Source organism: Streptomyces echinoruber (assembly GCF_014651135.1).
Classification (GTDB): Bacteria; Actinomycetota; Actinomycetes; order Streptomycetales; family Streptomycetaceae; genus Streptomyces; species Streptomyces echinoruber.
This window is the reverse complement of the sequence record NZ_BMWH01000012.1, coordinates 78,429-135,757: the sequence shown is the minus strand read 5'-3', so window position 1 is coordinate 135,757 and position 57,329 is coordinate 78,429. Positions and strand designations below refer to the sequence as shown.

Genomic DNA, 57,329 nt, shown 5'->3' with positions numbered 1-57,329 from the left:
TGCCGCGATCGAGCACGTCCCGGACGCGGTTCTCCGGCCGGCTCATGTCGATCGGCGGATACGCGACGCCCCGAGGCTCTCCAGGGCCAGGAAGACCACCGGCGCATGCGCGCTGCGCGGCCCGACGGAGGCGATCACGTCACCGGCCCGCACCCCATGGCACCCCATGGGCGTGCAGCGCGTCCCTCGCGGAGGCGACCCTGGCGATCAACTGCCCGTAGATCAGGGTGCGTGCGCCGTCCAGGACGGCGCAGGCGCCCGGCCGGGTCCGGGCGTGCCGGCCCACGCGGCCCCGGCACCCGGCCCCGTCCGCATCAGCGGTCCGGCTGCCGCCACTCCCCCTCCGGTGGAGGCCGGCGGCACGGTCGCGGCCGTGGCTCGGGGGCCCGGCACGGCCGGGCCCATGGCCGGGGGCGGACCCGCGCAGGGGACCCCGTGCCGACGCGGCAGCGTGGTACGGGACCTCTCCCCCCGAAGTCACGCCGGCCCGGCCGGCGGCACCGGCTCACGCCTTGAGCCCCACCGCCACCCACACGCTCACTTCGGCGTCCGTCGGCTGCGCCGAGGAGGCGTCCGTCCGGTCACCCGCGTCGGGCCGCCAGCGGTGGCCCACGGCGATCCCGGGGTCGAGCAGGCTCAGCCCCTCGAAGAACCGGGCGAACTCCTCCCGGGTGCGCAGCTTCGCCGGGGTGCCGGAGGCGATGTAGAGATCCTGGATCTTCTTCACGGTCTCCGCGTCGAAGTCGGGGGTGCCGTGGCTCAGGGCCAGGGCGCTGCCCGACGGGAGCGCGTCGAGCAGGTGGCGGACGATGCCGTACGGGTCCTGGTCGTCGGTGACGAAGTGCAGCACGGCGTTCAGGGACAGCGCCACGGGCCGGGTCAGGTCCAGCACCTCGGACGCCCGCACGGCGGCCAGGATGCCCTCGGGGTCGGTGATGTCGCCCTCGATGTACTCGGTGCGGCCCTGCGGGGTGCTGCGCATCAGGCGCTCGGCGTACTTCAGCACCAGCGGGTCGTTGTCGACGTAGACCACCCGCGCCTCGGGCGCGACGGCCTGGGCGACCTGGTGCAGGTTCGGCTCGGTGGGGATGCCGGTGCCGATGTCCAGCCACTGGCGGATGCCGTGCTCCCGCGCCAGGACCCGGGTGGCCCGGTGCATGAAGGCGCGGTTCTCCCGGGCGGCCACGAAGACGGCGGGCCACATGGCGGCGACGGTCTCGGCGGCCTGCTTGTCCACCTCGAAGTGGTCCTTGCCACCGAGGTAGTAGTCGTACATCCGGGCCGAGTGCGGCCTGCTGGTGTCGATGTCACGTGGGGCGCTGTGCGTCATGCTGTCCTCTCCGGGGCGCGCTTCGGCGGGCCGGGCAGTGGCTGCCGGTGGGGGGGTCGCTGTGCTGGTGGCCGCGGGTCAGTCGGCCGTCAGGTGGTCGGCGAGGCCGTTCTTGACCCCCGCGAAGAACGCGGTGATCTCCTCCGCCGTGTAGATCAGGGCCGGGCCGGCGGGGTCCGTGGACTGCCGCAGGGCGACGCGCCCGTCGGCGAGCTTCTTCGCCTCCACGCACTGACCGCCGTTGGGCCCGCTCCAGGGACGCTCCCACCCCTGTTCGCCCAGGTGGGAGGCGGGCATGCCGTTGTAGACCCGGCCGTGGGGAATGGTCATGAGTACTCCTTGCGCATGCGATGCAGCAGGGCCCTGCTCTCCGCGGACGAGGTCAGCAGGGACATCCGGTTGTGCGCCTCCAGGTGGGCGGAGACGTCGGAACGCTGGTCCAGGTACATGGAGGCGGAGAGGATCTCGCTGTAGACGATGTCGGGCAGTTCCGGTTCCTCGAAGCGGAAGTAGGTGAAGGGGGCGCAGGCCCCGACGTGGGCGCCGGCCGAGAAGGGCACGACGTCGATGCTGATGTGCTCCTGCTCCGAGGCCTCCAGCAGCCGGTCGATCTGCTCCCGCATCACCTCCGGGCCGCCCACCGCCCGGTGCAGGACGGCCTCCTCCATCACCACCCACAGCGTGGGCGGGTCGGGTCTGTCCAGCAGGCTCTGGCGGCGCAACCGCAGCTCGACCCGCCGCTGGAGGTCCTCCTCGCTGTCGTTGGGGAACCCCGCGCGCAGCACGGCGCGCGCGTAGCCGTGGGTCTGCAGCAGACCGGGAACGTACTGCGGTTCGTAGACGCGCAGGATCCTGGCGTCCGTCTCCAGGCTCACGTACGCGGTGAACCAGGCCGGCAGGACGTCGCGGTAGGGGTGCCACCAGCCGGGCTGGTTGGCCCGTTCCGCCAGGGCGACGAACTCGTCGATCTCGCTCTGCGGCACACCGTAGGTCCGCAGCAGTTTCTCGACGTAGACGATGCGGAGCGCCACCTCGGCCTTCTCCAGGCGCCGGATGGTCAGCGGGGTCACGCTCAGGGCCTTGGCCGCGTCCTCCAGGGACGTCCCGGCGGCACGGCGCAGTTCCTGCAGCCGCTTGCCCAGAATCATGCGGAGCACGGTGGGCGCGCTGCCGCCACCCGAACGAGCCTCGCTCACGCTACCTCCTGACGAACCGTCACCGGTCCCATGGTGCCGGGCAGTTGTCGATGGCACCATCCCGATACAACCGCGCTGAAATTATCAGAGAGACAGTTGCGGCGTGAACCGGGCTACGAGCATGATTACTTGCGTGAGAGGCACGCCTGCGCAGACGCCCCCGGTCGCCCCGGATTCCGGGAGGGATCGCGCGCTGCCCGTTTCGCGGCCAGGCGGCTCTTGCGTCCCAGGCTCGCTGTCCGGAGCCGCTGTCCACCCCGCCGCCAGCAGCTCCGCCTCCCACGGAAGGCGATCGCCTTGTCCCTCCACTCCTTCCCGTTGCTGAGGCCGCCCGGTGGGCTCGATCCGGGCCTGATCCGCTGGCAGGCCTTCCCCGCGGGCGAAGGCAGCGTGCAGGCCGCCCGCCGGGTCCTCCACACACAGCTCGAAGCCTGGCGCCTGCCCGGCGAGGTCTGCGCCGACGCGGTTCTGCTGCTGTCCGAGCTGACCACCAACGCGGTGCTGCACGCCGGCGGCGGGGACATACTCTGCGGGTTCGGCCTGGTGGCGGACGCCCGGCTGCGCCTGGAGGTCCACGACCACGGCCCCGCCGCGGCCGACCTGTCCCCGCGCCTGCCGGGCCCCTGGGAGGAGTCGGGGCGTGGCCTGTTCCTCGTGCACCACCTCGCACACGCCTGGGGAGCGGACCGTTCCCCGCTCACCGGCGGCAACGCGGTCTGGGCGACGCTGGCACTGCGGGGGCGGTGAGGAGCATGACGCAGGGCGGCAGGAGAGCGGCGCAGGGCGGGTACACCGGTGCGCGCTCCGGCACGGAGCAGGGCTCGCCCGAGGACTCCTACGTGCAGCACATCGGCAACTGCCCGGTGTGCCGGGGCACTCACGGCCGGTGCCGGCGGGGCGAGACCCTGTGGCACGCCTACCGCGAGTGGCGCAGTCGTCCGCCCGCGGCCTCCCTGCCCCGCCGGCCGGCCTCCTAACGGGGGCGGTCTCGCGGTGCCCGCGACGCGGACGCCCGCACGACCGGATCGCGGCCGGACGGGCCGAATCGCGGCCGGGTGGCGGGCGTCCGAGCCGGAGGCGCGAGGACCGCGCCGCCCGCGCCTCGGCGGCCGTCTGGGCCGCCGCCCCCGGTCGTGCCCGGGATCCGCATGTCGACACGGCGGTCCGCCCGCCTGCCCGCTCCGGCCCGGCACCAGCCACGGGCGCCGGCGGGTCGGCGGTGCACGCCCGTGGTAAGGGGCGGCAGGCTCAGGCCGGACGAGGCGGCTGCCGGCGCGGGGCGCGGTGGTGGGGTCGGATCGTGGCGGGGCGGCGGTGAAGGCGGAGGAGCAGGAGAGGCGGCGAGGCCGATGCCGGTGCGGAGGATGCAGGCGAACAGCGCCACGATCACCAACGGCTTCGGGGTCCGCGCGCCTCCGCCGAGGAAGGCCAGGCCGAGCACGGACATCGCCAAGCCCGACAGCGGGACGAACCACAGGATCGTGCGCCGCCGACGGCGGGTTCCACGCGGCCGCGGCCGCGGCGCTGACCTGGCTCACCGACTTCCGCGCCGGCCTCTCCAGGATCGACGTGCCCGCCCTCGCCCTGCGCGGCACCGCCGACGACGTCCTGCCCATCGGCTGCACCGCGCGGCCGTTCCCGCAAGGTCCTGCCCGTCGCGGCGCCCCCGTTCCACCTGGTCCGTGCGGCGCCGTGGTGCGACGCTGGGGGTGGAGGGGGCGTGAGAAGGGCCGATGGTGGGAGGGCCGATGGGACGGGACGTCCCGGCGCTGGTCTTCACCCGCGAGGACCGCCGCCGGTACCGGAGCAAGATGCAGCAGTGCCTGGAGGCGTTCGCGCAGATGCTGCGCGAGTCGCGGTTCGAGTCCGAGCGGCCCCAGGTGGGGCTGGAGATCGAGCTGAACCTGGTGGACGACCGGGCCGAGCCGGCGATGCGCAACAGCGAGGTGCTCGCCGCGATCGCGGACCCGGCCTGGTCGACGGAGCTGGGCCGGTTCAACATCGAGATCAACATCCCGCCCCGCCGGCTGACGCAGGGCGGCCCGGACGCCTGGGAGACGGAGATCCGGGCCGCGCTCAACCACGCCGAGGAGCGCTCCGGGCCGACCGGCGCCCATCTGATCATGGTGGGGATCCTGCCCACCCTGCGGCAGGAGGACGTCGGCGAGGCGGCCCTGTCGGAGAACCCGCGGTACCGGCTGCTCAACGACCAGGTCTTCGCGGCCCGGGGCGAGGACCTGCGCCTCGAGGTCGACGGGACCGACCGGCTGCGCACCTACGCGGACACCATCACTCCGGAGGCCGCGTGCACCAGCACCCAGTTCCACCTGCAGGTCTCCCCGGAGGAGTTCCCCGCCTACTGGAACGCGGCCCAGGCGGTCGCCGGAGTCCAGGTCGCCCTCGCGGCCAACGCGCCGTTCCTGTTCGGCAAGGAGCTGTGGCACGAGACCCGTATTCCGCTGTTCGAGCAGGCCACCGACACCCGCCCGGAGGAGATCAGGGTGCAGGGGGTCCGGCCCAGGGTGTGGTTCGGTGAGCGGTGGATCACCAGCGTCTTCGACCTCTTCGAGGAGAACCTGCGCTACTTCCCCGCCCTGCTGCCCCTGTGCGACGAAGAGAACCCCGTCGAGACGCTGGACCGGGGCGACGTCCCCGAGCTGGCCGAGCTGACCCTGCACAACGGCACCATCTACCGCTGGAACCGCCCGGTGTACGCCGTCGCCCACGACAAGCCGCATCTGCGGGTGGAGAACCGGGTGCTGCCGGCCGGCCCCACCGTCGCCGACACCCTCGCCAACGGCGCGTTCTACTACGGCCTCACCCGTGCCCTGGTGGAGGAGGAGCGGCCGGTGTGGTCGCGGATGTCGTTCCAGGCCGCCGAGGACAACCTGCACGCGGCGGCGCGGCACGGCATCGAGGCGTCCCTGTACTGGCCCGGCATGGGCGAGGTGCCGGTGGCCGAGCTCGTCCTGCGGCGGCTGCTGCCCCTGGCCCACCGGGGGCTCGAGCACTCGGGAATGGACGATGCCTGGCGCGAACCGCTGCTCGGCGTCATCGAGCAGCGGTGTGTCACCGGCCGCAACGGCGCCGTGTGGCAGAAGGAGATGTTCCACCACATCGACGCCACCGCCCACTGCGGCCGTCACGAGGCGCTGCGGCGCATGACGGAGACGTACATCGACTACATGCATCTCAACGCGCCGGTGCACACGTGGCCGGTCGAGTGACGCCCGCCGTCGGCACGGCCGCGATGCGTCCGACCGCGCGGACTGCCCGGTCGTAAGGGCACACGGGCCAAAGGCGTGGGGCGGGGCGGCCGGGCACGGGGTGCGGGGCGTGGGCGGGGTCGTTCCCCCTGGGAATCTCCCGGCTTCGGCCATCGGCGCCCTGCGCCCGCCCGGCGCTGATCCCGCGCGGCGCGCACGACACGCTCGCCCCCGGGCGCGGGTCCGACCGCTGTCCCGCTCCGCTCCTCGTGCGCCGGCGGGCAGGCCCGTGCCGGCTGGTCCTGGTCCCGGCCGCACGGCTCCGGCTCTGCCGCATCCGTGCGGCCGGACCCGTGCGGCCGGCGGCCGTCCGCCCCGTCGGGCGTTTCGCCTGTCTCCGTGCCGCGGGACGCGGCTGGTGGAGCTCGGCGGCTCTTGCCTACCGGTCCTGGGCCCGGCGGCCCGTCGCCGAGGCGAAGCCCAGCCAGGTGTGCCGGTTGCCCGCCCAGCACCAGCCCACCTTGGGCGCGTTGCGGCGCTCGCGGCCGTCCCGCCCGGTGCCGTTGCTGATCCAGACGGCCGGCGTGCGGGCGTCCAGCGTGCCGTCGGCCCTGCGCAGCCGGGAGCCGATGGTCATGAAGCAGTGGTTGCGCTCCAGGACGGCGGGCTGCTGCAGCACCCAGTGGATGCCCTCGGTGAGCAGCAGCGGGGTGCGGGCCTGTGCCGTGAGGGCGGGCAGGGCCTCGTTCGGGCTCCAGTTGGCCATGTGGTCGCCGCGGTCGAGGCCGGTGAGGAGGTAGAGCGGAGCGTCGGGCAGCTCGATCGTGTCGAGCGGGGCGAAGAGATCGACGTCGGACATGTCGGCGACGACGAAACCGGCCTTGCCGTCGCGGCGGAGCAGCGGCGCGAGGGCGGAGGCGGGGACGCGGTCCGGGTGGACGGTGAGCAGGGCGCCCTCCCCGCCCGCGGGGCACTCTCCGGCCGCGGGGCCCTCCCCGCCCGCGGGGGACTCTCCGGCCGCGGGGCCCTCCCCGCCCGCGGGGGACTCTCCGCCCGCGGGGGACTCGGCGGCCTCGGCGAAGGCGCGCAGCTCGGCGGCGGGCAGCCCCGCCAGCTCGTGCACCCCCAGCTCGATCAGCCGCTCGGCCTGCGCGGTCGGGGCCGGGAGGGCGGGGAGAAGGGCAGGGATGGCGTGCGAGGTCTCGGGCACGGTACTCCCAGGGGTGGCGACGCGGATGGACCCAGGGCCAACGAAACGGCTCGCCGGAACGTTCCCGCCGCCGCTGCCTTCGCACTCCCTGCTTCTCCCGTACGGTCCCCATGGGCCACCTCTCTCCTCCGGCTGTCCGGGTCTCCTCCGGCTGTCCGGGGGTCACCGGCCTTCCGGCGCGGACGGCCGGAATCGTCGCTCCGGCGACCGAAACGGCCGGTACTGCCAGGGGCGTCCCGGACCCGGTGGCACTCCCCGGGGAGTAGGCGGCGAGCCGACCGCGCGGACCGCCCGGTCGTAAGGACGCGCGGGCCGGGTACTCGGCGCAGCGAACCGAGACCTGCCTGGTGGGCCGACGGGCCTCCGGCAGTCGATTCGCGCAACGGAGGCACACATGAGCACGGTCAAGGAAACAGTGGAAGTCGACGTCCCCGTCCGCGCCGCCTACAACCAGTGGACCCAGTTCGAGGAGTTCCCGAACTTCATGGAGGGCGTCGAGGAGGTCAGGCAGCTGGACGACCGCCACAACCACTGGACCACCAAGATCGGCGGAGTGCGCCGGGAGTTCGACACCGAGATCGTGGACCAGCTCCCCGACGAGCGCATCACGTGGCGCACGACCTCCGGCGACACCCGGCAGAAGGGCACCGTGCGCTTCGAGCGCGTGGACGACGCCCACACCAGGGTGGAGCTGGTGATGGAGATCGAACCGACGGGGGCGGTGGAGAAGGTGGCGGACCTGCTCGGCACCATCGACCGGCGCGTCAAGGGGGACATGAGGCGCTTCAAGCAGTTCGTCGAGGAGCGCGGAGCCGAGTCGGGGGCGTGGCGCGGGCGCATCCGCCCGGGGGACGCGGGCCCTGCCGCCGGCCCGTCGGCCGGTGGTCCCACCGCCGGCCCGTCGACCGGTCCTTCCCTCTGACACTCCGGCCCCGCCCGGAACTCGAGGGGGACCCCGATCACTGCTGTGCGGCGGCCTCCGCTCACTGCGGCGGCCTCCGCTCACTGCGGTGGCCACGGGCGCGGGGGCCGAGCGGCGCGTCGCCGTGCCCGTGCGCACCGGAGGCGGCCGTGGGCGGCAGCAGTGATCCGGGGGGAGGGAGGTGACGGGGCCGCGCGGCCACCAGGCTCCGGCGCGGGAGACGCGAGCGCGGGGCTCGTGGTCGCCTCCCTCCCCGTGTTCACGGCGGCCGGGGCGCGGGCGTGACGGCGTACCGCCGGGCGGCGACAGCCCCGTTTATCAGGAGTCGGCTGTCTCCCTGCGGGTACGCGGCCCGTGTCGGATACGGCGGCAGGGAGCGAAACCATGTCGCCGGCAGGTCCTGCGGTGGTGTGGAAGCCGGTGATCCGGTGCCGGATATCCGCCGTCCTCCAGGGGGGAGCGACGGGCCGAAGGCGCGGCGGGCGGCGGACATGACCCGCACGCCGTGTGTTCCCGCGGGAACACGGGGCGTGGGCTGCGCCTCGACCGCCGCCCGGCAGCAGTCGGCCCGCGCCACGTCCGGCGCGACGGTCCCCTCCTGACCGGAGGTGTCGGTATGACGGCCCACGTGGACATCGGAATGATGCTGCGCCGACTGGTACAGGCCACCCACACGGTGACGTTCGAGCAATTGCCCGGCCTGATCTCCAAGTATGCGACCCAGGCCGGCCTGGACGAGGTCGCCGTCTTCGTCGTCGACCTCCAGGAGACGGTGCTGCGGCAGGTCACCGGCCGCGGCCCGGACGCGGGCTCCGGCGGGGAGCAGTTGAAGATCGACGGCACACTGCCCGGGCGGGCCTATCAGCGCGTGGCCCTCGTCGCCGAACCCGCGCGGCAGGAGCAGGGGCGACAGCGGTGGTGGGCGCCGGTGACCGACGGAGTGGAACGCCTGGGGGTGCTGCGCGCGGACGTCGCCGACGGTGACGAGGACACCGTCGAGCAGAGCCTGCGCGACCTGGCGTCGCTGGTGGCGTTGCTGATACTGAGCAAGCGGACGTTCAGCGACTCCTACGCCCGCCTGGTGCGCACGGCGCCGATGAGTGTGGCCGCGGAGATGCAGTGGAACCTGATGCCGCCGCCGGCCTTCGCCGGCCATGACGTGACCGTCGGCGCCCTGATCGAACCCGCCTACGAGACGGGCGGCGACGCGTTCGACTACGCCGTCGCCGGCAACAACCTGCACCTGTCCGTGTTCGACGCCATGGGGCACGACACCGTCGCCGGGATCACCGCCAACGTGGCGGTGGCCGCCTGCCGCAACGCCCGCCGCCAGGGCGCGTCACTCGCGGAGGCCAGCCAAGCGGTGGAGGAGGCGCTCACCGCCAACTTCGGCGCCAGCCGCTACGTCACCGCCATCCTCGCCGACCTGGACCTCGTCACCGGGCAGCTGACGTGGATCAACCGCGGGCACCACCTGCCGCTGCTCATCCGGAACAACCGCTGGACCGTGGAACTGGCCTGTCCGCCGGCCGGACCCATGGGCATCGCCCTCAAGCTGCCCATCGTGCAGCGCCACCAGCAGCTCCAGCCCGGCGATCGGCTGCTGCTGTACACGGACGGCATCGTCGAGGCCCGCGACGCGCAGGGCAAGGAGTTCGGGCACGAGCGGTTCGTGGACTTCATCGTCCGCCACCACTCCGGCCTTCAGACGCTGCACGAGACCCTGCGCCGTCTGATGCGCGCCGTCGTGGACCACCACGCCGGCCGCCTCGACGACGACGCCACCGTCCTGCTGGCCGAATGGCGCGCCGGCCAGCAGGGGCAGCTCACCCCCTGACGCCCCGCGGGCGGCGCCCGGCCACGACCGCCTCCGGAGCCGGCTGCCCCGCGCCCTGGAGAGTACGTTCGTACACATGGCGAGGGGCTGCTTCGCGGACGACCCGCGCACGAACCTGGAGCGCATGCTCGCGGGCGATCCCTGCATCGCCGACGACCCCGAGCTCGCCCGACGCCGGCAGCGGGCCGTGCGCCTGGCCGCCCGCTACCAGGGGCTGTCGTTTGGATCAGGGCGCAGGATGCCGACGGTGCCTGATCGGTGCCGGTGAGCGGGGCCTGGTGCGTGCAGCTGCAAGGCGGAGGAGGGCGTCGACGCGGAGCGTCGGCAACCGACGGCAACGCCGCAGATGCGCGTGCCAGGCCCCGCGTCTGCGGCGTGATCCAAACGACAGCCCCTAGCCGCCTACGCCGAGGACGTCGACGCCGCCCACCCTCTCGACCCGCGACCCCGCCGCGACAAGCTGGAGGCCGCGAGCCCGTCACCCTCGGCGACAACATCTGGATCGGCGGCGCCGTCGTCCTGCCCGGCGTGACCGTCGGGGACGACTCCGTCATCGGGGCCGGCGCCGTCGTCACCAAGGACGTACCCGCAGGCGTCGTCGCCGTCGGCAACCCGGCCCGTGTCGTCCGCGCCCTCTGACACCCCTGCCCGCCCTGGCCACCGGACACGCCGTTCCCCCGGCGCCGCGAACACACCCTCGAGATCGCGCCGGCACTACCGGCGTCCCACCGCACCGGTCCCCACCGCACCGGTCCCCACCGCACCGGTCCCCATCGCACCGCTACGCGCCCACCGGGCAGGGCGGCACCGCAGCGGATGCGGCCGGCCCGACGGGCCGCCCCGGGTCTACGTCTCCTCTTCCCCCGTCGCACCGCCCGCGGGCAGCCGCTCGCGGATGTCCGCCACGACCGACGAGTCGGTCGGTGCGGTGACCTCGCCGAGCGGGCGGGGCTTCGCCACGTCCCGCAGCGGGCACTGCATGATCTTGGCCCAGCAGCCGCAGCGGGGTGAGGCCGTGGAAGAGGGCGAGCGGCAGGACGACGGCGATCAGGTTTCTGTCGATGATCAGGTCGGTGTCGAAGACGCTGAGGACGCAGGTGGTCGCGGCGAGGGCGACGAGGCACCCACCGCATCCCGTCAAAGGCACCCGCCGCCTCCCGTCACACGGGCGCGCCCCCGGCGGGCGGACGGCCGAGCGCTCCCTACTGAACCCCCAACTCCCGTGCCAGCATGGCCGCTTGGACCCGGCTGCTCAGCTCCAGCTTGTTCAGGAGGCGGCTGACGTGTGTCTTCACGGTGCCCTCCGCCATCTCCAGCCGCTCGGCGATCTCCGCGTTGGACAGCCCCGCGCCGATGCAGGACAGCACCTCCCGCTCCCGCCGGGTGAGGCCGTCCAGCACGGCCGGGTCGGCCTTCGCCCCCCGCGCCGGTGCCGCGGCGAACTCGGCGATCAGCCGCCGGGTCACGGCCGGCGCGACGATCCCCTCCCCGCGCGCCACCGTCCGCACCGCCGTCAGCAGGTCCCCGGCCTCCGTGTTCTTCAGCAGGAACCCGGCCGCGCCCGCCCGCAGCGCGCCGAACACGTACTCGTCCAGGTCGAAGGTGGTCAGCACGAGTACGTCCGCGAGCCGCTCCGCGACGATCCGCCGGGTCGCCGACACTCCGTCCAGACGCGGCATCTGCACGTCCATCAGCACCACGTCGGGCCGCAGCTCCCGGGCCAGCTCCACCGCCCGTTCCCCGTCCGCCGCCTCACCGGCCACCTCGATGTCGGGGGCGCTGTTCAGGATGAGCACCAGACCGGCGCGGACGGCGGACTGGTCCTCGGCGACCAGGACTCGGATCATGCGGGGTTCCCGGGTATGTCGGCGGCCCGAAAAGGACCGGGTGCGGCCGGCGGGGCGCGGTGGGCGACGCCGCGCGGCGAACGGCTCCTCGCCCCCGCCCCGCCGGTCGGGCAGGCGGCCCGACACGATCATTGTGGCTCTCCCCCACCGAGCGGAAGCGTGGCGCGCACCGTCCACAGACCGTCTTCGGGGCCGGCCCGGAAACTGCCGCCGAGCAGGGCCGCCCGCTCCCGCATCCCGGTGAGGCCGGCACCCGAACCGGGGGCGCGCGGACCGCCGTTGGGACCGTACGGGCTGGTCACCCGCAGGTGCAGGGCACCGTCGGCCCGCTCCAGGACGACCCGCACGGGGCCCTCGGCCGCGTGCTTCAGCGCGTTGGTCAGCGACTCCTGCACGATCCGGTAGGCGGCCAGTTCGACGGGCGCGGGCACACGGTCCCGGCCGCTGCCGGGGCGGGCGTCCGGTCCGGTGCCGAGATGGCCGTCCGGTCCGGTTCCGGGGTGGCCGTCCGGTCCGGTGCCGGGGCAGGTCTCGGCGTCGGCGTCGAGGCGGACGTCGAGACCGTGGGCGCGGAAGCCCTCGACCAGGGCGGGCAGGCCGCCGAGGGTGGGGGTGGCCGTGGGTTCCAGGTCGCCGGCGCTGTCCCGCAGGATGCCGATCAGCCGCCGCATCTCGGCCAGCCCCTCGACACTGTTCTGCCGGATCACGGCGAGGGCGTCCCGGGCGGTCCCGGGGTCGTCGAGGGACAGTGCCGCGGTGGAGTGGATGGCGATCGCGGACAGGTGGTTGGCGACCATGTCGTGCAACTCCCTCGCCACTCGGGCACGTTCGGCGGTGACCGCCTGGGCGCGGTCCATCTCGGCCAGCAGCGCGGTCTGTTCGGCGCGCAGCCGGGCGGCCTCGGCGGCGTCGCGGTGGTTGCGGACGAGCGCGCCGGTGGCGGCGGGCGCGAACGCGACCACACCGACGCCCACGCCGATCAGCAGGCCCTGCGGATCGCGCCACAGGGCGGCGGGCACCACTCCGCCGAGCACGGTGAGCAGCCCGGTGATCCACGGGATGCGGCGGGCGGTGGCGGGGGAACCGTACAGCACCGCCGCGTACACCAGGTCGGTGTACAGCACCACGGTGACGATGCTGCCCAGGGTCAGCGTGTCCAGCACCAGCGCGGCGGTGCCGACCAGCAGCCCGGTGCGCGGCAGGACGCGGCGCAGCAGCTCGCAGGCCGCGGTCACCGCCAGCGGCACCAGCGGAGCCCAGGGCGCCTGCCACAGCACCAGGTCGCCCGAGGATGCCCGCGGATGGATCCCGAGGGCCCACAGCACCACTCCGCCGAGCAGCCCGCCCGCGGCGATCCGCACGTCGTCGCGGTGGGGACGGGGGAGGACGAGGGCCATGCCCCCATCCAACACGGCCCGCGGCGGCTCCGCCTGCTCCTGCGGGAGGGTCCCGGACTGCGACTTTCGCTTACGGCGGCCCGCGGCGGGTTCGTCCGCGCCGACGAGGAAAGCGGCGGGGTCTCCGGCGAGCCTGGAGGGGTGAGCGAAGGGAGCGGATCGTGGTCGTCGGGTGGGTCCTCACGTGCGAGGTGGCGTTCTGGGTGCTGCTGGCGGCCGGGTTGGCCTTCCGCTACGTCCTGCGGATGCCCCGCACCAGTCTCGCGCTGCTCCTGTGCGAGCCGCTGCTGGAGGTCGTGCTCTTCGCCGTGACGGCGATCGACCTGAGGAACGGCGCCGAACCCGACTGGCGGCACGGCCTGGCCGCCGTCTACATCGGGTTCACGGTCGGCCTCGGCCCCGCCACGGTCAGGTGGGCCGACGCCCGGGTCGCCCACCGCTTCGCCGGCGGCCCGCCCCCGGCGAAGCCACCGCGGTACGGCACGGCCCGCGCCGTGCACGAATGGAAGGTCGCGGGCCGCTGGATCCTCGCCTCCCTGGTCGCTCTCGCCCTGCTCCAGTCCGCCGTCTGGTACGTCGGCGACGACGGCGACACCGGATCGCTCCGGGCCTGGCAGATACGCATGCTGTGGGTGATCGGCATCAACGTGGTGATCGCCGGCAGCTACACGCTGTTCCCGAAGCGGGAACGCTGACGCTCCCCGCCCGCCGCCCCGCGGCACGCCCGCGAGCCGCGGGGCCGGTCGTCGCCCGGCCCGGTCCGGCGTCTCGGCCGGGTCGAACCCCGCCGGCCGCGCCGGGGCTTCGCCGGGACCGAGAACCGCGGCGCAAGCCCCGTCCGGACGCGACTGATGACCGGTGGCGTTGGGCCCGGCCCATCGCGTCGGCTTCAGCTTCGCTCTTGCATGCCGCCACCTCGTGCAATCGACAGGGCAATCGTCCAACGCGCCTCTGGAACCAGGGGATTCAGCTGGAACCAGGGGATTCAGCGGCATCTGCCGTTCCCGCACCACCCGGGCATCAGGGCAGGGCGTGGGTGGAGCAAGCAGCCCGGAAGGGTTTGCGATTGCCTGTCATGGGGAGGATTTCGGCTCGCCGGCAGGTGTCCGTCGCAGTACGGGTCAGCACGGCCATTGCGTTGACCCCGCTGGACCGTTCGCTGCGATACCGCTCGATGGCGCGCTCGGCGTCCTGGCCGACGTCGGTCAGGACCTCCTCCACCAAGCAGAACGGGCAGCCACGATCCAGCCGGGCGGCCAGGACACGAGGCCGTCGGCCGGTCATGCGGACGGCGACGAACCCGGTGCTCGAGACTCCCACCGTGGTCGTCTCGGGGCCGTCGGGCCCACAGGCCGCGAGCAGTTGCTGCCGCAGGTGCCGCTTGTCGACCACCGGGATGGGACGGGTCAACGCCTGGATGGCAACGGCCACGGCAGCGCCCAGCATGCACAGTCCGGCGACCACCCATGCCACGGCCGCCGGCCAACCCGGGGCCCAGCGCTCGGCTGCGACCACACTCGCCGTGCCCCAGAACGCCAGGCTCAGCCGGTCGATCCAGCGCGGCGGGTCGTGTCGCCAGATGCGCAGCAGGTCCCACAGGGTCAAGGACAGCGCGACGACCACCCCGGCAGAGGCTGCGTTCACAGGGCCCTCCCCAACCGTCCAACGAATGGATTCTCACAAGCGTCAGGAAGAGATACCCGGGCTGGGTACGAGGGAGAACACGAGAGACAGATGGTCATGAAGACGGCGCATGAAAGTCACGGTGCACTGCTGTGATCGCACAGGTTGGCCAGTTGGCCAGGCTGCACGTGGCTCTGCACTCGAACGCGGGAGTCGTTTCGACGTGACTGCGGGAGTCATCGTCCGACCGAGTTCGCGAGGCGGCTTGTCCTGACGTCACCCGTGGACCTGCGGTGAGACCCGGGGGCTTCCGAGGCAGTGACCCGACAGTGACCCGACAATGGCCCGACAGTGGCCCGACAGTGACCCGACGAGGACAACGCAGCAGATGGTTTCTCCTCCGCGACCTTCCACCAAGGCGTGCCGTACCAGCGGGGTGTGCGTGAAGCCGCCCGGCCGGGCAGATCACGGTCCTGGCTAGTCCCCGGTCCCCGGCGTCATCAGCCGGACGGTCTTCGTCACGGTGGCGGCAGGACACACGCGCTGCCACAAGTCCATGGTCCGCCGTATCTCCTCGGTCGTCGTGCCGCACCACCGACCGCGGCGGCCCAGGACGCCTCGACGAAACTTCAGCTCCAGCCTCAACTGGCCGTCGCTGCCGATCGACTCCTCCGGCCATGGGGTGAAAACCAGTTCCACCCGGGTCACGTCCTCCGCCGCGCGTGTCACGATGCGTCCTGCGGTGGTTGTCATCCGCAGTTGTGGATTTTCGCCACCGACCACCCGCACGTCGACCAGCGACCTGAAGTCACGGACGAGGAGAACAGCCCAGATCACGAAGGCGAGCGCCGTACCGCACAGGGCGATACGGAAGAGGACACCGTCGACGCCGCCGTTGCCCGCGGTGACCAGGAGCGCCAGGGCGGCGAATCCGGCCGTGCCGGCAGCTCCCTTCAACCAGCGTGACCAGGGTCGCTCGGCGGACGGCATGTTGGCCTCCCACAGGAGGTCGTCGACCTGCATCTGCCCCCATTCCTTTGTCGCCCGCCGGCGATGGGGCGATTGTACGGACGGCGATGAGACGTCCGAAAGAAGCTGCCCACCGTCTTGGCGTGGTGGAACTCGCCGGAAAATCACCGCCGTTTGCGGCTGGTGACCGGGACGTCGCTTCGTCGGCATCCCGTGTGCGGGGATCTGCGCAGGGGCCTCGGGTCTCTCTCGGGGTTCCGCCGGCCCTGCGCGCAGCCGGGCCCCCTGCCGCTCAGCCGGCCTTGCGTCCCACGCCGCCGTAGAAGCCGATCTCCTCGGAGCCCGGCGGCGGTGGGGTGTCCGGTCGCCAGAACGGGACCTGGACCAGGCCGGGGTCGATCGGTTCGAAGCCGGCGAAGAACGCCTCGACCTCGGTACGGGGGCGCAGGTTCAAGGCGGCGGTGGCCTTGTTGCAGACGTCGCCGGCCACCGCCACCCGTCGCCGTACGTCACCGCCCGGAAACGTCAAGTCCGGCCTGTGCGGGCCCAGTTGGACCGCAACTCTTCCGCTATCTTGTTACCGCGCCGTAGTCCACGCCTCAACAAGGCCTGCCGGTGCTCCCTTTGCCTGTCTCCGGCACCGTTTCCGAGCGGAGTTCACGTGACCCGTCGTTGCGTCATGCGCATGCCTGGTACGGCCGAAGTGTTCTCGTCCGCGTGAGCGGCCGCCGGCGCCTCGCCCGTCCGTTCGTGCTTCCGCTCAGTGAAAGACCCCCGACTTCGTGACCGTCTCCCTGTACGAGGCCGAGCCGGCCGGCCGGCACGCGGCCGTCCCCACGGGCAGCCTGTTCCGGCGGATCTACGCGCCGCGCGCCTGCGACGCGCTCGCCTACTCCATGGCGACCTACGCCATGCCGCTCGTCGTGCTGGCCACCACCGGTTCCGCCTCCCTGACCGGCCTGGCCTTCGCGCTCGAGTGGATACCCCGGGTGGCCGCGTTCGGCTTCGCCGGCGCCCTGGTGGACCGCAGCGGCGCGGCCATCGTGTGCTTCCTCGCCTCACTGGCCCGCGCCCTGCTGGTGGCGGGCGGCGCCGCCGCGCTGGCCGCACTGCCGCCGGGCACGGCCGAGACCGTCACCGTCATGGCGCTGGCCGCCGTCACCGGTGCCCTGACACAGTTCGGCTTCATCGCCAACGAGGCGGTCGGCGCCGTCGTCAGCCGCCGGCTCTCCGGGCGGTCCCACAAGGTGCAGTCGGTGCTCATCGGCATCGACCAGACGGCCACCCTCGTCGGTCCGGCCCTCGGCGGCGTCCTGCTGCTCACCGGGCCGACGCGCATGCTCGCGTGCCTGAGCGTGCTGTCCTTCCTGTCCGCCGGTCTCGCCCTGCAAACCCCGCCCACTCCCCTGCGTCCGCGCCACGGGAGGCCGGGGCCGGGCGGGGGCCTGCGGGAGGGGTGGCGCACCCTGCGCTCCCTGCCGTCCCTGCGCCGGCTCGTGGCCGGGCTGGCCTGTTCCAATCTCCTGCTCGGCCTGCTGCAGTCGGCGAGCCCCGTCCTGGTGGAGGAACGCTTCGGGCGGTCCGCGGCCGCCGTCGGCACGCTCTGGTCCGTCGCCGCCGCCGCCACGCTGGTCGCGGTCGCCTGCTGCCGGCTCGCCCTCGACCGGCTGGGCCTGTGGGGGGTCGGCGTCATCAGCGCGACCGTCGCGGCCGCCGCCTGCCTCGCCGTGCCGCAGGCCCCGTCCTACACCGGCTACGCGGCTCTCGTGGCCCTCTTCATGGCGGCCGACGGCGGGCTCACCGTGGTCCTGCGCACCCTGCGCTCGCTGGTCATCCCGCCGGCGGCCTTCGGCACGACCCTGTCCCTGACCGTCCTGCTCCTGCTGCTGCCCTTCCCCGTGGCGGGCGTCCTGCTCGCCCTCACCCCGCCGTCGCTCCTGGCCGACGTCATCGGCGGGTGCGCCCTGGTGCAGGCGCTCACCCTGCTCGTGACGTTCACGCGGCTGCGCAGCGATCCCGTCCTGCGCGCCACGGCCTCGGCCCGCCCCGGGGACCGGCCGCGCGCGTGAGCCGCCGCGCGTGAGCCACCGCACGTGAGCCGCGCGTGGTCCGCCGTGCCGTGACCGCGCGTGGTCCACCGCGCGGTTGACCGCCCGGTGGCCCCGTCGTCCCACCGGCGGGGCCACCGCCTCCCGGCGCGGCCCGACGGCAGGGCACCGGGCGGCGGTTCCGGGACGGAACACCGAAAGGAGGCAGCCCCCGGCCCCACCTCCCGCGCGGCCGCCCTTCACCCTTCCGGGTCAGCTGTTGCCCGCTCCGCATGCGCTGCTCCCACCCCTCACTTTGACTGGGGTGATCATGGGAGGAGAGCACCGATGGAGCCAGAGCACCATCCGTCCGGTCCCACCCCGTCCGGTCCCACCCCGTCCGGTCCCGCCCCGTCCGGTCCCGCCCCGTCCGGCGCGTCGGACACCCTGCCGACGGGCGCCGGCAAAACCGCCGGCTTCGAGACCGCCACCCGCGCCCCCGAGGCACGGGTTCCGGCCGCACTCCGCGCGGAAGGCCGCTGGTGGCCGTGGCCGGCCGCGGCCGCGGCGGCGTTCATCGTCGCCCAGCTCCTTCTCGTGCCGCCCCGCCTCGGCCTGGGCTGGGACGAGGTCATCTACGTCAGCCAGGTCGGCCACCACGCTCCCGCCACCGCCTTCAGCGCGCCTCGCGCCCGCGGCGTCTCGCTGCTGGTGCTGCCGGTGGCGGCCCTGACCTCGTCGACCATCGCGCTCCGCGTCTACCTGGCGGTCGTCTCCGGCCTGGCCCTCTTCCTGGCCCTGCTGGCCTGGCGCGGACGGCGCCCGCCGGCGGTGCTGGCGCTGGCTGGGCTGCTCTTCTGGAGCCTGTGGATCACCGTCTTCTACGGCCCGCAGGCCATGCCGAACCTGTGGGTCGCGTTCGCCGCGCTCGGCGCGGTCGGCTGTTTCCTGCGCGCCGCGGACGACCCGACGGCTCGCCGAGCCCTGTGGGGACTCGCCGGCTGCGCCGCCGTCATGGCCCTGATGCGCCCCATGGACGCGGTCTGGGCGGCCCTGCCGATGCTGGCCGCCCCCGTCCTGGTGCGCCGGTGGCGGCGGCCGGCGCTGTTCGCGGCGGTCCTGCTGGGGATCGTCGCCGGGGCGGCCGAATGGGTCGTCGAGGCGTACGTGCGTTTCGGCGGCCTGTCCGAACGGCTGCACCTGGCCAGCGAGTTCCAGGGCGGTCTCGGCCCGCACCTGGCCGTCGGCGACCAGCTCCGCTCGCTCGCCGGGATCGGCCTGTGCCGCCCCTGCCAGGCGCCTTGGCCCCACCCCGCCGTCTACCTGTGGTGGCTCGCGCTGCCCGTCGCCGCCGCCGGCGGGGTGGTGCTCGCGCTCGCTTCCCGCGGGAGGCGCCGACGCGCCGACACCGTGCTGGTGACCGCCTGCGCGGTGACCTCCGCCGTCCCGTACCTGTTCCTCATCGACTACGCCGCGCCCCGCTTCCTGCTGCCCGCCTACGCGCTGTTCGCCCTGCCGGTCGCGGACTGCCTGGTGTGGCTGGCCCTTGGAGCGGCCCGCTCCCGGTGGCGGCCGGTGACCGCTTCCCTGGTCCTCCTCGCGCTCGCGGGGCACCTGGCCGTCCAGTACGCCGTCCTCGGCCGCGCCGTCACCCGCACCGACGCCTCCCACCGGAACTGGCAGCGCATCGCCGACGGCCTGCAACGGCTCGGCGTCCGGCCGCCGTGCCTGGTGAGCGGCCCGGCGACGGTCCCGATCGCCTACTACGGCGGCTGCCTGTCCATCGCCACCACCGGACCCAACGTCAACATCACGACGGCCGGGATCCTGGCCGCCGCCCGCGACCACAACGTCGCCGTCCTCGTCCCGCCGGGCGGCCGGCCGCCCGGCTACGCCGCGGCCTGGCCGTCGCACCCGCTGCCCGCCCCCGGGACCCTCGCCCGCTATCGGGTCTACATCGAGCCGCGCCCGTAGCGGGCCGGCCCGCCGCGTTCCCCGCGCCGCCCCGGCCCCGTAGCATCCGCCGGGCCGCGACGGCCGGGGCGGTGCGAGGCGGTGCGGGGCGGCCGGGTCGGCGCGGGGAACGGCCGACGCGCTTCGTCCCCTCCGAGTCGGTCGAACCGGTCGGGCCGGTCGGGCCGGTCCACCACGGCGACATCGGCCCGACGGGCCCGAATTCCCGACTGCGGCAGGCGGGTGGGTGCGGGGGGCTCGCCGTTTCCCGTGGCAGGCGCCGGGCACCCGCCGCCCATGCAGACGCGTCCCGTTCCGGTCCGGACCATCCTCGCCGCCATCGGTCTGGTGCTCGCCACCTACCTCCTGCTGCAGTTGGTGGTGCAGACACGCCGTGTACTGGTGTGGACCGTGATCGCGCTGTTCTTCGCCGTCGCCCTCCACCCCGCGGTCGACGCGCTGGAGCGGCGGGTGAAGCACTGCCGCCGCTCGGTGGCCACGTTGCTGGTCTTCCTGGCCGCGATCGTGGTCATCGGCGCGCTGGTCGCCCTGTTCGTCACTCCTCTGGTCCAGGAGGGGACCCGGCTCGCCGGCCGTCTGCCCGGGATCATCCAGGACGCCCGCGCCGGCCGCGGGCCGATCGGGGACCTGCTCGAGCGCACGCACGCCCTGCGGTACGTCCGGCAGCACCGGGAGCAGATCCGCTCCTTCGCCACCGGGCTGGGCACACCCGCCCTGGCGTTCGTCCGCAGCGCCGCGACCACGGTGGCGGGAGCCGTAACGATCTTCGTCCTGGCCTACCTGATGGTGCTGGAGGGCCCCAAGGCCGTCGACGGCGCACTGGCCCTGGTGGACGAGGCGCGGGCCGCCCGCATCCGCCGGGTCGGAGCCGCGTGCGCCCGCACCGTCACCGGCTACCTGACCGGAAATCTGCTGATCAGCGTCATCTGCGGGGTGCTGACCTACATCGTGCTGCTGGTCACCGGGGTGCCGTTCGCCGGCCTGCTCGCCCTGTTCGTCGCCCTCGCCGATCTCATTCCCCTGGTGGGGGCCACCCTCGGAGCCGTCGTCGCCTCCGTGGCGGCGTTCATCCACTCCCTGCCGGCCGGCATCGTGGCCGTCGTTTTCTTCATCGTCTACCAGCAGGTCGAGAACCACCTCCTGCAACCGGTCATCCTGTCGCGGACGGTGAAGCTCAACCCCCTCACCGTGCTGCTGGCCATCCTGATCGCCGTCGAGCTCGCCGGGATCCTCGGCGCCCTGCTCGCGATCCCCGTCGCCGGCATGATCCAGGTCGTCCTCCGCGACATCTGGGAGCACCGCGACGGCCGGCCGCTGAAGCTGCCCATGCGGGGGGACAGCAGGCCCGAGATCCCCCACCGGGCCGCCGGCGACGGCGAATGACCGCCCCTCCGCGGTCGCGGTCGCGGCCGCCTACCCGCTTCCCCCGCGCCCCGGCCCCCGACTCCCCCGGTCACCGGCCACCGGCCACCGGCCACCGGCTCCCCCGGTTCTCCTGGAGCGGTCCCGTGGGCCTGCGGCCGGGGCACGAGCACCCGTCACGACGGTTCGCAGACGGCGAGGTGGTCGGCGTGACCGTGCTCGCCGAGGTATCCCTCGCCGACCGTGCTGACCGCGCCCGGCGGAAGCGTGCGGCACGGGCTCGTCGCGCCGTCCTGGTAGACGACCGCCACGCTCACCGTGTCGGCGCAGTTGTTGGCGGCGCTGGTGTACCGCCAGCTTTCGTGCATCACCACGCACGACGGGGCCGCCTCGAACGCCCGGGGCGCGGCCGAGGCCGCTCCCGGAAGGGCGAACGGGAGGATCAAAGACGTGACGAGTCCCGTGGTCGCCACAGACCGTTTCATCCACCTCTGCACTGCTTCACTCCTCGATCCTGTTCCAGGGCGCGTACAGGAAATCCACACAGTCGCCGCGCACGAGCGCATGATGCGTTCAGGACCTGAAGGTTCCAGGGGTGCAGGACTGCGCACAACGCCCGGCGCCCGCTTTCGGACAGTCCGGTCGTTGCACGGGTGGAACGCCGTGAGCTGCGGGAACGCGGCGTCGGCCGCGTCCGCTGCCGAGGTGACGCTTCAACCATTTCAGTGCGGCCCGGCGGGCCCGCCCCGTTCGGCCAGGCAGCGGCCCCGAACGCCGACCGGGCTCTCGGGCGGCTGCAACCGGACGGGAACGAGAGTTGTCGCGGCAGGAAGCCGGGCGGGCATGCGGAACCGCGGTCCCGCGGACCGGGCGGCTCTCCCGCGGGGCGGCGGGCGCGGCGACTCCCGCTCCCGGCCGGTGGGTTCACGACGGCGTGCCGCCCGCCGCGTGCCACCGCCCGGTGGTCCACGAGGACGAACCCCGGCCCAGCGGGCAGCTGGTGAGCAGGGTCGCGGCATCCGCGCCGACCGGGCGCCGGACGGTGTGGTCGGCGGGAGGCAGGCCCTTGCCGGTCAGCCACCTCTCCAGCGCCTCGAAGGCGGAGCGGTGGCAGGGGACCATCGGGCGGAGCCGGTCCGGGAAGGCGTCGACCAGCGAGTCGGTGTGCGTTCCGTCCTCGATGCGGTAGTAGCGCAGCAGGGCTCCCCGCCCGGCCTCGCGCACCATACGGGCGTACACGTCGGAGTCCTGGCTGATGGGCAGCAGCACGTCGAGCGTGCCCTGCAGGGTGATCAGCGGTCTGCCGATGCGTCCGGTCAGCGCGATGCGGTCGACGGCGCGGCGGACCGCGGCCGGCCGGGTGGCGTAGTCGTAGTCGGCGTCGCAGCCGGGGGTGCCCGAGGCGCAGAAGGGGGTGCCCGCCTCGGTCGCCCCGTCGTAGCCGGGGTCCAGTTCCTCGCGGTAGATGCGCTGGGTCAGGTCCCAGTAGACCTGGTGGTGGTAGGGCCACAGGAACTCCGAGCCCGCCGGATAGCCGGCCTGGTGCAGGGCCCTCAGAGCGTTCTCGGCTCCGGGCCCGCCGGCGGCGTACACGGGGTAGTGGCGCAGCGCGGGCGGCAGGAAGGTGAGCAGGTGGGGGCCGTCGGAGCGCCACAGGGTGCCCTCCCAGTCCACCCCGCCGTCGTACAGCTCGGGGTGGTTCTCCAGCTGCCAGCGCACCAGGTAGCCGCCGTTGGACAGGCCGGTGGCGAGGGTGCGGGCGGGAGCACGGCGGTAGCGTTGCGCGACGACGGCACGGGCGGCCCGCGTGAGCTGGGTGAGGCGCGTGTTCCATTCGGCGATGGCGTCGCCGGGCCTGCGTCCGTCGCGGTGGAAGGCGAGGCCGGTGTTGCCCTTGTCGGTGGCGGCGAAGGCGTAACCGCGCGCGAGCACCCAGTCGGATATCGCGCGGTCGTTGGCGTGCTGCTCGCGGTTGCCCGGTGTCCCGGAAACCACCAGGCCGCCGTTCCAGCGGTCGGGAAGCCGGATGACGAACTGCGCGTCGTGGTTCCAGCCGTGGTTGGTGTTGGTGGTCGACGTGTCGGGGAAGTAGCCGTCGATCTGGATGCCGGGGACACCGCTCGGCGTGGGCAGGTCCTTGGGGGTGAGCCCCGCGAAGTCGGCCGGGTCGGTGTGGCCGGAGGCCACCGTTCCGGCGGTGGTCAGCTCGTCCAGGCAGTCGGCCTGCTGGTGGGCCGCGCCCGGTACCCGCAGCAGGGCGCGTCCGGCGCAGTGGCCGCCCGGTGCTGCCTCCGCGCCGGCGGCGGGCGCCGCGGCGGCCGGGGCGGGGACGAGCGAGCAGGCGGCCGCGAGCGACAGCGCGCCGAGAACGGCACGCCGCCGGGGCCGTCCGCGGGGTGGGGCGGTGGCCGTGCGGGGTGGGAGCATCCGGTACCTCCGAGTCGAGTGGTGAACGAGTGATGGACGAGCCGGAGGCTAGGGGCGCGATCACCACACTGCACATGTGTGGGCCCGCCATGGCGGCGGCCCGGACAAGGGTTCCGGACACCATGGCGGGCCATTCACCTCACCGAATACGACGGTGGTGGGCGCCGACTGCGTGCCGGCTGCGTGCTGGCTGTGCGCCGACTGCACGCCGGTTGCGTGCCGGCTGCATGCGGATCAGGGGCAGCCGCTGTCGGCGATGGTGTAGTAGCCGGTGGGTGATTCCTTCAGGGTGTGGGTGACGAAGATGTTGTACAGGCCCATGTTCTGGTTCGAGCCCTTGGCGTAGGTGTAGCCGCCGCTGGTGGTGGCCCGCCCCGCCTGCACGTGGGCGTAGTTGCTGCCCGTCCAGCAGGCGGCCGCACCGCCGGTGGTGGTGGCGGTGATCGTCCCCGAGCGGGCTCCCGCCGTACCGGCGGCGTCCCGGGCGGCGACCGCGTAGCCGTGCGAACTCCCCGGCTGCAGGCCGGTGTCCGTGTACGACATGCCGCCGGTCGTCCCGACCGGGGTGCCGTCACGGTAGACCACGTAGTCCGCGGCACCGCTCACCGCGTTCCAGCTCAGGCTGATGCCGGTGTCCGTGGCTCCGGTCACCGCCAGCCCGGTGGGCGCGGGCAGCGAGCCTGTTCCCGTCCCCGGTTCGCCGAGACCGAAGAACCGGGCGATCCAGTGGCTGGAGCAGATCGAGGCCGGGAAGTACGGGGCGCCGGTGCTGCCGCACTGCTCGGGCCCGGTGCCGGGGTCGACCGGGGTGCCATGGCCGATGCCGGGGACCCGGTCGACCTCGACGGCGACCGTGCCGTCGGGGGCCACGTACTCGTCGTGCCGGGTGGCGTCGGGCCCGATGTCCGTGGTACGGGTGGGGGTCTGGGACAGCCCGTGCAGGGCCGTCCACTGGTCGCGCAGTTCGGTGGCGTTGCGCGGCACGACCGTCGTGTCCCGGTCGCCGTACCAGATGGCGGCGCGCGGCCACGGCCCGGTGTACGAGGGGTACGCGTCGCGCACCCGCCGGGCCCACTCGTCCGGGCTGAGGTCGACCCCGGGGTTCATGCACGTGTAGGGGCTGTTGTCCTTCGTGCAGTCGTAGGGCAGGCCCGCGACGATCGCGCCGGCCGAGAAGACGTCGGGATAGGTGGCGAGCACCACCGCGGTCATGGCACCGCCCGCGGACAGGCCGGTGACGTAGACCCGCCGGGGGTCCGCCCCGTAGGCCGAGACGGCGTGACCGGCCATCTGCCGGATCGAGAGGGCCTCGCCCTGGCCGCGCCGATTGTCGGTGGCCTGGAACCAGTTGAAGCACTTGTTCGGGTTGTTCGAGGAGGTGGTCTCCGCGAACACCAGCAGGAACCCGTCGCGGTCGGCGATCCGGGGCAGCCCGGAGTTGTCCGCGTAGACCTGCGCGCTCTGCGTGCAGCCGTGCAGCGCGACGACCACGGGCGGGTTCGCGGGCAGCGAGGCCGGCCGGTACACGTACATGTTCAACGCTCCCGGATTCGAGCCGAATCCGGTCACCCGCGTGAGCGCGACCGCGGCGTGCGCGGCGGGCGCGGGACCGGCGAGAGCGGCGCCGAGGACGAGGGCGAGGACGGCGAGGAGGCGGGGCACGAGACGGCTCCACCGGTCCCGGGGCCGTTCCTGGGGTGGGGGCGGGGGCACTGGCATGGGGCGGCTCCTTCGCTGGACGCCGGATGCGTGCGCGGTCCTGTGGGGTCGCCGGCGCGTCGCCGTGCGCCGGAGGCACCCGGCGTGCGGAACCGTAGAACCAGGCGTGTCCCGGCGACATGGTGCCGGGCACCACAGGGGGGCTCGCGCCGGTCGGCCTCCCACGGATTGCGCGGTCGCCGTCCGGCCTGCTAGCGGCACGTCCGTCCGCGGCACGGCGGGCGACGGCAGGCGGGGGTGAAGTCCCGGTTCTGGAACCGGACTTGTCGCCCTGTCACGCTTCCTCGGCCATCCTGTCGCGCTCCCCCCGGGCCGTCCTGTCGCACTCCCCTGGGCGGTGTCCCCGCCGGTCAGGGGCCCGTGCGTTCGTACCGGCCCTCCGCAAGGCGGGTCGATCGGCCCGGACGGGCGTGCCGAGCCCCGCGTCCGCCGCACGATCCGTCAGTTTGGAGCCGGGGACTTCGAGAACGGAGCTCCGCTTTCGCCGACAGGGCCGCGGGAGGCGTGCAGGAAGTGGTTGATCTCGCTGGTCGGCACCGGGCTCGTCATGATCACCCTGCGGGACCTGTTCCACACCCTCTGGCACCCCACCCGCCACGGCGGCCTGAGCCGCCTCGTCATGACGACGCTGTGGCGACTGGCCCGGCGCTTGCGCGCCCGCAGGCGCGTGGTCGGACTCGCCGGACCGCTCGCCATGGTCACGGTCGCGGGCATGTGGGCCGCCACCGTCGTCCTCGGCTGGGCCGTCATCCACTGGCCCCACATGCCGGGGGCGTTCACCTTCTCACCCGGTTCCGAGGCGGCACAGGAACCGGCGCTGCTGGACTCCGTGCACCCGTCGCTCGTCCTGGTGACCACCCTGGAACTGGGGGACATCGCACCCGGCGAGGGCCGGCTCCGCCTGATGTCGCCGTTGGAGTCCCTCGTCGGCTTCGCCTTACTGACGGCCACGGTCTCCTGGGTGCCGGAGATCCATCCGGCGCTGATCCGCAGGAGGGTCCTGGCCGTCCGGCCGGCGGTACTGCGCGGCTCCGACTCGGTGACGCAGCAGATCGACTGCACCGCGGGGGCGCTGCTGCTGGACGGCCTGGCCACTGAAGTCGTGCGCGTCCGCACCGACTTCACCCAGTACGCCGAGGCGTACTACTTCCACGACGGTGAGGACCGCTCCTCGCCGGCGGTCATGATCGACTACGTCTCCACCCTCGCCCGGCGCGGACAGGTGGCACGGCGGCCGGAGGTGCGGCTGGCAGGCGATCTGCTCGCGGGCGCGCTGAAGGACCTCGCCGCCGTCCTCGACCGGCTTTTCCTCCACACGGGTGACACACCGGCGGAGGTCTTCGCCGCCTACCCCGCCGACCACGGCCGCACGCAGCCCTGAAGCCGGAGCCTGCTCCGAGAAGGGCGGTCCCGCCGGCCTGCGCCCGTTCCGGGGCGGGGCGGGACGCCGAGCGGACTGCCGCCGCCGGGCGTACGCGCCGCGCCCCGGCTCGGACGGGCGGCTCGGGCAGCGGCTCAGGCGACGGCCGAGCGCAGCCGGGCCAGGATCTCTTCGAGGACCGGCCGGGAGGTGGCGAAGTTGAGGCGGGCGAACCCCTCGCCGCCCGGTCCGAAGTCCGGTCCGTTGCCGAGCATGACGCGGGCCCGGTCGAGGAGCGGCGTCGCGGGATCGGGCCCGAGCCCCAGCCCGCGCCAGTCCGTCCAGGCGAGGTAGGTCCCCTCCGGCAGGTGCAGCCGGACGGTGTCCGGCAGTCCGGCGGCGACCAGGCGCCTGTTGCGGTCCAGGAGGCGGAGCACCTCCTCGAGCCAGGCGTCGCCGTGCTGCCATGCCGCGAGCGTGCCGAGCACCCCGGCGTTGCCCGGCTGGCCCAGCAGCAGGGGCGGCAGCGCGTCGAGAGCGTCGCGCACCCGTGCGACGGCGACGTCGGCGACCGAGCAACGCAGCCCGGCCAGATTGAAGGCTTTGCTCGCCGAGGTCATGGTCACCGTCCGCCGGGCCGTTTCGGGGGCGAGCGCGGCGAACGGCAGGTGCTCGTGCGGCCGATACACGAGATCCGCGTGTATCTCGTCGGCGATGACGAGCAGATCGTGGCGCTGCACCACCTCCGCCATGGCGGACAGCTCGGCACGGGTGAACACACGGCCGGTCGGGTTGTGCGGGTTGACCAGGATCAACGCCCGGCACCGTCGGCGGGAGACGTCCGCCGCGAACCGCTCCGGGTCGAAGCCCCAGCCGCTTCCGGTGTCCACCATCGGTATCGGCACCAGGCGCCGCCCCATGCGTTCCAGCGTCTCCAGGAACGGCGGATACGCGGGCGTGTGCACCGCCACCGCGTCCCCGGGCTCGGTCGCGACATGCAGTACCGCCTGCACCGCCTGTACGACCTCGGTGAACACCCGCACGTTCGCCGGCTGCGGCGCGTATCCGTACCGCCGCGTCATCCGCGCCACGAACGCCTCCACGAGCGGATTTTCCCGGCCGTCCCACCAGGGGTATCCCAGGTCGTGCCCCAGCGCTTCGACGAGGGCCGTCCGCACGGGCTCGGCCACGGGGAAGTCCATGTCGGCGACCCAGGCCGGCAGTGCCCCGCGGGCGGTGGCCGCGGCCCACTTCAGACCGGGGCGGCGCGACAGCGTCGATACGGTGAGACCGTCCAGGTCTTTCAGGTCGTCCGAGCCGTACAGGTCGTCCGAGCCGTACAGGTCGCCCGAGCCGTACAGGTCGTCCAGGTCGTCCAGGTCATCCGGCATGGGGCCGAGCGTAGACAGCGGACCGGGCCTTGCGCAGGAGTGCGGAAGTGTCCGCCTGCGACCGCGCGGCCCCGGCCGGTCGCGGGCGCCGGCCGGGGCGGGTCAGGAGTCCTGCCCGCCGAGCAGGCCGGTCACCAGGCGGCGGGCGTAGCGGGCGTCCAACTGCCCGGAGCGGAAGAGGATGCGGTACATCATCGGGGCGACGACCCGGTCGAGGACGGTTTCGACGTCCGGCGCCCGCTGTCCCCGGGCGGCCGCCCGGTCGAGGATGACGTCGATCTGCTCGGCGGCGTAGGCGGAGCACTGCCCGGCGTTGGTGCCGTCGGGGTCCCCGAGCAGGGCGTCGCGGATGTAGGCGCGGCCGGGGGGAGAGGACATCTCCTCCAGGAACTCCTCGGCCCAGGCTGTCAGGTCCGAGGCGAGGTCGCCGTGGTCCGCGGGGGGCGCATCGGGGCGCAGCCGTTCCACCGCCACGTCGGACAGCAGCTCCTGCAGGTCGCCCCAGCGGCGGTAGATGGTCGACGGGGTCACTCCGGCACGCGCGGCGACGAGCGGCACGGTCAGGGCGTCGCGGCCCACCTCGGAGGTGAGGTCGCGCACGGCCTGATGCACCGACTGCTGGACCCGGGCGCTGCGCCCGCCGGGGCGCACCATCGGCTTGCGACTCATGATCTTCACCTTAAAGCCATGACTTCCACCCTTAAGCCCTTAAGGCAAAGGAATTACTTTTAGCCGGACATCGACCCGGCCTCACTAAACCTAAGGATTAGCTTTAGTGTTCCCGCGAGGAAGGTCGCCGCCATGCCGGAAAACCGCTGGAACCACACGATCGCGCCCCGACTGCGGGCGCTGGCGGACCTGCTCCGTGCGGGCGTATGGCCCAGCGGGGCCCGGCGACGGACACTGAAGCCACCGGCCCACCGGCCCACCAGGCACCAGGCCATCGGGCCGCCGAGCCACTGGGCCGCTCGCCGGGACGGAGGGTGCTCTCCCACCCCCCAGCGGCGTGCCGTACGGCCTCGTTCGGCCCGCCTCAGACCACCGGGGCCACCTCCCGCGCCGGCCGCGTCCGCTCGTAGGCACGCCCCACCCGCAGCAGGAAGGCCTCGGCGAGGGGTGACCACTCCGGCGACGTCGATGATGTCCTTCAGGCCCATCGGGGCGCCGCGCAGGGGTCCGTGCGCGCGGCTGTTTGTGACAGGTTGTTTTGGCCCCACCCCGTTCGGATGGGTTGCCTGGCGGCAGTGGGGGGCCGGGACGGTAGCGTGATGCATCGGATCCGAACCGGACGGCGAGCTCCCGACAGGCTTGACCGGACCGCAGGATCTCGACCCGTGCTCGATCCGGGACCGTCGGATTCCCCGATCCGCGGTGGACGACAGGCAGAGGCATTGGCTCGGTCGGCGGAGAACGGCAGGGCCCGACGTGGCCGAGGCTGGGCCCTTGTGGGGTCCAGCCTCGGCCCTTCCTGTACTGATCTTGTAGCCGAGCGTGATCACCATCGTTCAAATCGCTTGCGCTTGCGCGGGGCGTGAGCACAATCGGCGCGTGCAGATCCTGTCGTTCCCAGAAGCAGCCACTCCCGCCGACTTGCGTGTCCAGGTGAGAGAGATCCAGGAGCAGGCATGGCCGTCCGAGTCCGGGCCGGACGCTCCTGTTGACACCCCGACCCACGATCCTGCACTGCGCCCGTTGTCGATGCTGCTTGTGGAGGAGGGGACCGTGCTGGCCGCGCTGGACATCCTGTTCAAAGAGATCGTCCATGCCGGCCGGCGCTTTTCTGCTGGTGGGCTGAGCACGGTGGTGACGAGCAAGCAGGCACGTGGCCGTGGGTATGGCCGGCAGCTGGTGACAGCGGCGCGGGAGAGGATGATCGCCCAGGGCCTGGACCTGGGTCTGTTCACGTGTGATCGCCCGCTGCAGGCGTTCTATGAGAGCGCCGGCTGGCGTGTGCTCCCGGGAGCCGTACTCATCGGAGGAACACCGCAGACTCCCTTCCCCAGCGATCAGCCCGGCTTCGACAAGGTCACGATGTCGGACTTCTTCTCGGCTGCGGGCCGTCAGGCGCAGGCGTCGTTCCAGCACTCCCGCATCGAGCTGTATCCAGGGGAGATCGACAAACTCTGGTGATGGCCGCCAACCGGCCGGTGGCCGGCGAGCCGGGGCACCGGTGAACGGTCCCGGCCCGCCGACAGACGCAGGTCAGTATGTGCGGCGGCGCTTCTCCTGGGTCTGGGGCAGGCGGAAGCTGTCGGTGCCGATCCCGATCAGCAGGTGGGACTTGCCGGTGCCGGAGTCACCGATCAGGCAGAACGGCAGGCCGGCCTTCACCCAGGCCGGGTCGGCGAGGGTGTTGACCTGTTCCTGCCCCCTCGGCCGCGATCTCCGGGCGGCGTTCGCGCACGTAGTTCCGCGCCGACGAGTACGACGCCTGGTCGAAGTCATGCTCCTCCGCCAGCCGCTGCACGATCCGCTCGACGGTGTGCTTCTGCTTGCGCGGAGCCCTCAGGTCCTCCCGCAGCATCGCGTCGATCCAGCCCACCGCCGGAGCCAGGATGCGGAACTTCCTGCGAGGCACCTTCCGCGGCGGCGGGATCGCCGATGCGATCGCCTGCCTCGCCGGCCGCCGGTGGACTCCGTACTTCTTCGCCAGAGCCCGCTGCGGGAGCGACGGATCAAGACGCACGTCCTGGCGGATGTGTCGAACGGCTCAACACGCGACAAGCCCACCCTGGCCTCCCGACACGGCCACGACCAACGGCACGGCCTCCGACATGACCGTGAACGACGGACACACCCTGTCGGGATCGGGCAGGCGGCTCACACCGTTCACTCGGACAAGGGCATGTCGTCACCTAGCCGGACAGGTGGGGTCAAATCCAATGTCGATCAAGGTGGAGCCAAAAGAACTTGCCGAAGTGGGGCCACTGCAACCTGCCACAAACACGCGGCCGTCCGCGAGCGCCCGCTCGGCGTCGTGGGCCGCCCGGCGGGCCCGGTCGGCGGGACGGTGACACAGGCGGTGAGGCGCGGCTGGACCTGCTCGATCCGGCCGAGCGCGGAGCCGACCAGTTCGGCCGGGGACAGCTTCCGCCGTCACATCGCCTCGGCGGCGGCCGCGAGGGTCAGCTCATACGGCCGCATCGGGCTCCTCCTCGGCGGGCGGACGGGGTGGGCGCGGCGGCCCGCAGGGTCGGCACGACGGGGCCGCCCGCGGGCGTGAGGCGCAGGGCGCGAGCCGCGGCGGGGTCCCGGTGACGGCCCGGCCCGCGTCCGGCCCGTCCCGGTCGTCCGGTGCGGCCGGGGACGGCGGCGTTTCTGCCGAAGACCCGGGGGAAGGCGGAGGCGCAGTACGCCGAGGACGAGGACGCCGGCATGGTGGGGCCGTGGACACGTGCTGCCGGGCTGCGGCGCCGGCGGCGGACGGCTGCCCGGGGGCCGGGACCGGGCAGTGCGCCGAAACGGGCGCGCGGGCAGGTCCGGCTGCCGTGGATCGACCTGGCGGTCGCCTTCTGCGCGTATCTCGCCGGGCTGCTGGGGGCCGGGCTGGCGCTCGGCGGTGACCGGGCCCGGGACGTCGCCGTGGGAAACGCGGTGGGCGTCGGGTGCGCCCTCGCCGGTGTGGCGGCGATGGTGGCGTGGCGCCGTTGGCAACGTCGGCGCCGGTGACGCCGGTGCGCCGACGGCCCGCGGCCGGTGCCGCCGGCGGCCGGCGCCCTCGGGGACCGTCCTCTAGGCGCGGAAGTAGTCCTGCTTCGTCACGTCCTTCGGTGTCCGGCGCACGTGGGCCGTCAGGCCGCCGGTGAGCCCGCCGGCCGCGGTCTCCCCCACGGTGACGGCCACGGCGGAGAGCGGCACGGCGACGTTCTCCAGGGACTTGCGTTCCGCGTCGACGCCCCACACCAGGGCCGTCACACCGCCGAGGACCATCAGCACGGCGCCGACCGCGTACCCGGCGAAGACCCGCCACGCGCTGTCCCCGTCGCCGATGAGCGTGGCGAACAGCCAGGGAGCGACGACGCCGCCGAAGAGCATCGACACCGCGAAGAAGAAGGAGATCGCCTGCGCCCGCATCTCGATCGGGAAGATCTCGCTGACCGTCAGGTACGCCGAGGAGGCCGCCGCCGAGGCGATGAAGAAGATCACGCACCACAGGACGGTCTGGGTGACCGCGTTGAGCGCGCCCTCTGCGAACAGCCACCCGGTGACGAACAGCAGGACGCCCGACACGCAGTAGGTGCCGCCGATCATCATGCGGCGGCCGACGGTGTCGAAGAACCGGCCCAGAACGAGCGGCCCGAGCAGGTTGCCCACCGCGAAGGGGAAGATGAAGTACGCGACGGCGCCGCCCTTGATGCCGTAGAACTCGGCCAGGATCAGCGCGTAGGTGAAGAAGATCGCGTTGTAGAGGAACGACTGCGTCACCATCAGCATGAAGCCGAGGAAGGAGCGCTGCTTGTAGTCGCGGAAGAGCACCCGGGCCAGTTCGCCGTACGAGACCGGCTTGCGGCGCTGGAACTCCATCGCGGCCTCCTCGGGCACCGGCTCCAGCCGTGCCCCGTGCCTGACCACGTCCTGCTCGATGCGGGTCACGACCTGTTCGGCCTCCTCCGGATGCCCGTGGGTGAGCAGCCAGCGCGGGCTCTCCGGGATGTTGCGTCGCAGACCCCAGATCGCCAGGCCGATGGCGGGGCCGACCAGCAGGCCGAGGCGCCAGCCGAGGTCGAGGGAGAAGATGTCGGGGTTGAGGAAGAGCAGGTTGGCCGCGGCGCCGATCATGGCCCCGAGCCAGTAGGTTCCGTTGATCGCGAGGTCCGCGTGGCCGCGGTGCCGGCTCGGGATGAGCTCGTCGATCGCGGAGTTCAGGGCGGCGTACTCGCCGCCGATGCCCATGCCCGCGACGAACCGCGTGACCGCGAAGAACGCGAAGTTCATCGACAGCGCGGTCAGGCCGTTGCCGATCAGGTAGACGCCCAGGGTGGCGATGAACAGCTTCCGGCGCCCCAGCCGGTCGGCCATTCGCCCGAACACCAGCGCCCCGACGACCTCGCCCAGCAGGTAGATGCTGGCGGTCAGTCCGACCTGCGAGGCGGAGAAGCCGAGGGTCTGCGTGTCGCGGATCCGGTCCGCGATCGACCCGGCGACCGTGATCTCTATGCCGTCCAGGACCCAGGTGATGCCCAGGGCGATGACCACCCTCCAGTGGAAGGCGCTCCACGGCAGCCGGTCCATCCGCTGCGGCACCGTGCTGCGTATCGGCGTGGCTTCTGCGTCGATCCCGACTGCGCCGCTCATGGCGACCTCCCGGTTCAGCCCTGCCCATACCCGTGGTGGGTACCTCTCGTATTGCCCACCAAAAATGCATCAAACAGATGCAATTCGGCATAGCGGACGCACGATCGGCTGTACGCCCCGCACCACCGGGCCGGGCCCGACGGTGTCGGACACCGCCGCCAGGAAACCCGGCAAAAGGCGGAGAAAATGCGGAAAACGACACATATCGCGCGGAGGTGAATCAGGATGACCCTGCCCATACGACGCGGCACCCCCGGCAGGCCCGCCGAGCGGCGGTTCCCCGGCTGGACGACGGACCCGCTCGCCGAGTTCAACGACCTCTTCGGCCGCCTGGGCACCCTGCTGGAATCCACCGTCGGCGGCGCCCTGACGCCCCTGGCGGAGGGCATGGCCTGGACGCCGGCGGCCGACATCGAGGAGACCGACGACGCCTACACGATCGAGGTCGACGTCCCGGGCGTCCGGCGCGAGGACATCACCGTCGAGATGACCGACCGGGAGATCGTCGTCACCGGCGAGTTCAAGGAGCGCGAGCGCACCGGTGTCCTGCGCCACCGCACCCGGCGGACCGGACGGTTCGAGTACCGCGCCGTACTGCCCGGCGAGATCGACGCCGAGTCCGTCGAGGCGTCGCTGAGCGACGGTGTGCTGACCGTCGAGGTGCCCAAGGCGGAGACCGGCAAGCCGCGCCGCGTCACGATCTCCTCCGGGGACTGAGCCTTCCGGCTTCCGGGATTGAGCCTTTCGAGGCTTTCCGAGGCTTTCCGAGGCTTTCCGAAGCCTTCCGAAGCCTTTCGAGGCCTTCCGAAGAAGCCGCTCCGGGACACCGCGAGGTCCCGGGGCGGCCTCGCCGCGCTCGCGACGCCCGCCCGCGCGGCGCGGACAGCGCCGTTCGTCCGCGGCCGTGCGGCCTTCCCGGGGCCGCACCCGAACCCTCCCGGGGCCGTACCCGAACCTTCCGGGCCGTACCGGACCTCCCGGGACCGGTCTTCCGGTTACGGCTCCTGCCGGCGCAGCCGCTCGATGGCGCCCAGGACCCCCTTGCGGTGGGCATGGGTGCGCTCATAGGTCTCGATCACCGCCAGGTCCGCCGGGGACAGCGCGGGCAGCCGGCGCTTGATCTGCTCCGTGCTGAGCTGGCTGAACCCGTGGATCGGCAGCTCGTCCTCGTGCCGGACGGCTCCCAGGACCTGTTCGGGAACGGGGCCGGTCTCGGCCTCCGCGAGATCCGCGCCCCCGGCCGGACCGCCGGTCCGCCGGTCACCGCGCCGGGTGAGGTCACGTGCGCGGCCCACCACGGTCCGCACGGTCCGCGCCGTGGTTCCGGCCAGACCGCCGCCGTTTCCCTCCCCCGGCCGGAAGCCGTCGGCGGCCGCCGCCACGGCGCGGGCCTGGCGGGTGAGGCTGTCCTCCAGTGTCCGCAACAGCTCCTCGTCCCGGCGGCGCAGTGAGCCGAGCAGTTCGGCGGTGGCCCGGTCGTCCGCCTCCTCGGCGAGGACCTCTCCGGCCCGGCAGGCCGCCAGCGCCCGCGCCGCAGCCGCGTACTCGTCCTCCGCGTTCCTCAGCAACTGCCGCGCGTCGGCCGGGCCGCCACCGGGCAGCGCCCCTCTGACGGCCTTCGACCCGAGCGTCACCGGCAGCATCACCGTACGCACCGCGCCCCGCGACACCCACCGCGTCACACCGGCCGCGGTGCCGAGCGCTCCCCGGGGCCGCAGGTCGCGCACTTGGTGCTGGACGCGCCGCAGGCCGTCCTGGGCCTCGGCGGCCCCCCGTTCGAGCAGGTCCCGGTGGGGGCCCGGCGGGGTGACCGCCGCGTCCGCCCGGAACCGGTCGAAGACCGCGGCATGGGCCTGGCGCACGTCCTCCAGTGCCGGTACGAGTTCCTCCGTCGTCACTGCCATGCGGGCTCCCTGAGGCAAGGATCGAGCGGGCGGCGGTCCGCCGCGTGAAAGGCGGGGCGGTGCTTCGGCGGGGTCCGTCGCCAGGTGGCCGGCACCATCCTGCGCGACCTTCGCCAAGATTGCTCGGCGGGGCGCGGCCGGCGGGCCCGCACGCGCCGGATTGCCGCAGCGTGCCGCCGGTGACGGCGGGAACCGGCCGCGCTGATCCGTCCGGGTGATGGCGGGTGCGCGGCGCGGCGCGCGCCGAAGACACCGGCGTGCCCGGCGTGGCACGGTCGGCGATGCCCGTTTCCCGGGCGGCGGTCATCAAGCGGCATGGGCCGTGCCAGGTGGTCGGTCCTGCGCGCGGCCACGACGATGCGGAGGACAAGTGGCTGCGGAGACGGACGTGTTCTTCTGGCCCGACGTGCCTTCTTCCGGCACCCGGGATGTACGGCCCGTTCCGGAGGAGGCAGCCGCGGAGCGCGACGACGCCCCCGGTGCCGTCGGCGCCATCGGTGCCATCGGTGACGCGACCGCCTGGACCCTGTTCGGCATGGTCTTCGCCTCGATGGCGTCCGGAAGGCCGGCTGCCCTCAGGCGGTTCGGCGACGGGCGCGGCGGCTCGTCCTGACCCGGCCCGCGCAACCCACCCCGCCCACGCGGCCCACGCGGCCCACGCGGCGCCGCGTGCCGGGGGCGGAGGCAGCCGGGTCTGCTCTGCCGACGGAAGGCCCTCCAGTCCTCGTACAGGCCGGGAGCGAGAACACCGGCGGGCAGGAACAGGGGGATGTTCCGGGGAATCCGGGAACCCGCCTGCGCGGACCGGTCGCCGGCCGGCGTCGTTCGTGGAAGGAGTGCGCGATGGCGGAGCAGAACGGTGAACCGGGCGGCGTGAGGTGCAAGGCGTGCGGCAGCCGCCCCGCGTCCCCGTCCGGCGACGGCACGCTGTGCGAGCACTGCGCCGCCGTCCTCGAACTGCCGGACTCCTCCGGCCTGACAAAGGACGAAGGGGCCGCGGTCCGGCGTTCCTTCGAGGGCCGTGACACCCGGCCCGGCTCCTGAACCGGGCCGGGGCATCTCCGTCGCGGTCCGGGGGCCGGCGGCCCGGCGGGGACGCCCGCGTGCTGCCGCGGGACGCCACCGCGCCCCTGTGCTCCGGCACGCTCGGCCGGTGCCTGTCCGGCCCGCCCGCCTGCTCGACTTCCCCGCTTGCTCGACTTCCCCGCCTGCTCGACTTCCCCGCCTGCTCGACTCCCCTGCCTGCTCGACTCCCCTGCCTGCTCGACTCCCCTGCCTGCTCGACTCCCCCCGCCTGCCCGGTGACGGGAACGACGGCTGATACGACGGCTCCCGGCACCCCGCTCCCCTGCTGATCGCCGCCTTCAAGGGAAGCACGGCCGCGACCGGGACCGAAGTCAAGTCGGCCGACGGCCGGTTCGGTGGGAGGCAGGAGGCTGCCGCACACCTGGACAGCGCGCAGGAGGCGTGTTCTCATGCCAACTGCCCCTGTTTCCAACGTTGTTCAAAACACGCAGCGAGCCTCGGACAGATCCGCACCCGCCTCCCGGCCCGGCCGGCCTCGAGGCACGACCGGTTCCCACCCCTCCGTGCGGTCCGCCCCTCACGGGGCGAGGGCGGGTCGCACCCGTGACCACCCCGTCTCCGAACCCCCCACAGGAGTCGCCTGCATGACGCTCGACAGACGGCATTTCCTGACCACCTCCGCCCTCGCTCTCGGCGCCACCGCACTGGCCGGCCGCCTCGGACCGGCGGCCGCCGCACACGCCCGCGCCTCGTCCGGGCTCGTCCCGGCCGCGTTCTCCCGGCTCCCGCCCGGCAGCATCACGGCGCGCGGCTGGCTGGCCCGGCAGCTCGGCCTGCAGCTCGGCGGCCTGTGCGGACGCTACGCACAGCGCTCCCACTTCCTCGACCTCGACACCACCGGCTGGGTCCACCCGGACAAGGACGGCTGGGAGGAGGTCCCGTACTGGCTGCGCGGCTACGTGCCCCTGGCCATCGCCACCCGCGACGCGGGCGCACTCGCCACCGCCCGCCGCTGGATCGACGCCGTCCTGGCCACCCAGCAGAGCGACGGCTTCTTCGGCCCCCGCGCCCTGCGCACCGCACTCGACGGCGGCCCCGACTTCTGGCCGTTCCTGCCGCTGCTGATGGCGCTGCGCACCTGGCAGGAGTACTCCGGCGACCGGCGGATCCTGCCCTTCCTCACCCGCTTCCTGGCCTTTGTGAACCGGCAGGGCGAGAACGCGTTCGCGCACGGCTGGGTCTCCTACCGCTGGGGCGACGGCCTGGACGTGTGCCTGTGGCTGTACGAGCGCACCGGCGACGCCTTCCTGCTCGATCTGGCCGACCGGATGCACACCCACGGCGCCGACTGGACCGGAAGCCTCCCGACGCTCCACAACGTCAACATCGCGCAGGGCTTCCGCGAGCCGGCCCAGTACGCCCGGTGCTCCGGTTCCGCCGCGCTCACCCGGGCCGCCTACCGCACCTACGACGCGGTGATGGGGACCTTCGGGCAGTTCCCCGGCGGCGGCTTCGCGGGCGACGAGAACTGCCGCCCCGGCTTCACCGATCCCCGGCAGGGCTTCGAGACGTGCGGCATCGTCGAGTTCATGGCCAGCCACGAGCTGCTCACCCGCATCACCGGCGACCCGGTGTGGGCGGACCGGTGCGAGGACCTGGCCTTCAACCTGCTGCCCGCCGCCCTCGACCCGCGGGGCAGGGCCGTGCACTACATCACCAGCGCCAACAGCGTCGACCTCGACAACAGGGTCAAGTCCGAGGGCCAGTTCCAGAACGGCTTCGCCATGCAGGCCTACCAGCCCGGCGTCGACCAGTACCGCTGCTGTCCGCACAACTACGGCATGGGCTGGCCGTACTTCAGTGAGGAACTGTGGCTGGGCACCCCGGACGGCGGGCTGGCCGCCGCCCTGTACGCCGCCTGCCGCGTCACGGCCACGGTGGCGCAGGGCACGCGGGTCACCGTCACCGAGGACACCGACTACCCGTTCGACGACACGGTCGAGTTGACGCTGTCGACCCCGGGAAAGGTGTCCTTCCCGCTCCATCTGCGCATCCCCGGCTGGTGCGCCGACCCCCGCGTCACGGTCAACGGGCGCGACGTGCCGGGGCGTCCGGGACCGGCGTTCCTCAGGATCGACCGCACCTGGTCGCATGGTGACAACGTTGTCCTCCATCTGCCCCAGCGGACCACGGTGCGCACCTGGCCGGCCCAGCACGGCGCGGTCAGCGTCGACCGCGGTCCCCTCACCTACTCGCTGCTCATCGGCGAGGACTACGTCCGCTACGCCGGCACCGACGCCTTCCCGGAGTACGAGGTGCACGCCACCACCCCCTGGAACTACGGGCTCCTGGCCGGCGCCACACCGAAGTTCAGCCGCACGGACGGACCGCTCGCGGCCAACCCCTTCACGCACGAGGGCACTCCGGTGCGCATGACCGTGCCGGCCCGCCGCATCCCCGAGTGGACCGGCGACGACGAACACGTCGTGACGCCCCTTCAGCAGAGCCCGGCCCGCAGCGACGCGGCCACCGAGACGGTCACCCTCGTTCCGATGGGCGCCGCCCGGCTGCGCGTCACCGTCTTCCCGACCGTCGCCGCCGACGGCCACGCCTGGACTGTGCCGGCGCCCTTCCGCCGCGTCCTGAACAAGCACAGCGGCAAGGTCCTCGCGGTGGACGGCATGGCCACCGCCAACGGCGCGCGGGTGGTCCAGTTCGACAACACCCCGACCGGCGACCACGCCTGGCAGTTCCTCGACCGGGGCGACGGCTGGTGCGTGATACGCAACGGGCACAGCGGCAAGGTGCTGGGCGTCGACGGCATGTCCACCGACAACAGCGCGGCAGTCGTCCAGTTCGACGACAACGGCACCGACGACCACCTGTGGCGACTCCTCGACGACGGCGACGGCTGGTTCCGCGTCCTGAACAGGCACAGCGGCAAGGTGCTGGGCGTGGCCGGCATGTCCACCGACAACAGCGCGGCAGTCGTCCAGTTCGACGACAACGGCACCGACGACCACCTGTGGAGGCTGGTATGACCAAGGCGTTCAGACCGCGGAGCCCGGTGCCGGGGGTGCGTGCCGCGGCCCCGGGGCACGGGGGCCGCAGGCGGCTGCGCTGGGTGTCCGCCGCGGCGCTCGCCGGCGTCGTGGCGACGACGGCCGCCTGGTCGGGCCAGGCCCCGGCGGCGGCGGAGGGCCGGCCGCTCCGGCAGCCGCCGACCGTACGGTCCGGGGACGCCCGCTTCGAGGTGCTCTCCCCGACTCTCGTGCGCACCGAGTACGCGGGGGACGGCGGTTTCCTCGACGCCCTCACCTTCCACGCGATCGGCCGGGGGGACTTCGCGCGGACGCCGTTCACGGCCACCACGTCCGACGGCTGGCTGACGCTCCGGACGAGCGCCCTGACCCTGCGGTACAAGGTGGGCTCGGGCCCGTTCACCACCGACAACCTCACGGTCGACGTCACCGCCGGCGACCGGCCGGTGACCGCCGCCCCGTGGCAGCACCTCACCTGCGCCGCCGGCGCGCTGTGCGAGGCGGAGGACCTGTCGTACAGCGGTGTTGCGACCGCCTCCGACCACGCGGGCTTCACCGGCCCGGGCTTCGTCGCCGGCTTCGAGAACACGGGCGACACGCTGACCGCCGACATCGATGTCACCGCCGCGGGCACCTACGCGCTCGCCTCCCGCTACGCCAACGGCACCGGCGGCGACGGCCGGCACGAGACGCGGACCCTGACCCTCTCGGTGGACGGCAGGGACCGGACGTTCCGCCTGCCGGCCACCGGCGGCTGGGAGGACTGGTCCGTGGCGTCGGTGCCCATCCAGTTGTCCGCGGGCCGCCACGCGGTGTCGCTGAAGCGGACGCCCGGCGACTCCGGCAACGTCAACGTCGACAGCGTCGCGCTGCTGAGCCCGCAGGCCACGTACCCCTCGTCCGCCGCACGGGCGATAGTGGACTGCCGCTTCGGCACGAGCTGCGAGGCCGAGACGGGCCGCACCACCGGATCGGCGGTCGTGGCGAGCGACCACGGCAACTTCTCCGGCAAGGGCTTCGTCGCCGAACTCACCCAGGGCTCGGACCTGTCCGTGCGCGTCGCCGACGTCCCCGCCGACGGCACGTACTCCCTGCACCTGCGCTACGCCAACGGCACCGGCGGCGACGGCCGCCACGAGACGCGCACGGCCGTCCTGCGGGCCGGCGGCGACGAGCAGCGGCTCTCCCTGCCCGCGACCGACGACTGGGACACCTGGCGCACCGTCTCCGTGCCCGTGTCGCTCAAGGCCGGCGCCGACACCCTCACGCTGCACTGCCCGGACGCGGCGAGCTGCCACGTCAACGCCGACACGCTCGCGGTGACGCGGCGCGACGCGCCCGCACCGGACCCGCACCTGGCGCTCGGCGGCTACCGCCGCAGCCTCGACGGCGTCGACGGCGACCGGGGCGCCGTGCGCACGACGCCCGGGCTGCTCCACCGGGACGGCTGGTACCTGCTCGACGACACGCAGACGGCGGTGTACGACCCCGCCGCCCGGAAGGTCTCCCCCCGGCCCGGCCACGGCGACCGGCCCTACCAGGACGGGTACCTCTTCGGCTACGGCCACGACTACCAGCGGGGGCTGTCCGACCTGGCCACCCTGACCGGGCCGAGCAAGCTGCTGCCCCGCTGGGCCTACGGCGTGTGGTACTCCGAGTACATCGACCGCACCGCGGCCGACTACCAGAAGACCATCCTGCCCGCCTTCCGCTCCGAGGACGTCCCGCTCGACGTGCTCGTCGTCGACACCGACTTCAAGTCCCCCGACACCTGGAACGGCTGGGAGATCGACACGGCCAAGTTCCCCGATCCGAAGGGGTTCTTCGACTGGGCCCACGCGCAGGGCCTGCACACCACCCTCAACACCCACCCCAGCATCCTCGACACCGACCCCCAGTTCCCCGCGGCCATGGCCACGGCCAAGGGCAAGCTGCGGAAGGCCGGATGCTCCTCCGGATCGGGTGCCGCCTGCTACACGTTCGACTTCGGCGACCCGGACCAGCTCAAGGCCTATATGGACCTGCACCGCTCCCTGGAGGAGCAGGGCAACGACTTCTGGTGGCTGGACTGGTGCTGCGACGCCTCCCGGTCCTCGCTGCAGGGCGTCACCCCGGACGCGTGGATCAACCAGCAGTACGCCGCGGCCGCCGACCGGACCGTCGGCCGGGGGTTCGTCATCTCCCGGGCCCACGGATCGCTGCAGTCCGGCCCCTACAGCGGCCCGTCGGGCCTGCCCACCGGCCCCTGGGCCGACAAGCGCACCACCCTCCACTTCACCGGAGACACCTCCTCCACCTGGGGCACCCTCGCGGCCGAAGTCGGCTACACGGCGGCCGAGTCCGCGGCCACGGGCCTGTCCGCCATCAGCCACGACATCGGCGGGCACAACGACACCACGGGCCTGCAGGGCTCCGAGACCTACACCGCCGACGGGCAGACGCACCGCACGAAGAAGCTGCCCGACGACCTGTACGCCCGCTGGGTCCAGTTCGGCACCTTCCAGCCGATCGACCGCCTGCACAGCAACCACAGCGACCGGCTGCCCTGGCAGTACGGCAGTGCGGCGCGGGCCTCGGCGGACACGTTCCTGAGGCTGCGCGAGAGCCTCGTCCCGTACACCTACACCCTCGCCCAGGAAGCGAGCACCACCGGAGTGCCGGTGGTGCGGGCGATGTACCTGGAGTACCCCGAGGAGCCCCGGGCCTACGCGACGGCCGGCACCGAGTACCTGTACGGGCCCGACCTCCTGGTGGCGCCGGTGACCACGCCCGGGACCACGGCGACCACGTCCGTGTGGTTCCCGCCCGGCAGGTGGACCGACTACTTCACCGGCCGGACCTACGAGGGCGGCACCACCCGGCGCGTCACGACCGGCCTGGACTCCATGCCGGTGTTCGTCAGGGCGGGCGGGATCATGCCCACGCGGACGGACGCCGCCGCGCACGACGCGAAGTCGCCCCTGACCGAGGTGACCCTCAACATCGCCGCGGGAGCGTCCGGTTCCTTCACCCTGTACGAGGACGACGGCACCACGACCCGGCCCTCCGAGCACGCGACGACCAGGATCCGCTACACGGAGACCGGCCGCGCCCGCACCGTGCGCGTCTCCCCCGCCTCCGGCTCGTTCCGGGGGCAGGTGCCCCGACGGGAATGGACCTTCAGGATCCTCGGGGTCACCGCACCGCCCGACGCCGTCACCGCCGACGGCCGCTCCCTGTCCTCCCGCGCGTACACGTGGGACGGATCGGCCCGCACGCTGACCGTCACGGTCCCCGCGCGCAGCGTACGCACCCCGGTCTCCCTCACCTACAGGTAAACGGTCACCCCCGGCACCTGCGATCGCCCCTGCCGGACGGGGCGTACGACCGTCACGGCGCCGCGGCCGGCCACCTGCCCTTCCCGGTGGCCGGCCGCGNGCCGGCCACCTGCCCTTCCCGGTGGCCGGCCGGGGCGCCCGACCGTTCGCCTCGCCTCACCGTCACCGGCACATCGGCGACGCCTCTCCCCGTCACCGCCACCACCGCCGCGGGGATCGCCGACGCCGCGACCACGACACCCCTGCCGCACACCTTTGACGGCATCCTGCGCGACCCGTGCGAGAGCGGCGACCGCGGGTCACCGGGCCGGCAAGGGCCCGGACACGGTGCGGGCGGGGCCGGGAAACCGGGCCGGGCCACCCGAAGAGAGCACCGTGTCGTCCGAACGCTCTCCTCACGCGGCGCGCGGTGGCGAGATCCCCCACTGTGAATCACAAGCCACTGCGCTTCCCCTGGCAGACGACCGGTCAGCCGGCGCAGTAGCGGCGAAGGGAACAACCTTCATGCGTTCTGCTCGTGCTCTGCTTACCTCGGCCGTTTTCACCACGATACTGGTTCTTCCCGCTCCGCTGGCCCATGCCGCCGTCGCGGGGGACTCGCATGGCGACACGTCGTCGTCCTCGCCCAGCCGCAGCCACGACTCCGGGCACGACAAGTCCGGCAAGGGCGACCACGAGGAGTCCGGCTGGGAGAAGTCCCACAAGGACGAGGACTGGAGGAAGGACAAGCCGCACGGCGGAGTCCGCACCGGCAGCGGTGGTCTCGCCCTGACCCGGACCGGTGACTGGGACCCCGACTCCGGCAAGGGCGACCACGAGGAGTCCGGCTGGGAGAAGTCCCACCGGGACGACCAGCAGGAGTCCGGCTGGGAGAAGTCCGGCAGGGACGAGGGCTGGAAGAAGGACAAGCCGCACGGCGGTGTCCACACCGGCGGCGGCGGTCTCGCCCAGTCGGGCGGCACCCTGGCGGCCGGTTCCCTGCTGCTGCTCGGTGGCGCCGGCGCGATGGCGTTCCGGCTGCGCCGCTCGAAGGCCGCCGCCGCGGCCTGACCGGCAGATCCGGCCCGTGGAAGCAGTGCCGCGCCCGCCCCTTCCTCCCAAGGCGGCGGGCGCGGCACTGCCCGTTCCCGGGCCCCGCGGACGGCTGCCGGCAGCCGTCCGCCCGTACCCGATTCCGCACCCGCACCTCGACCTCACCTCCAGGAGCCTCGGAGAAGGGCACCCCCATGACCGCCCAGGAGTCCCCCGACACGACCGCGCACCCCTCCTCGTCCGCGCCCGGCCACGGCGGCAAAGTCCTGCGCTGGCCCCTCGTCGCCGCCGGTCTCGGCCTGCTCCTGGTGTGGAACGCCTTCGCGCCGGCGGAGCGGACCGAGTCGCCCGGCCGCTCCCCCGCGGCCGGGGCCTCCGCCGTGGGAGCCTCCACTCCCGCGCCCTCCGTCTCGCCCACCGACACCGGCCCGTCGCTCCCCCGGTCCGCACCGCGGCGCCTGACCATCCCGGCGATCGCGGTGGACGCGCCGTTCGTCCCGCTGTCCCTGAACGGCAAGGGGCAGCTCGAGGCTCCCCCGCCGGACGACCGCAACCTGGTCGGCTGGTACCGCGACGCGGCCACACCGGGCGAACGCGGCACCGCGATCGTCGCCGGGCACGTCGACACCAGGACGGGTCCCGCCGTGTTCGTGTACCTCCGCTTGCTGAAGCCCGGAAGCACCGTGGAGATCACCCGCGCGGACGGGAACGTGGCCGTGTTCCGGGTCGACTCCGTCGAGAGCTTCAGCAAGTCCGACTTCCCCGACGAACGGGTCTACGCCGACGCCCGGTCGCCGCAGCTGCGCCTGATCACCTGCGGGGGGACCTACGACAGGAGCGTGCGCGACTACACGGAGAACGTCGTCGTCTTCGCCCACCTGGACACCGTCCGGCGCGCCTGAGGGCATGCCGCCCCGCCCGTGCGGAGCAGGCCGGGTGCGCGGGACGGGCGGGGCGCGGCGCTCAGCGGGCGAGCGCCGACCGACGCCTCGTCAGGAACGCGCGTTCGGCCGGATTCTCGGTGAGCGCGAGGGCGGCGTCGTAGGCCCGTACGGCCTCCGCGTCGCGCCCCAGGCGCCGCAGCAGGTCGGCCCGGACGGCGTGGAAGACCCGGTGGCCGTCGAGGCGGAGGGCGTCGACGAGGTCGAGGGCCTGCCGCGGGCCCTCCGTCCCGGCCACGGCGACGGCCCGGTTCAGGGCCACGACCGGGCTCGGGGCCACGGCCATGAGCTGGTCGTACAGCTGCCGGATCTGGCGCCGGTCCGTGGCGTCCGCGGTGGGCGCGTCGCTGTGGACGGCCTGGATGGCGGCCTGGATCTGGTACGGCCCGGCCGGTTGCGGCGCAGGCAGCGGCGGACGAGTGTTTGCCCCTCGGCGACGAGGTCGCCGTTCCAGCGGGTCCGGTCCTGCTCGGGCAGCGGCACCAGCTCGCCCCGGTCGTCCTCCCGGGCCGCCCGGCGGGACTCGACGAGGAGCATCAGCGCGAGCAGGCCGGTGGCCTCGGGCTCGTCCGGCATGAGTTCGGTCAGGAGGCGGCCGAGGCGGACGGTCTCCGCGCACAGCTCCGGGGACCCCTCGTATCCCTGATTGAAGATCAGGTAGACGACGGCCGGCACACCGGTGAGCCGGTCGGGCAGGTCCGCGTCGCACGGCACCCGGTACGGGATGCCCGCGTCGCGGATCCTCGCCTTGGCCCGCACCAGCCGCTGGGCCATCGTCGGCTCGGGCACCAGGAAGGCGCGGGCGATCCGGTCCGTGCCGAGCCCGCCGAGCAGCCGCAGGGTCAGGGCGACGCGCGCCGGGAGCGCCAGGGCGGGATGGCAGCAGGTGAAGATGAGGCGGAGCCGGTCGTCCTGCACGGGGCCCTCCTCGGGCGGCGGGTCGGGGGCGTGGAGCAGGGCGGCCTCGGCGTGCCGGGCCCGGCGGGCCGACTCGCGGCGCAGCCGGTCGATCGCCCGGTTCCGCGCGGTGGTGATGATCCAGCCGGCCGGACTGGGCGGCACGCCGGTCTCCGGCCGGCGCCGCACGGCGGTGGCGAAGGCGTCCTGGACCGCCTCCTCGGCGAGGTCGATGCCGCCGAGGAGGCGGACCAGGACGGCGACCGCGCGGCCGTACTCCGCGCGGAAGACGGCCTCGACGTCGGCGGTCATCCGTCCGCTTCGCCCAGGAAGGGCCGTACCTCGACGGGCAGGGTCGTCGCCAGGGCCGCCTTGCGGCCCCAGGTGAGGGCGGCGTCCAGGTCGGGTGCCTTGATGAGGCAGATGCCGCCCAGCACCTCCTTGCCCTCGGCGTACGGGCCGTCGGTGACGAGCACGTCCTTGCCGCGGGGCCGCAGCACCGTGGCGGACTCCGGGCCGTGCAGTCCTCCGGCGAACACCCAGGCGCCGGCCTCGCGGAGTTCCCGGTGGAAGGCGTCCAGTTTTCCGCCGATCTCCTCGAGCACCTCGGGGGCGGGCGGCTCCCCGACCGGCTGCACCACGCTCAGCAGGTAGTACTTCATGGCGGTCTCCTCGGCCTCGCGGGTTCCTGTCACCTCCTACACGAACAGCACACCTCCCTGTCGACACCCGGTCCCACCCGGCCGCGGGACTTTTCCGGCCGGCCGGGCCGGGGGCTGCGGTGCGGTCGGCCACGCAGCGGCAAAAGCGGTCGCCTCCCCGTGCGGCGCGGCACCACAATGGGACAGCAACACGCTTACGCACTGGGGGAGTTGGTCGACAGGCAGGTGGCAGCCGCAGCGGGCCTCCGCCGTGATCACCACGGACCGGGGGCACTATGATCAGAGCCCTAACAACCATTCGACCGGCCCGACGGTGGGTGCCGGTCGGGGTCGCCAATGCCAGGGTCCGCTCCCCGGGCTGCGGTGATCTTCCTATCCAGGAGGACCCCTCCGCATGTTCCGACGCATGGGGAACGCTGTCGTCCGACATCCCGTCTGGACGATCGTGGCATGGCTGATCGCGGCGGTGGCCATCGTCGCCACCGCGCCGAGCCTGCCCTCGAACAGCGACGAGAGCAGTTTCCTGCCCAAGAGTTACGAATCCATCAAGGCGGCACAGCTTCAGCAGAAGGCGTTCCCCAGCGCCTTCACCCCGTCCGCGATCGCGCTGTACCGGCGCACCGACGGCGGCCGGCTGACCGCCGCCGACCGCAAGGACGTCGCCCGGATCACCGCCGAGCTGGGCGAGAAGCACATCGACCAGGTGCAGAAGGTCGTCCCCGGCCCGCCGTCCCAGGACGGCAGGTACGCCCTGACCCTGGTCCAGATGGACAGCAAGAACGCCGGCCAGCCCAAACAGGCCGACGCGGCCAAGGTGCTGCGCGAGGACGTCAAGAAACTGGCCCGCGGCACGCACCTCGACGTCAAGCTCGGCGGCTCCGCCGCCCAGGCCCTCGACCAGCAGGACTCGTCCCAGCGCGGCGACGCGCTGATCGGCATCGGCACCTTCGTCATCATCCTGGTGACACTGCTGATCATCTTCCGGGCGCCGATCCTGGCCGTGCTGCCCCTGGTCCTGATCGGCCTGGTGGCCGCCGTCGCCAACGGGCTGATCGCCTACGCCACGCAACTGTTCGGCCTGCAGGCCAACAGTTCCATCTCGTCGATCCTGATCGTCGTGCTCTTCGGCGTGGGCACCGACTACTTCCTGTTCCTGATGTTCCGCTACCGCGAGTGCCTGCGCGCCGGGGACGAGGCCAAGCAGGCCATGGTCAACGCGGTCGGCCGGGTGGGCGAGGCCATCGCGTCGGCCGCCGGAGCGGTCATCATCGCCTTCCTCGCGCTGGTGCTCTCCACGCTCGGCTTCCTCAAGCAGATGGGCCCGGCGCTCGCCATCGCGGTCGCCGCCACCCTGGTCGCGGGTCTGACCCTGATCCCGGCCGTGGTCTCGCTCATCGGGCCGAAGGTCTTCTGGCCCTCCAAGTCCTGGCAGCGGGAGCCGGACAACGCCCGGTTCGCCGCCCTCGGCCGCGGTGTGCGCCGCCGGCCGGCGCTGGTCGCCGCCGTGTCCGGCCTGGTCCTGGTCGCGCTGTCGCTCGGCATGTTCGGCTACAACGCCACGTTCGACCTGGCCTCGGGCTCCATGCCCAAGACCAAGGAGTCCATGGTCGTCCAGGACGAGATGCAGAAGGCGTACTCGGCGGGTGCCGCCGCGCCCACCGACGTCTACCTGTCCAGCACCGACGGCAGGCCGCTGGACCGGTCCGCCTTCGACGCGTACGCGAGGAAACTCGGTGCCGTGGACGGGGTCGCCGGCGCCCGCATGACGCAGGTGAGCAAGGACGGCACCACCGCCGACTTCACCGTGACGCTCAAGTACGAGGCGTCGACGGACAAGGCGATCGACACGGTCGGCGAGGTGCGCGACATCGCGCACGCCGCCGCCCCCGACGGCACCAAGGCCCTCGTCGGCGGCCTGTCCTCGATCTACAAGGACATCGACACGGCGGTCAGCCACGACTACCGGACGGTCTTCCCCGTCGCCGCCGCCCTGATCATGGTCATCCTGGGGCTGCTGCTGCGCAGCGTGGTCGCCCCCTGGTACCTGATCGCCTCCGTGGGTCTCGGCTTCGGCGCCACCCTCGGCGCCACCGTCTGGATCTTCCAGGAGGGGCAGGGACACTCGGGCCTGATGTTCATGCTCCCGGTGATCATGTACCTGTTCGTGGTCGCCATCGGCACCGACTACAACATCCTCATGATCGCCCGGCTGCGCGAGGAGGCCCGCGAGGGCCGCGAGCCGCGCGAGGCGGCCGGCATGGCGCTGCGGCACGCCGGGCCGACCGTGGCCGCGGCGGGCTTCATCCTGGCGGCGACGTTCGCCACGATGATGCTGGCGGGCAACTCGCTGCTGACGGAGATGGGTTTCGCCGTCTCCTTCGGCATCGTGATCGCGGCCTTCGTCATGGCGATGTTCTTCACCCCGAGCCTGACCGCGCTGATCGGCCACGCGGCGTGGTGGCCCGGACACGGCGACCGGGCGGAGGGCGCACCGGCCGGCGCGGCCGCCGCGTCCCCCGGCTCCGGGCCCGCCACGGGTGAGGAGCGGGACGACCTCGCGCCCGGCCCGTCGGGACACCGCGGCTAGCCGCACGGCACACCCCGGCGGCACTGACCGGCACGGGCCGGCACGGGAGCCCGCCCGTGGGTGGAGGGGACCGCACCGTCGGTCCTCCGCTCCCGTGCCCCTCCTTGGGCCGGGCAGTGCCGCGCGGGGTCAGCCGAGGGCTGCGAGGAGGTCGCCGCACGCCCGCTCGCACGAACGGCAGGCCTCGGCGCACAGGCGGCAGTGGTCGTGCCGGTCGGCGTGGGAGGCGCACTCGTCGCCGCACACCCCGCACGCCGTGGCGCACGCCTGGAGGATCGCGCGGGTGACGTGGACGTCGTAGCCGGTGTGGCGGGACAGGACGGCGGCGGTGGCGTTGCAGATGTCGGCGCAGTCCATGTCGGTGCGGATGCACTTGGTGAGCTCGCCGACCATCCCTTCCGACAGGCAGGCGTCCGCGCACGCCGTACACGCCTGGGCGCAGGCGGCGCACTCCTCGATGCAGCGGGTGAGCCGGTCGCGGTCGACGGCGCCGAGGTCGGCCGGGTAGGTGGCGAGCATGTCCCTGACGCTGCTGGTCATGGTGGTGTCTCCCTTGGTCGGTCGCCGGAGGCGGCACACCGGGCCGGTCGGGGCCGGTCGCCTCCGCACGTGCCGACTCACCAGGTACGGCCGGGGCAAACGGCCTCGGCCGGCCCGCGGGCGGACACCGTCTCTGATGGCCGGGGCCCGGCGGTCGCTCCTCCTCGCGGCCCGCCCGGCGTGCCGCACCGGGGCCGGCCGGGTGCGAAGGGCCGCGATGCCGCTGCCGGTTCCGGTGCCGGTGCCGGTCGGCGGCGTCGCGGCCTTCCGCGGCGTCCGGAGCCCGGGGGCGGGCGTGGCGTCAGGCGCCGACGTACTCCGCGAGGTGCCGGCCGGTGAGGGTGGAGCGGGCGGCGACGAGGTCGGCGGGGGTGCCCTCGAAGACGATCCGGCCGCCGTCGTGGCCGGCGCCGGGACCGAGGTCGATGATCCAGTCGGCGTGCGCCATGACCGCCTGGTGGTGCTCGACGACGATGACCGACTTGCCGGAGTCGACGAGCCGGTCCAGCAGGCCGAGCAACTGCTCGACGTCGGCGAGGTGGAGGCCGGTGGTCGGCTCGTCCAGGACGTAGACGCCGCCCTTCTCCGCCATGTGGGTGGCCAGCTTGAGCCGCTGCCGCTCGCCGCCGGAGAGTGTGGTGAGCGGCTGGCCGAGGGTGAGGTAGCCGAGCCCGACGTCGGCCAGCCGCCGCAGGATCCGCTGGGCCGCCGGCGTGCGCGCCTCGCCGGCGCCGAAGAACTCCTCGGCCTCGGTCACCGGCATCGCGAGCACCTCGCCGATGTCGCGGCCGCCGAGGCGGTACTCCAGCACCGATGCCTGGAACCGCCTGCCCTCGCACTCCTCGCAGGTGGTGGCGACGCCGGCCATCATCGCCAGGTCGGTGTAGACGACGCCGGCGCCGTTGCACGTGGGGCAGGCGCCCTCGGAGTTGGGGCTGAACAGCGCCGGCTTGACGCCGTTGGCCTTCGCGAACGCCTTGCGGATCGGGTCGAGCAGGCCGGTGTACGTCGCCGGGTTGCTCCGCCTGGAGCCGCGGATCGGGGTCTGGTCGACGGACACCACCCCCGCCCCGGCTGGGATCGAGCCGTGCACCAGCGAGCTCTTGCCGGAGCCGGCGACGCCGGTGACGACGACCAGCACGCCGAGCGGGATGTCGACGTCGACGTTGCGCAGATTGTGCGCCGTCGCGCCGCGGATCGGCAGCGTCCCGGTGGGCTTGCGCACCGTCTCCTTCAGGCGGGCCCGGTCGTTAAGGTGACGGCCGGTGAGGGTGCCGGCGGCCCGCAGCCCCTCGACGGTGCCCTCGTAGCAGACGGTGCCGCCGGCCGTGCCGGCGCCGGGGCCGAGGTCGACGACGTGGTCGGCGATCGCGATGGTCTCGGGCTCGTGCTCCACGACGAGCACCGTGTTGCCCTTGTCCCGCAGCCGCAGCAGCAGTTCGTTCATCCGCTGGATGTCGTGGGGGTGCAGGCCCGTGGTCGGCTCGTCGAAGACGTAGGTGACGTCGGTGAGGGGGGAGCCGAGGTGGCGGACCATCTTGACGCGCTGCGCCTCGCCGCCGGACAGCGTGCCCGACGGCCGGTCGAGCGAGAGGTAGCCGAGGCCGATCTCCACGAACGAGTCGAGGGTGTGCCGCAGCTTGGCCAGCAGCGGCGCCACCGACGGCTCGTCCAGGTCGCGCACCCAGGCGGCCAGGTCGCTGATCTGCATCGCGCAGGCGTCGGCGATGCTGATGCCCCTGATCTTCGACGATCTGGCCGCCTCGGTGAGCCGGGTGCCGTCGCAGCCGGGGCAGACGGTGAAGGTGACCGCCCGGTCCACGAACGCCCGGACGTGCGGTTGCAGCGCCTCCCGGTCCTTGGACAGCATCGACTTCCTGAGCCGGGGGATCAGGCCCTCGTACGTCAGGTTGATGCCGTCCACCTTGATCTTGGTCGGTTCCTTGTACAGCAGGTCGTGGAGTTCGGCCTCCGTGTACGCGCGGATCGGCTTGTCCGGGTCGAAGAAGCCGCAGCCGGTGAAGATCCGGCCGTACCAGCCGTCCCTGCTGTAGCCGGGGATCGTGAGCGCGCCCTCGTTGAGCGACTTGGAGTCGTCGTACAGCTGGGACAGGTCGATGTCGGAGACCCGGCCCGTGCCCTCGCAGCGCGGGCACATGCCGCCGGTGATGCTGAAGTCGCGCCGCTCCTTCACGGTCTTCCCGCCGCGCTCGAAGGTGACCGCGCCCGCTCCGCTGATGGAGGCGACGTTGAAGGAGAACGCCTTCGGCGAGCCGATGTGCGGCTGTCCGAGCCGGCTGAAGAGGATGCGCAGCATGGCGTTGGCGTCGGTGGCGGTGCCGACGGTGGAGCGGGGGTCGGCGCCCATCCGCTGCTGGTCGACGACGATCGCGGTCGTCAGCCCTTCCAGCACGTCGACCTCGGGCCGGGCCAGGGCCGGCATGAAGCCCTGCACGAAGGCGCTGTACGTCTCGTTGATCAGCCGCTGCGACTCCGCGGCGATCGTGTCGAACACCAGCGAGCTCTTGCCGGATCCGGAGACACCGGTGAACACCGTCAGCCGGCGCTTGGGGATCTCGACGCTGACGTCCTTGAGGTTGTTCTCGCGCGCGCCGAGCACGCGGATCAGGTCATGGCTGTCGGCAACGTGCGGCGCGGACGACCGCGTGTCCGTCCTCGTGGCCATGCTCATCGTGTCTCCATTCCCCGGGCGGGGCCGCCCGCGCGCTCCCCGCCCGCCTCGCCTCGCTGTGTCCGGCCGGCCCGCGGCGTCCGCCGCCGTGCCGCCCCGCCCCGGCCCGCGGAGGCCGCGAACCCCGGGCGCGCGGCAGGCCCGGCCGGGGCGCCGGAGCAGTCACGCTAGCCGCGGCTCGGGGGGCCGCGCTTCTCGATTACTGACCGGCCTCGCTCACCATGTCACGGACGGCCCGTACCGACGGCCCGTTTCACGGGCGGGCCGTGGTCGCGGACGGCGCTCAGCGCGCAGGAGGAAGAAGGAGAGAAGAAGGAGAACCGGACCGCTCGTGAGGCGAACCGGGCCCGCCGACCCGCCAGTTGGCCGGGCGGGCGCGCGGCGGCAGGCCCGGGAAGACCTACGGGACGAAGCCTGCGGGGCGAGAGGAAAGGCTGCGGAGCGGGCCGATGCCCGCGGTCCGCCCGGTCAACCGGCAGGCCGGGCCGCCGGGTGGCCCGTGGTCAGGCGCCGAGTTTCCCGACCGCGTCGTCGAGGGCCCGCGCGAGGGTGCGCACGTCGTGGTCCGCCGGCGTCGGGGTGCCCAGCCGGTCGACGAGTTCGGCCTTGGTGATGAGCACCGGCGCCCCCGCGTGGTGGTCCTGGGTGCGCGCGGCCGACTCGACCACCCGTGCGCCGCCCTCCAGAAGGATCAGCGCCGCGTCGTCGTCCCGGGACTTCAGCAGCTCCCGTACGTGGCTTTCCTCGATCACGTCTCGGCCTTTCGGTCGGGTCCGGTTTGCGGGCTCCGGGTGCCCAGGGCGGGCGGGAGTCAACCGGCCGGTCCGGCGGCCCCGGCGCCGAGGGCGCGGTGCCCGCGGGTCCGAGCGGGCGTTCGCGACCGCCGCATTGACAGTACGCCGTCATGTCGGTGTCATGAGTGGGAGCGCTCCCATTCCCGTCTTCCACGCTCCCCACCACCCCCACCCCCCACAGGAGGCGCACATGCCCACCGTTCCCCCGCGCTTATCGCGCAGACTCTGGACCGCCGTCGTCGCCACCGTCGCGCTCGCCCTGTCGCTCCTCGTCGCGATGCCCGCCCACGGTGCGGCGGCCGGGTGCCGGGTCGACTACACCGTCAACGAGTGGACCGGCGGCTACACCGCCCAGGTGCGGGTCACCAACCTCGGCCCCGCCCTCAGCGGCTGGCGGCTGACGTGGACGTACGGCGGCGACCAGCACGTCACCTCCGCGTGGAACGCGACCGTCACCCAGACCGGCCACACGGTCACCGCCGTCAACACGGACTGGAACGGCGCGCTGGCCGACGGCGGCAGCGCCGACTTCGGCGTGCAGGGCACCTGGCAGTCGGCCGACCCGGCACCCACCGACTTCGCCCTCAACGGCGTCTCCTGCGGCGGCGACACCACCCCGCCCCCGACCACGCCGCCCGGCACCCCGCCCACCACTCCCCCGCCCGCGAGCTGCGGCAACGCCGTGATCTGCGCCGGCTTCGAGAACCAGAGCGGCCCGGCGCCGAGCGGCGACTGGCGGTTCACCGCACCCGACTGCCAGGGCACGGGCACGGTCGCCGTCGACACGGCGGTCGCGCACAGCGGCACGAAGTCGCTGCGCGTCGACGGGCGGGCCGGCTACTGCAACCACGCCTTCGTGGCGAACACCTCGGACCTGTCGTCGGTCGGCCCGGTGCTGTACGTCCGCCTGTGGGTGCGGCACACCACCGCGCTGCCGGCCTCGCACGTCGCCTTCGTGTCGATGCCGGACGCCTCGCAGGGCGGCCGGGCGCTGCGGATCGGCGGCCAGAACGGCGCGCTGCAGTGGAACCGGGAGAGCGACGACGCCACGCTGCCCGCGCAGAGCCCGGCGGGGGTGGCGCTGAGCAGGCCGCTGCCGACGGGCGGCTGGCAGTGCCTGCGGTTCGCGATCGACACCTCGGCTCCCCGTCTCGACACCTGGCTCGGTGACGAGCAAGTGCCGGGCCTGCACGCCGACGGCGTGCCGACGCAGGACGTCGACCAGCAGTGGCTCTCCCGCACCACTGCGCCCCGGCCGACCGCCCTGCGGCTGGGCTGGGAGAGCTACGCGACCGGCGACGACACCCTGTGGTTCGACGACGTCGCCGTCGGCTCCTCCCCGATCGGCTGCTGACGCCGCGGCCGCCCCGGCGCACGGGACGGTGCCGGTGACGGACGGGCGGGCTTCGGGTGCCGTCCGGCAGCCGGCACCCGAAGCCCGCGGCGACGCGCCGGGCGCACACGTCCACGGCGCCCGGTCGCACACGTCCACGGCACCCGGTGGCGGGCGGGCCCGGAAGCGGCCGGCGCGGCGGCGCCCGGTACTCTGGCGCGGTGACCGGCTCGGACGCTTCCGTCTCCTTCCGTCTCGCCTACGTGCCCGGGGTGATCCCCGCCAAGTGGGTACGGGTGTGGGGCGAGCGGCTGCCCGACGTACCCCTGACCCTCGTCCCCGCACCGGCCGCCGACGTGTGCGACGTGCTGCGCGCGAGCGGGGCCGACGCGGGCCTCGTACGGCTGCCGGTGGACCGCACGTTCTTCAGCGCCATCCCCCTGTACACCGAGACGACGGTCGTGGTGGTGCCCAAGGACCACCTGCTGACCGTGGCCGACGAGGTGCGGCTCGAGGACCTGGCCGACGAGACCGTGCTGCATCCCCTGGACGACGTCCTCGGCTGGGACCGGCCGCCCGGGGAGCCCGCCTTCGAGCGGCCGGCCACGACGGCCGACGCCGTGGAGCTCGTGGCCGCCGGCATCGGTGTCCTGGTCGTGCCGCAGTCGCTGGCCCGGCTGCACCACCGCCGCGACCTCACCTACCGGCCGGTCGTGGACGCCCCGCAGTCCGACGTCGCCCTGGCCTGGCCGCAGGAGGCGACCACGGATCTGGTGGAGGAGTTCATCGGGATCGTCCGCGGGCGGACCGTGAACAGCACCCGGGGGCGCCCGAGGCCCCAGGCGCAGACGCAGGCGCAGGAGAAGCGGCCGGACGCCGCCTCCGCCGCGCGCGGGGCCGCGGCGGGACGGGCCGGCCGGGGCGCGGGCGGGAGGCAGCGCGGCGGTGCCGCGGGTTCCGGCCGGGGCCGCGGTGCCGGAGGGTCCGGGCGGGGCCGCGGCGCCGGGCGGGCTCGACCGCGCCGCCGCTCGTAGCGCCGCGCGGGTGCACCCGCCCCGGTTGGGGGGGAACTCCGGATCGCGACGGGCAGGGAAGCGGCTCCGGTGCGCGCCGCGGGCGGCCGGGTCCTTTCTGGCTCCCCGCTACCGGGCGGCCGGGCGGCACCCGGACCGCCTGAGGGCCGACCGCCGAGGGGAGGGAGAACACGCGGGCCGGACCCGGTGAGCCGCGGCGCTCCGGCCGCCGGCTCCCGTGACACGCCGCCGGATGGCCGATCCCGCCGGAATGTCCGGTATGCCCGCTTACCGTGCACGTATGATGAAACGTCATTTCGCCTGTGTGGCATCCGCCGCGGTTCTCGCGGCGACCGCTGTCGGCGCCGCGGCGCCGATGAACATGCCGACGCTGCACGTCGTGCGCTCGGGACAGTCGATCCAGAAGGCGGTGAACGCCGCGAAGCCGGGGGACACCGTGCTGGTGACCGCCGGGACATACCACGAGAGCGTCAAGGTGACCACGTCCGGGCTGACGCTGCGCGGCGCGGGATCGGCCACCGTGATCCGGCCCGGCACGCAGAAGGCCTCGGACAACTGCGCGCCGCACGGCAGCGGCATCTGCCTGGTGGGCACGGAGAACCACCCCGTGCGGAACGTCACCGTCACCGGCCTGAAGGTGACCGGCTTCTCGCGCGCCGGCCTGTTCGCCACGGACACCGACCGGCTGACGGTGCGGAAGGTGACCGCCGTCCGGAACGGGCTGTGGGGCATCGCCGAGGAGCGCTCGGTGCGCACGCGGCTGCGGCAGAACACCGCCCGGGACAACGGCGACGCGGGCCTGTTCCTCGCCAACACGATCACCACCGAGCAGGGCGCCACCGACACCGCCGGCACGCTGGTCGAGGGCAACCGCCTGGAGGGCAACCGGATCGGCGTCACCGTGCGGCGCCTGCGCAACCTCGCCGTCACCCGCAACACCGTCAGCGGCAACTGCGCGGGCGTGTTCGTCGTCGGCGACGAGAACAAGCCGCGGGCCGGTGCGCTGAGCGTCCGCGACAACATCGTCACCTCGAACAACAAGTACTGCCCGAAGACTGCCCGGCTGCCCTTCCTCCAGGGCTCCGGCATCGTCCTGACCGGTACCGAGAACACCCTGGTGGCCGGCAACACCGTCACCGGCAACACCGGCAGGTCCCCGCTGTCGGGCGGCATCGTGCTGTTCAAGAGCTTCGTGGGGGCCGCCAGTGAGCGGAACCGGGTCACCGGCAACGCGCTGCGCGGCAACTCCCCGGCGGACCTGGTCAACCAGGAGGAGACCCGCCGGAACAACACCTTCGAGGCCAACTCCTGCCGGACCTCCCGGCCCGCCGGGCTGTGCTGAGGCCGCGGCCGGAAAGGCCGGAAAGGAAGGATGGCGGCACATGACGACCGTTCCCTCTGCCCCTCCGCCCTCCATGCGGCTGCGGGAGCTCGCGTTCGGCGCGGCGTGCGCCGCCGCCCTGCGCGCCGCCGCCCGCCTCGGGGTCGCCGACGCGCTCGGTGACACGCCGATGTCCGCCGAGGACCTCGCGGCGGCGGTGAAGGCCGAGCCGAAGCCGCTGCGGCGGCTGCTGCGCGCCCTGTCCTGCTACGGCGTCTTCGCCGAGCGGGAGGACGGCGCGTTCGCGCACACCGACCTGTCCCGGCTGCTGCGCGAGGACGACCCGCACAGCCTGCGCGCCATCACCCTGTGGTGCACCGAGCCGTGGACCTGGGACGCCTGGCCGCTGCTGGACGAGGCGGTGCGCACCGGGCGCAACGTGGTGCAGGACTTGTACGGCAAGGAGTTCTTCACCTACCTCAACGAGGACGCGCCCGAGTCGGCGGACGTCTTCAACCGGGCCATGACGACCTCCAGCCGGCAGTCCGCGCAGGACGTCGCCGACCTCCTCGATCTGTCGGGGGCCTCCTCGGTGGCCGACATCGGCGGCGGCCAGGGGCACGTGGTGGCAAGTCTGCTGGAGAAGTACCCGGCGATGCGCGGCACCCTGCTGGACCTGCCGCGGGTCGTGGACAACGCCGACCCGCGGCTGCGGGAGGGCGGCGCGCTCGCCGACCGGGTGCGGATCGTGCCCGCCGACTGCCGCGAGACCGTCCCGGTGAAGGCGGACGTCTACGTCATCAAGAACATCCTGGAGTGGGACGACGACAGCACCGCCCGGTGCCTGCGCAACGTCATCGCGGCGGGCGGTCCGGGCACCCGGGTCGTGGTCATCGAGAACCTGGTGGACGACACGCCGTCGATGCGGTTCAGCACGGCCATGGACCTGCTGCTGCTGCTGAACGTCGGCGGGGCCAAGCACACCACCGACAGCATGGTGGAGCGGCTGACCGCCGCGGGCCTGGTCATCGACGCCATCCGTCCGGTCAACCCCTACCTGCACGCGTTCGACTGCACCGTCCCCGGGTGATCCGGGGCGCCGTCCGACGACGTGGC

Annotated in this window: 46 protein-coding genes and 4 pseudogenes (1 of these 50 only partly in view); 26 read left to right on the top strand and 24 right to left on the bottom strand. The window is 73.4% G+C overall.

Annotation, left to right across the window (positions count from 1 at the left end; translation table 11 throughout):
• The 5 genes and pseudogenes from IE225_RS34045 to IE225_RS16235 all read right to left on the bottom strand — a co-directional run.
• Nucleotides 1–58: pseudogene (locus IE225_RS34045) on the bottom strand (AMP-binding protein) (its annotated part extends 470 nt beyond the left edge of the window); the annotation flags it as partial.
• An 81-nt stretch (nt 59–139) separates the two neighbouring features.
• On the bottom strand, nt 140–286 hold the full coding sequence (locus tag IE225_RS16250; RefSeq protein ID WP_190058227.1) for a hypothetical protein: 147 nt from the start codon (nt 284–286) through the stop codon (nt 140–142).
• A gap of 219 nt (nt 287–505) precedes the next feature.
• Entirely contained in the window at nt 506–1,330 is an 825-nt protein-coding gene (locus IE225_RS16245) for an SAM-dependent methyltransferase (RefSeq protein WP_190058226.1), read from the bottom strand.
• 78 nt (nt 1,331–1,408) lie between these two features.
• Nucleotides 1,409–1,660 (bottom strand): DUF397 domain-containing protein, encoded by a 252-nt coding sequence (locus IE225_RS16240; RefSeq protein ID WP_190058225.1) that lies wholly within the window; start codon nt 1,658–1,660, stop codon nt 1,409–1,411.
• On the bottom strand, nt 1,657–2,526 hold the full coding sequence (locus IE225_RS16235; protein WP_190058224.1) for a Sco1979 family transcriptional regulator: 870 nt from the start codon (nt 2,524–2,526) through the stop codon (nt 1,657–1,659). The genes IE225_RS16240 and IE225_RS16235 overlap by 4 nt, the downstream gene beginning before the upstream one ends.
• Nucleotides 2,527–2,823: 297 nt before the next feature.
• Here IE225_RS16235 and IE225_RS33200 point away from each other — a divergent pair, with 297 nt between their 5' ends.
• From IE225_RS33200 to IE225_RS16220, 3 genes are all read left to right on the top strand, one after another.
• The gene (locus IE225_RS33200) at nt 2,824–3,273 is read left to right on the top strand and encodes an ATP-binding protein (RefSeq protein ID WP_229879610.1); all 450 of its coding nucleotides are present in this window, start codon (nt 2,824–2,826) and stop codon (nt 3,271–3,273) included.
• 5 nt (nt 3,274–3,278) lie between these two features.
• The gene (locus tag IE225_RS16225) at nt 3,279–3,503 is read left to right on the top strand and encodes a hypothetical protein (protein WP_190058222.1); all 225 of its coding nucleotides are present in this window, start codon (nt 3,279–3,281) and stop codon (nt 3,501–3,503) included.
• 771 nt (nt 3,504–4,274) lie between these two features.
• Nucleotides 4,275–5,753, top strand: coding sequence for a glutamate-cysteine ligase family protein (locus IE225_RS16220; RefSeq protein WP_190058221.1), 1,479 nt, complete (start codon nt 4,275–4,277; stop codon nt 5,751–5,753).
• A 418-nt stretch (nt 5,754–6,171) separates the two neighbouring features.
• Here IE225_RS16220 and IE225_RS16215 read toward each other — a convergent pair whose 3' ends face one another.
• Entirely contained in the window at nt 6,172–6,942 is a 771-nt protein-coding gene (locus tag IE225_RS16215; RefSeq protein ID WP_190058220.1) for a DUF5701 family protein, read from the bottom strand.
• Nucleotides 6,943–7,336: 394 nt separating this feature from the next.
• Here IE225_RS16215 and IE225_RS16210 point away from each other — a divergent pair, with 394 nt between their 5' ends.
• From IE225_RS16210 to IE225_RS34035, 4 genes and pseudogenes are all read left to right on the top strand, one after another.
• Nucleotides 7,337–7,864 carry an SRPBCC family protein gene (locus IE225_RS16210; protein ID WP_190058219.1) on the top strand — a complete coding sequence of 176 codons (528 nt, stop codon included), beginning with the start codon at nt 7,337–7,339 and terminating at the stop codon, nt 7,862–7,864.
• A 616-nt stretch (nt 7,865–8,480) separates the two neighbouring features.
• Nucleotides 8,481–9,701 (top strand): PP2C family protein-serine/threonine phosphatase, encoded by a 1,221-nt coding sequence (locus tag IE225_RS16205; RefSeq protein ID WP_229879609.1) that lies wholly within the window; start codon nt 8,481–8,483, stop codon nt 9,699–9,701.
• Nucleotides 9,702–9,777: 76 nt separating this feature from the next.
• Nucleotides 9,778–9,969: a maltose acetyltransferase domain-containing protein gene (locus tag IE225_RS34040; protein WP_373303201.1), complete on the top strand. Its 192-nt coding sequence runs from the start codon at nt 9,778–9,780 to the stop codon at nt 9,967–9,969.
• A gap of 159 nt (nt 9,970–10,128) precedes the next feature.
• Nucleotides 10,129–10,340: pseudogene (locus IE225_RS34035) on the top strand (DapH/DapD/GlmU-related protein); the annotation flags it as partial.
• A gap of 563 nt (nt 10,341–10,903) precedes the next feature.
• On the opposite strand, the gene IE225_RS16195 reads toward IE225_RS34035, so the two are convergent.
• Nucleotides 10,904–11,548, bottom strand: coding sequence for a response regulator (locus tag IE225_RS16195; RefSeq protein WP_190058218.1), 645 nt, complete (start codon nt 11,546–11,548; stop codon nt 10,904–10,906).
• Nucleotides 11,549–11,676: 128 nt separating this feature from the next.
• A complete protein-coding gene (locus IE225_RS16190; protein WP_190058217.1) occupies nt 11,677–12,945 on the bottom strand; it encodes a sensor histidine kinase in 1,269 nt (422 codons plus the stop codon).
• Nucleotides 12,946–13,106: 161 nt separating this feature from the next.
• Here IE225_RS16190 and IE225_RS16185 point away from each other — a divergent pair, with 161 nt between their 5' ends.
• A complete protein-coding gene (locus IE225_RS16185) occupies nt 13,107–13,640 on the top strand; it encodes a hypothetical protein (protein ID WP_190058216.1) in 534 nt (177 codons plus the stop codon).
• 325 nt (nt 13,641–13,965) lie between these two features.
• Here the strand turns inward: IE225_RS16185 and IE225_RS16180 are convergent, their stop codons facing one another.
• From IE225_RS16180 to IE225_RS16170, 3 genes are all read right to left on the bottom strand, one after another.
• Nucleotides 13,966–14,589 carry a hypothetical protein gene (locus IE225_RS16180; protein WP_190058215.1) on the bottom strand — a complete coding sequence of 208 codons (624 nt, stop codon included), beginning with the start codon at nt 14,587–14,589 and terminating at the stop codon, nt 13,966–13,968.
• 456 nt (nt 14,590–15,045) lie between these two features.
• On the bottom strand, nt 15,046–15,591 hold the full coding sequence (locus IE225_RS16175; RefSeq protein WP_190058214.1) for a hypothetical protein: 546 nt from the start codon (nt 15,589–15,591) through the stop codon (nt 15,046–15,048).
• Nucleotides 15,592–15,829: 238 nt separating this feature from the next.
• Nucleotides 15,830–16,066, bottom strand: coding sequence for an SAM-dependent methyltransferase (locus tag IE225_RS16170; protein WP_373303200.1), 237 nt, complete (start codon nt 16,064–16,066; stop codon nt 15,830–15,832).
• A 253-nt stretch (nt 16,067–16,319) separates the two neighbouring features.
• On the opposite strand from IE225_RS16170, the gene IE225_RS16165 reads away from it, so the two are divergent.
• The 3 genes from IE225_RS16165 (at nt 16,320) to IE225_RS16155 (ending at nt 20,921) form a co-directional block, all read left to right on the top strand.
• A complete protein-coding gene (locus IE225_RS16165; protein ID WP_190058213.1) occupies nt 16,320–17,606 on the top strand; it encodes an MFS transporter in 1,287 nt (428 codons plus the stop codon).
• A gap of 306 nt (nt 17,607–17,912) precedes the next feature.
• Nucleotides 17,913–19,538: a glycosyltransferase family protein gene (locus IE225_RS16160; protein ID WP_229879607.1), complete on the top strand. Its 1,626-nt coding sequence runs from the start codon at nt 17,913–17,915 to the stop codon at nt 19,536–19,538.
• A gap of 276 nt (nt 19,539–19,814) precedes the next feature.
• Nucleotides 19,815–20,921: an AI-2E family transporter gene (locus IE225_RS16155; protein WP_190058212.1), complete on the top strand. Its 1,107-nt coding sequence runs from the start codon at nt 19,815–19,817 to the stop codon at nt 20,919–20,921.
• Nucleotides 20,922–21,076: 155 nt separating this feature from the next.
• Here IE225_RS16155 and IE225_RS16150 read toward each other — a convergent pair whose 3' ends face one another.
• From IE225_RS16150 to IE225_RS16140, 3 genes are all read right to left on the bottom strand, one after another.
• Complete coding sequence (locus tag IE225_RS16150; RefSeq protein ID WP_229879606.1) at nt 21,077–21,385, bottom strand: alpha-amylase inhibitor; 309 nt, start codon at nt 21,383–21,385, stop codon at nt 21,077–21,079.
• A 439-nt stretch (nt 21,386–21,824) separates the two neighbouring features.
• The gene (locus IE225_RS16145) at nt 21,825–23,327 is read right to left on the bottom strand and encodes a 3-hydroxybutyrate oligomer hydrolase family protein (RefSeq protein WP_190058210.1); all 1,503 of its coding nucleotides are present in this window, start codon (nt 23,325–23,327) and stop codon (nt 21,825–21,827) included.
• Between the two features lie 234 nt (nt 23,328–23,561).
• Nucleotides 23,562–25,046, bottom strand: a complete 1,485-nt coding sequence (locus IE225_RS16140) for an extracellular catalytic domain type 1 short-chain-length polyhydroxyalkanoate depolymerase (RefSeq protein WP_190058209.1) — start codon at nt 25,044–25,046, stop codon at nt 23,562–23,564.
• 517 nt (nt 25,047–25,563) lie between these two features.
• Between IE225_RS16140 and IE225_RS16135 the strand changes: the two genes are divergently transcribed.
• A complete protein-coding gene (locus IE225_RS16135; protein WP_229879605.1) occupies nt 25,564–26,427 on the top strand; it encodes a two pore domain potassium channel family protein in 864 nt (287 codons plus the stop codon).
• Nucleotides 26,428–26,561: 134 nt separating this feature from the next.
• Here IE225_RS16135 and IE225_RS16130 read toward each other — a convergent pair whose 3' ends face one another.
• Both IE225_RS16130 and IE225_RS16125 read right to left on the bottom strand, forming a co-directional pair.
• On the bottom strand, nt 26,562–27,797 hold the full coding sequence (locus IE225_RS16130; protein ID WP_190058208.1) for a MalY/PatB family protein: 1,236 nt from the start codon (nt 27,795–27,797) through the stop codon (nt 26,562–26,564).
• Nucleotides 27,798–27,899: 102 nt separating this feature from the next.
• The gene (locus IE225_RS16125) at nt 27,900–28,466 is read right to left on the bottom strand and encodes a TetR/AcrR family transcriptional regulator (RefSeq protein WP_190058207.1); all 567 of its coding nucleotides are present in this window, start codon (nt 28,464–28,466) and stop codon (nt 27,900–27,902) included.
• Nucleotides 28,467–29,345: 879 nt separating this feature from the next.
• On the opposite strand from IE225_RS16125, the gene IE225_RS16120 reads away from it, so the two are divergent.
• Complete coding sequence (locus IE225_RS16120; RefSeq protein ID WP_190058206.1) at nt 29,346–29,927, top strand: GNAT family N-acetyltransferase; 582 nt, start codon at nt 29,346–29,348, stop codon at nt 29,925–29,927.
• Between the two features lie 117 nt (nt 29,928–30,044).
• Here the strand turns inward: IE225_RS16120 and IE225_RS34235 are convergent.
• A pseudogene (locus IE225_RS34235) lies at nt 30,045–30,155 on the bottom strand (IS21-like element helper ATPase IstB); the annotation flags it as partial.
• 936 nt (nt 30,156–31,091) lie between these two features.
• Between IE225_RS34235 and IE225_RS16110 the strand changes: the two are divergent.
• A complete protein-coding gene (locus IE225_RS16110) occupies nt 31,092–31,466 on the top strand; it encodes a hypothetical protein (RefSeq protein WP_190058205.1) in 375 nt (124 codons plus the stop codon).
• A gap of 63 nt (nt 31,467–31,529) precedes the next feature.
• On the opposite strand, the gene IE225_RS16105 is transcribed toward IE225_RS16110, so the two are convergent.
• Nucleotides 31,530–33,092 carry an MFS transporter gene (locus tag IE225_RS16105; protein WP_190058204.1) on the bottom strand — a complete coding sequence of 521 codons (1,563 nt, stop codon included), beginning with the start codon at nt 33,090–33,092 and terminating at the stop codon, nt 31,530–31,532.
• Between the two features lie 225 nt (nt 33,093–33,317).
• On the opposite strand from IE225_RS16105, the gene IE225_RS16100 reads away from it, so the two are divergent.
• Entirely contained in the window at nt 33,318–33,809 is a 492-nt protein-coding gene (locus tag IE225_RS16100) for an Hsp20/alpha crystallin family protein (RefSeq protein ID WP_190058203.1), read from the top strand.
• A gap of 278 nt (nt 33,810–34,087) precedes the next feature.
• On the opposite strand, the gene IE225_RS16095 is transcribed toward IE225_RS16100, so the two are convergent.
• Entirely contained in the window at nt 34,088–34,996 is a 909-nt protein-coding gene (locus tag IE225_RS16095) for a hypothetical protein (RefSeq protein WP_190058202.1), read from the bottom strand.
• A 370-nt stretch (nt 34,997–35,366) separates the two neighbouring features.
• On the opposite strand from IE225_RS16095, the gene IE225_RS16090 reads away from it, so the two are divergent.
• The 6 genes from IE225_RS16090 to IE225_RS16065 all read left to right on the top strand — a co-directional run bounded on the left by IE225_RS16090 (nt 35,367) and on the right by IE225_RS16065 (nt 44,314).
• Nucleotides 35,367–35,609: a hypothetical protein gene (locus tag IE225_RS16090; RefSeq protein ID WP_190058201.1), complete on the top strand. Its 243-nt coding sequence runs from the start codon at nt 35,367–35,369 to the stop codon at nt 35,607–35,609.
• A 230-nt stretch (nt 35,610–35,839) separates the two neighbouring features.
• On the top strand, nt 35,840–36,040 hold the full coding sequence (locus tag IE225_RS16085; RefSeq protein WP_190058200.1) for a hypothetical protein: 201 nt from the start codon (nt 35,840–35,842) through the stop codon (nt 36,038–36,040).
• 626 nt (nt 36,041–36,666) lie between these two features.
• Nucleotides 36,667–39,063 (top strand): beta-L-arabinofuranosidase domain-containing protein, encoded by a 2,397-nt coding sequence (locus tag IE225_RS16080; protein ID WP_190058199.1) that lies wholly within the window; start codon nt 36,667–36,669, stop codon nt 39,061–39,063.
• On the top strand, nt 39,060–42,380 hold the full coding sequence (locus tag IE225_RS16075; RefSeq protein ID WP_190058198.1) for a TIM-barrel domain-containing protein: 3,321 nt from the start codon (nt 39,060–39,062) through the stop codon (nt 42,378–42,380). The genes IE225_RS16080 and IE225_RS16075 overlap by 4 nt, the downstream gene beginning before the upstream one ends.
• Before the next feature lie 504 nt (nt 42,381–42,884).
• Nucleotides 42,885–43,430, top strand: coding sequence for a hypothetical protein (locus IE225_RS16070; protein ID WP_190058197.1), 546 nt, complete (start codon nt 42,885–42,887; stop codon nt 43,428–43,430).
• Nucleotides 43,431–43,606: 176 nt separating this feature from the next.
• Nucleotides 43,607–44,314: a class F sortase gene (locus tag IE225_RS16065; protein ID WP_190058196.1), complete on the top strand. Its 708-nt coding sequence runs from the start codon at nt 43,607–43,609 to the stop codon at nt 44,312–44,314.
• Between the two features lie 61 nt (nt 44,315–44,375).
• On the opposite strand, the pseudogene IE225_RS16060 reads toward IE225_RS16065, so the two are convergent.
• Nucleotides 44,376–45,562: pseudogene (locus IE225_RS16060) on the bottom strand (RNA polymerase sigma factor).
• On the bottom strand, nt 45,559–45,912 hold the full coding sequence (locus IE225_RS16055; RefSeq protein ID WP_190058255.1) for a YciI family protein: 354 nt from the start codon (nt 45,910–45,912) through the stop codon (nt 45,559–45,561). The pseudogene IE225_RS16060 and the gene IE225_RS16055 overlap by 4 nt, the downstream one beginning before the upstream one ends.
• A 394-nt stretch (nt 45,913–46,306) precedes the next feature.
• Here IE225_RS16055 and IE225_RS16050 point away from each other — a divergent pair, with 394 nt between their 5' ends.
• Nucleotides 46,307–48,499, top strand: a complete 2,193-nt coding sequence (locus IE225_RS16050) for an MMPL family transporter (protein WP_190058195.1) — start codon at nt 46,307–46,309, stop codon at nt 48,497–48,499.
• 129 nt (nt 48,500–48,628) lie between these two features.
• On the opposite strand, the gene IE225_RS16045 is transcribed toward IE225_RS16050, so the two are convergent.
• From IE225_RS16045 to IE225_RS16035, 3 genes are all read right to left on the bottom strand, one after another.
• Nucleotides 48,629–49,039 carry a four-helix bundle copper-binding protein gene (locus tag IE225_RS16045; protein ID WP_190058194.1) on the bottom strand — a complete coding sequence of 137 codons (411 nt, stop codon included), beginning with the start codon at nt 49,037–49,039 and terminating at the stop codon, nt 48,629–48,631.
• 301 nt (nt 49,040–49,340) lie between these two features.
• The gene (locus IE225_RS16040; protein WP_190058193.1) at nt 49,341–51,731 is read right to left on the bottom strand and encodes an ATP-binding cassette domain-containing protein; all 2,391 of its coding nucleotides are present in this window, start codon (nt 51,729–51,731) and stop codon (nt 49,341–49,343) included.
• Nucleotides 51,732–52,234: 503 nt separating this feature from the next.
• Nucleotides 52,235–52,483, bottom strand: a complete 249-nt coding sequence (locus IE225_RS16035; protein ID WP_190058192.1) for a hypothetical protein — start codon at nt 52,481–52,483, stop codon at nt 52,235–52,237.
• Nucleotides 52,484–52,715: 232 nt separating this feature from the next.
• On the opposite strand from IE225_RS16035, the gene IE225_RS16030 reads away from it, so the two are divergent.
• The 4 genes from IE225_RS16030 to IE225_RS16015 all read left to right on the top strand — a co-directional run bounded on the left by IE225_RS16030 (nt 52,716) and on the right by IE225_RS16015 (nt 57,303).
• Complete coding sequence (locus tag IE225_RS16030; RefSeq protein ID WP_190058191.1) at nt 52,716–53,879, top strand: cellulose-binding domain-containing protein; 1,164 nt, start codon at nt 52,716–52,718, stop codon at nt 53,877–53,879.
• 200 nt (nt 53,880–54,079) lie between these two features.
• Nucleotides 54,080–54,892: a LysR family substrate-binding domain-containing protein gene (locus IE225_RS16025; protein WP_190058190.1), complete on the top strand. Its 813-nt coding sequence runs from the start codon at nt 54,080–54,082 to the stop codon at nt 54,890–54,892.
• A 280-nt stretch (nt 54,893–55,172) separates the two neighbouring features.
• Complete coding sequence (locus tag IE225_RS16020; protein ID WP_190058189.1) at nt 55,173–56,234, top strand: right-handed parallel beta-helix repeat-containing protein; 1,062 nt, start codon at nt 55,173–55,175, stop codon at nt 56,232–56,234.
• Nucleotides 56,235–56,274: 40 nt separating this feature from the next.
• Nucleotides 56,275–57,303 carry a methyltransferase gene (locus tag IE225_RS16015; RefSeq protein WP_190058188.1) on the top strand — a complete coding sequence of 343 codons (1,029 nt, stop codon included), beginning with the start codon at nt 56,275–56,277 and terminating at the stop codon, nt 57,301–57,303.
• The last annotated feature ends 26 nt before the right edge of the window (nt 57,304–57,329 follow it).

Bases quoted from the DNA above. Each gene is read 5' to 3' on its own strand.
- IE225_RS16245 (WP_190058226.1), bottom strand. From the start codon at position 1,330: ATGACGCACAGCGCCCCACGTGACATCGACACCAGCAGGCCGCACTCG.
- IE225_RS16240 (WP_190058225.1), bottom strand. From the start codon at position 1,660: ATGACCATTCCCCACGGCCGGGTCTACAACGGCATGCCCGCCTCCCAC.
- IE225_RS16225 (WP_190058222.1), top strand. From the start codon at position 3,279: ATGACGCAGGGCGGCAGGAGAGCGGCGCAGGGCGGGTACACCGGTGCG.
- IE225_RS16220 (WP_190058221.1), top strand. From the start codon at position 4,275: ATGGGACGGGACGTCCCGGCGCTGGTCTTCACCCGCGAGGACCGCCGC.
- IE225_RS16210 (WP_190058219.1), top strand. From the start codon at position 7,337: ATGAGCACGGTCAAGGAAACAGTGGAAGTCGACGTCCCCGTCCGCGCC.
- IE225_RS16205 (WP_229879609.1), top strand. From the start codon at position 8,481: ATGACGGCCCACGTGGACATCGGAATGATGCTGCGCCGACTGGTACAG.
- IE225_RS34040 (WP_373303201.1), top strand. From the start codon at position 9,778: ATGGCGAGGGGCTGCTTCGCGGACGACCCGCGCACGAACCTGGAGCGC.
- IE225_RS16195 (WP_190058218.1), bottom strand. From the start codon at position 11,548: ATGATCCGAGTCCTGGTCGCCGAGGACCAGTCCGCCGTCCGCGCCGGT.
- IE225_RS16190 (WP_190058217.1), bottom strand. From the start codon at position 12,945: ATGGCCCTCGTCCTCCCCCGTCCCCACCGCGACGACGTGCGGATCGCC.
- IE225_RS16175 (WP_190058214.1), bottom strand. From the start codon at position 15,591: ATGCAGGTCGACGACCTCCTGTGGGAGGCCAACATGCCGTCCGCCGAG.
- IE225_RS16160 (WP_229879607.1), top strand. From the start codon at position 17,913: ATGGAGCCAGAGCACCATCCGTCCGGTCCCACCCCGTCCGGTCCCACC.
- IE225_RS16155 (WP_190058212.1), top strand. From the start codon at position 19,815: ATGCAGACGCGTCCCGTTCCGGTCCGGACCATCCTCGCCGCCATCGGT.
- IE225_RS16150 (WP_229879606.1), bottom strand. From the start codon at position 21,385: ATGAAACGGTCTGTGGCGACCACGGGACTCGTCACGTCTTTGATCCTC.
- IE225_RS16145 (WP_190058210.1), bottom strand. From the start codon at position 23,327: ATGCTCCCACCCCGCACGGCCACCGCCCCACCCCGCGGACGGCCCCGG.
- IE225_RS16140 (WP_190058209.1), bottom strand. From the start codon at position 25,046: ATGCCAGTGCCCCCGCCCCCACCCCAGGAACGGCCCCGGGACCGGTGG.
- IE225_RS16130 (WP_190058208.1), bottom strand. From the start codon at position 27,797: ATGCCGGATGACCTGGACGACCTGGACGACCTGTACGGCTCGGGCGAC.
- IE225_RS16125 (WP_190058207.1), bottom strand. From the start codon at position 28,466: ATGAGTCGCAAGCCGATGGTGCGCCCCGGCGGGCGCAGCGCCCGGGTC.
- IE225_RS16105 (WP_190058204.1), bottom strand. From the start codon at position 33,092: ATGAGCGGCGCAGTCGGGATCGACGCAGAAGCCACGCCGATACGCAGC.
- IE225_RS16100 (WP_190058203.1), top strand. From the start codon at position 33,318: ATGACCCTGCCCATACGACGCGGCACCCCCGGCAGGCCCGCCGAGCGG.
- IE225_RS16095 (WP_190058202.1), bottom strand. From the start codon at position 34,996: ATGGCAGTGACGACGGAGGAACTCGTACCGGCACTGGAGGACGTGCGC.
- IE225_RS16085 (WP_190058200.1), top strand. From the start codon at position 35,840: ATGGCGGAGCAGAACGGTGAACCGGGCGGCGTGAGGTGCAAGGCGTGC.
- IE225_RS16080 (WP_190058199.1), top strand. From the start codon at position 36,667: ATGACGCTCGACAGACGGCATTTCCTGACCACCTCCGCCCTCGCTCTC.
- IE225_RS16075 (WP_190058198.1), top strand. From the start codon at position 39,060: ATGACCAAGGCGTTCAGACCGCGGAGCCCGGTGCCGGGGGTGCGTGCC.
- IE225_RS16070 (WP_190058197.1), top strand. From the start codon at position 42,885: ATGCGTTCTGCTCGTGCTCTGCTTACCTCGGCCGTTTTCACCACGATA.
- IE225_RS16065 (WP_190058196.1), top strand. From the start codon at position 43,607: ATGACCGCCCAGGAGTCCCCCGACACGACCGCGCACCCCTCCTCGTCC.
- IE225_RS16055 (WP_190058255.1), bottom strand. From the start codon at position 45,912: ATGAAGTACTACCTGCTGAGCGTGGTGCAGCCGGTCGGGGAGCCGCCC.
- IE225_RS16050 (WP_190058195.1), top strand. From the start codon at position 46,307: ATGTTCCGACGCATGGGGAACGCTGTCGTCCGACATCCCGTCTGGACG.
- IE225_RS16045 (WP_190058194.1), bottom strand. From the start codon at position 49,039: ATGACCAGCAGCGTCAGGGACATGCTCGCCACCTACCCGGCCGACCTC.
- IE225_RS16040 (WP_190058193.1), bottom strand. From the start codon at position 51,731: ATGAGCATGGCCACGAGGACGGACACGCGGTCGTCCGCGCCGCACGTT.
- IE225_RS16030 (WP_190058191.1), top strand. From the start codon at position 52,716: ATGCCCACCGTTCCCCCGCGCTTATCGCGCAGACTCTGGACCGCCGTC.
- IE225_RS16020 (WP_190058189.1), top strand. From the start codon at position 55,173: ATGATGAAACGTCATTTCGCCTGTGTGGCATCCGCCGCGGTTCTCGCG.
- IE225_RS16015 (WP_190058188.1), top strand. From the start codon at position 56,275: ATGACGACCGTTCCCTCTGCCCCTCCGCCCTCCATGCGGCTGCGGGAG.